This is a genomic window from Bacillus marasmi, from assembly GCF_902168435.1.
In the GTDB taxonomy this organism is placed as follows: Bacteria; Bacillota; Bacilli; order Bacillales; family Cytobacillaceae; genus Bacillus_BU; species Bacillus_BU marasmi.
On record NZ_LR656164.1, the window covers coordinates 57,672 to 114,216 of the forward strand.

Consider the following 56,545-nt stretch of genomic DNA (forward strand, 5'->3'; position numbering starts at 1 on the left):
TATTGTAGCTTTTTATCGCTATTCCATCAAACTATTTAGCTCTTAAAGAATAATCTTATATGAATCTACTTCATTAATTCAAGAATATATAAAAGATTGTACTAGACCCTTCTTTTTACACATATATCGTAATAAACACGGTTTTAATGAGCAAGCCGAACCGCAAAACTTTCTAAAAAGGAGGGCATGAATGATATGCACATTTTAGTCTGTGTGAAGCAAGTGCCTGATACAAAAATCATAAAAATAAACCCGAAGACCAATACGCTTGACCGGCGCAGTGCACCGGCAATATTAAACCCTTATGATGGTCATGCTGTGCAAGAGGCAGTAAGGGTTAAAAGAGAAGTCGGTGGAACAATTTCAGTGTTGTCAATGGGACCTCCACAAGCGACTGCGGTAATAAAGAAAAGTATAGAAATTGGTGCCGATCGTGGCTATTTAATATCAGATCGAGCTTTTGCCGGAGCTGATACTCTTGCGACGAGCTATGCTCTCTCGAAGGCAATTGAAAGAATTGCAGAGGAACATCCAATTGATTTAATCATTTGTGGTAAGCATGCGATTGATGGTGATACTGGACAAGTTGGACCTGGAATTGCCAGACGAGTAGATATTCCTCCTATCACTAATGTAATTGAAATTACAGAAATCAATAAGCAGAAAAATAAAATCATTGTGAAGCGAAAAATTACAGATGGTTATGAGCTTATTGAAACGAAGTTCCCATGTCTGTTAACGGTTGAGAAGCAAATAAACGATATTGAATATGCACCAATGCCAAACATGATTAAAGCTGCCCGCTATGAGCCAGTCATTTGGTCAGTCAATGATCTTCGCAATGTTGATAGACCGCAGCTCGGTTTAAAAGGATCACCAACAATTGTTGGGAAAATGTTTACACCCCCGCGACCTGAAGGTGGAAAAAGGCTTGAAGGATCAGCCTCTGAACAGGTTGATCAATTAGTGACACTATTAATGGAGCAAAAACATCTGTTTCAATTTTCATCTAATCAAAAATAATTTTTTTTGAAATTGTTCTAATTGAAATGGGGAGATGAATTATGAACGAATATCAAGGTGTTTGGGTTTTTATTGAGCAAAGTAGTGGGAATATTGCTGGCGTCTCCCTGGAATTATTGGGTGCAGGAAGAAGCCTAGCCGATAAGCTTTCGGTACCGCTTAGTGGGGTACTGTTAGGTGATGGTGTGAAACCTTTAGCGGAAACCGTAATTGCTCATGGTGCAGATCAAGTATATCTAATCGATAACCCTGTTCTTAAAGATTATCGAACAGAATCTTATATGAAGGGTGTCGTCATGCTGGCAGAAAAGTATAAACCGGAAATCTTTTTATATGGAGCAACATCAAATGGAAAGGATTTGGCCAGTGCAGTCGCAACTGACCTGTCCACCGGTTTAACGGCGGATACAACTATGCTTGATGTTGATGTGGAAAAGCGACTATTAGAAGCGAGCCGACCTGCGTTTGGTGGTAATATCATGGCCACGATTCTCTGTAAAAAACATCGACCGCAAATGGCCACCGTTCGTCCGAAGGTGATGAAAGCACTTGAGCCGAACCAAAACAGAAAAGGTGAAATCATCGAGGAAAGCATTTCGATTGCAGAATCTGAAATGAGAACGAAAGTGCTAAAAATTGTGAAAGAGGTCACAAAAAAGGTGAATTTAGCAGAAGCGGATATTATTGTCGCTGGTGGCAAAGGAATGGGTGATAGTAAAAATTTTGAACTCATTCACGAATTCGCGTCGTTAATAGGGGCAACTGTAGGTGGTTCACGAGATGTCGTTGAGGCAGGCTGGCTCCCGCATGAGCACCAAGTTGGGCAAACAGGGGAAACTGTAACACCGAAAATTTACTTTGCGATTGGCATCTCGGGGGCGATTCAGCATGTTGTAGGCATGAAAAACTCGGAATTAATTATTGCGATTAATAAAGATGCTAACGCACCCATTTTTGATGTAGCAACTTATGGAATTGTTGGGGACGCCCTCGAAATTCTACCTAAATTGATTGACCAATTTAAGAAGCTACGCACCGAAAAAGGCGGTGAAATGAGCTATGTCTGAAAAATTTGATGTCATTGTTGTTGGGGCTGGACCGGCAGGTACCTCCTGTGCGTATACTTGTGCAAAGCAAGGTTTAAAAGTGCTGCAAATAGAACGAGGCGAATATCCTGGCAGTAAGAATGTAATGGGCGGGGTATTGTACCGAAAACAGATGGAGGAAATCATTCCTGAATTTTGGAAGGAAGCCCCGCTGGAGCGACCTGTGATAGAGCAACGCTTTTGGATGATGGATAAGGAATCAGTCCTTTCATTTGGGTATAAAGGGCTGGAATGGGCACAAGAGCCGTATAATAATTTCACTGTGCTACGGGCAAAGTTTGATCAATGGTTTGCAGAAAAAGCAGTTGAAGCAGGTTCATTGTTAATTTGCGAGACAGTTGTAACGGAATGTATCGTTGAAAATGGAAAAGTTGTTGGTGTTAAAACAGACCGACCTGATGGGGAAATCTATGCCGATGTCGTCGTATTGGCAGACGGGGTCAATTCATTGTTAGGTAAGCAGCTGGGCTTTCATAAGGAATTTCGACCAGATGAGGTTGCCTTAACGGTCATGGAAGTGATTAACCTTCCTAAGGATAAAATTAATGATCGTTTTAATCTTGAGGACAATCAGGGCTGTACAATTGAAATTTTTGGTGATTCAACGAAAGGAAATCTAGGAACTGCCTTCCTCTACACAAATAAAGAAAGCTTAAATATTGGCGTCGGTACGACGTTGTCGAGCATGATCAAAGCGAAGCTAAAGCCTTATGACTTACTGGATCAATTGAAAAATCATCCAATGGTGAAACCATATTTAGAGGGTGGAGAATCAGCCGAATATTTAGCGCATTTGATACCGGAGGGGGGCTTCCATTCAGTTCCGAGAGTGGTCGGCAATGGCGTCCTAGTTGTCGGTGATGCGGCGCAATTTGTTAATGCCATTCATCGAGAGGGTTCAAACATGGCGATGTCTTCAGGAAAAATGGCTGCTGAAGCCATTGTGAAGGCAAAAGAAATGAATGATTTTAGCGAGACAGGCTTGAATAGTTATAAAGACGCTTTAAGTCGCAGCTTTATCATGAAGGACCTGGAAAAATACAAAGATACAGCTCATACATTTGAAAATTATCCGCAATATTTCAAAGAATATATGCCGATGATGAACCAGGCAGCGAGCAAATTCTTCACGGTGGATGGCACACCAAAGCGTGATAAGCAAAAAGAAATCATTCGCAGTATGACAAAGGAAAAAGGAAGAATGAGAGTATTGCAGGATATTTATCGGGCTTGGAGGGCGGTTAAATAATGTCGACAAAAACAATTGAGGAAAAACAATATTTGGTCAGGTTTAAAGCGGATACAAAATCGCATTTAACTGTGCTAGACCATGATACTTGTGCGACAAAATGTCCAGAGAAATATTGTACAGTATTTTGTCCGGCGGAGGTTTATAAGTGGGAAGACATCCGCATGCATGTCGGCTATGAAGGTTGTCATGAATGTGGCAGTTGTCGAATTGGTTGCCCATACCAAAATATTAAGTGGGAATATCCTAAGGGAGGACATGGAATTATTTTCCGCCTAGCTTAATTCATACTGAAACAATAATAAGCTAACCTTCAGTGCTTAATGATAGTGCTGGGGGTTAGTTTTTTGTTAGTGGTTGATAAATTAAGGGGTATATAGATGAGTTGGTTGTGTTTAATATTTCACATACAAGGAGAAAAAGAAGAAAGAAAAAATGGTTAGGGGACTTAGACGCAGCTTAGTTGGCTTTTTCTATAAAATCAAGCATTGATATCTCTGAATCCTGACAGGCTTTTTCTAAAACTAAGGCAGCCTCATATGCTTCATCAAAGGTTTTGTATTGAGAAGAGCGATGTAAGGGGGTATTCCAATTAAAGGTTCCTTCACAATCAGCGGGATAAATAGAAACCTTCCAATAATAATATGTTTCATAAGCCTCGGGGTAACCTTCTAAGGAAACTAGCCAATGAGTTAACCTAGAGTCAGATTCCTGTATCGAGCTTCTGTCCTTTGTTCCCATCGTAATTAACGATTTGGGATAAAATTCACGATAGGTACTAAAATGCATGCTTTTCCCTCCTTAGCGAGTTGTCTCTTTAATATATGAATGAAATGGAAAAACCTTGATATAAATTTTAATTTTTCTTGTCAGTGAAATAGTTGGCTTTATTTTTAACAAATAAAAAAATGGATTTTTTCAAAGTATAAAACGCAAGAGTGATAATCATCACTACGATAAATCTGTATTCTTTTTATACTTGGTTCAAAGGAAATGAAAGGGGAAATACTTGATGATGCAAGGTTGCGCAAGTACGATGATGGGGAATGGAACAGTAACATTAAGCGAGGGGCTTGCCCAGTTGAAATGTGAACATATTCCGTTATTAGAGAAGCTTCATGGCTTGTTTGATATATGTTCAAAAATAGATAAAAATGAAGCTGTTAAAGAGAATTTTGCTCAATTAGAGCCAGCAGTAAGTACCTTTATCGCTGAGCTTGAGCCGCATTCTGAGCGGGAGGAAAGAATTCTGTTTCGAATGATGGAAAGATACTTGGGTGTCGGAATGGGACCGATTGCGGTGATGGAGCATGAGCATACTCAAGCCAAATTATTAATTGGTCGCTTTTTTGAAAAGACAGCTGAAAAACGTGATCATTTGAGTCTTGATGAGATGAAGGAATGCAGTGATTTTATTAAAAATGCTTATTTCACGTTAACTGATCACTTTTCTAAGGAAGAAAATGTGTTATTTCCAATGGCGGAAAATATGCTTTCAGATGAAGAAAAAGCAGAGCTAGCTGAGAAAATTAAACAGATATAAACGAAAAAGGATGGGAGCTCCCATCCTTTTTTTGACTTTAAGAATATAGGTCTTTCAATTTTTTATCAGATGGTAATAGGCTTGTGAAAATTCCTAGTAATGGTAGAAGTCCGACTATTATCATTGTTTCTGTAAGGCCAATGACGTCGGCCATGTATCCGAGTCCAACCGAGCCAATTGCACCCATCCCAAAGGCTAAACCAACCGTTAAACCAGCCATTGTACCAATTTTGCCTGGAAAAAGCTCCTGGGCATAAACAACGGTTACGGAAAAACTGGTCATTAAAATAAAGCCAGAAATCGCTAAAAATACTAAAGCTAACGTACTATTTACAAAAGGCATGAATACGGTTATTGGAGCACAACCTACTAATGAAGCAAAAATAACAGTCTTTTTACCAAAACGGTCAGCTAGTGGTCCACCAAAAAAGGTACCAACCGCACCTGCTAATAAAAAGACGAAAACATAAGTTTGCGACGCTCTTATTGTAAGTCCATAATGTTCAATCGCATAAAAGGCATAGTAGTTTGTCATCCCCGCTACATACCAGGACCTTGCAAAAATTAAAAATAGCACCACGCCTAAACCAAACCAAGCAATCTTCGGATAGGGTTGATTCAGCGCTTTAGAATGACCGTTTTTTTGAGTTTGATTTCGTTTCTCTATTAGCAATTTCGCACTGTACCATTTTGAAATATAAATGAGTAATCCAACCGCAGCTGCAGCAACTAAGATAAACCAAGCAGCTCCTCGTTGTCCAAGTGGAACTAGCACGGCAGCAGTGATAAGGGGAGCTAATGATTGACCTGTATTTCCACCAACCTGATATATTGATTGGCCTAAGCCGCGTCGTGGTCCCGATGCCCAAAAGGCAACTTTAGAGCCTTCCGGATGAAACATGGCTGAGCCAATTCCCATGCAGGCAACAGAAAGCATGATTAGCTCTAGATTTGGAGCAAATGTCAGACCTGTTACCCCGATTAAGGTTAAACTCAAAGCCAGCGGAAGTGTGTAAGGCTTTGGTTTTTTGTCGGAGTACATTCCGATGATAGGCTGCAAAAGTGAGGCGACGATATTTAACGAAAAGGCAATCATCCCTAATTGTGTATATGATAACCCCATCGATTTTTCTAAAATTGGAAACATTGCTGGAACAACTGCTTGAAGTGTGTCATTTAATAAATGGCAAAGACCAAGAATGATTAATATTTTATAGGTTGTGGCTTGTTGTTGATTCCCTGTGGACCCAACGTTTAGCGCAGCTTGACTCAAAGTGTTTCGCCTCTTCCTAAATAAGTATATTTAATATTTGTATCTTACATAATTTTTGGTTTAAATAGAATGATTTTGCTTGAGTCCTTGCATATAACATCAAAGCTTTAACGATATTTGACATATATGTTGCGATTTACTATAATTACTTTGAATTCAAGATTTTTTTATTAATTATTGAGGATGAAGCGGCAATGAGTACTGAGCAAATTAATCAATCATTAAAATTATTTATTGTGCTTTCGCGTTCATATAAAGCAATTAACGAACAGGTAAACAAGTTTATTGCCAAAAATGGCCTAAACCCAACTGAATTTGCTGTTTTAGAGCTTTTGTATCATAAAGGAGAGCAGCCACTTCAGCAAATAGGGGGCAAAATTCTACTAGCAAGCGGCAGCATCACGTATGTAGTAGATAAACTAGAGCAAAAGGGATTACTAAAAAGAGTTGCTTGTCCAAATGACAGACGTGTAACATATGCAAAAATCAGCGATGAGGGAAAGCAATTTATTGAAGACATTTTCCCAGAGCATGAACAAAGAATTAATGAAATTATGTCAGTACTTAGTGATGAAGAAAAGAATACCGCGATAGACATACTGAAGAAATTAGGTTTATCTGTCGGAAAATATTAAAACAGCGGTCATAATTAAGACTGCTTTTTCTTTTTTTAGGAGTAGGTCAAGCGAGTTTATCATAGCATTTTATCACTAGGGAGGTATGAATGATGAAGTTTTCAGAGTATACATATTCACGACCCAATTTAGAACAGATAAAGCAAGTGTTTGACCAGGAACTTGACCATTTTAAGAATGCGGCGACTGTAGAAGAGCAAATTAACGCTAATCAAAACATCAATAACATCCGCGATACGATTAGCACGATGTTTAATTTATGTTATATACGACATTCAATTAATACAAATGACGAGTTTTATAAAAACGAACAAGATTATATTGACGAAATTGATCCTGAAGTGGAGGAGTTAGTCACAAAGTACTATCGGTTGCTAACGACTTCAAGGTTCCGGAGTGAGCTCGAAAAAAAATGGGGAAAGCAGTTGTTTGCTCTAGCTGAAGCTCAGCTAAAAACATTTGCTCCAGAAGTGATCCCGCTTCTCCAGCAGGAAAACAAGCTTTCCTCTGAATACACAAAACTCATTGCATCTGCCAAGATTCACTTTGAAGGTCAAGAGCGGACGCTGCCTCAGCTAGAGCCTTTTGCACAGTCGCCAGACCGCAATATGCGGATACGTGCAAATGAAGCACGATTTGGCTTTTTTGCAGACAATGAGGAAAAGCTCGATGAAATATTCGCTGAACTTGTGAAGGTTAGAACTCAAATTGCCAGAGGGCTTGGTTACAAAAATTTTGTCGAGCTTGGCTATGCGCGGATGAGTCGAACCGATTATAACGCAGATATGGTAGCAAATTTCCGAAAACAGGTTCTCGAGCATATCGTTCCACTGGCAGATAAGCTGAAGCAAAGACAAAGTAAGCGAATTGGTGTTGAGAAACTAAAATACTATGATGAGCCGATTATTTTCCATACAGGCAATGCGACTCCGAAGGGAGGACCAGAGTGGATTATCGAAGGCGGGCAGAAGATGTACAATGAATTAGCGCCTGAGACTGGGGAGTTTTTCAAGTTTATGACTGAAAATGATTTAATGGACTTAGTTTCTAAGCCAGGTAAGGCTAGTGGTGGTTATTGTACGTTTATTGAAAATTACAAAGCACCATTCATTTTCTCTAATTTTAATGGTACATCAGGAGATATTGACGTCTTAACCCATGAGGCAGGTCATGCGTTTCAGGTATATTTAAGTCGTAACTTTGATATTCCAGAATATTACTGGCCAACTTATGAGGCTTGTGAAATTCACTCGATGAGTATGGAGTTTTTTTCTTGGCCTTGGATGAAGGAGTTTTTTAAAGAGGATACTGAGAAATATCAATTTGCTCATTTAAGCGGTGCGTTGTTGTTCTTACCATATGGTGTTGCAGTTGATGAATTTCAGCATTGGGTCTACGAAAATCATACAGCAACCCCACAAGAACGGAAGCAAGCATGGCGGGAAATTGAGAAAAAATATATGCCTTATAAAGATTATGATGGATTGCCATACTTGGAAAATGGTGGTTTTTGGCAGAAGCAAGCCCATATATATAACTCTCCATTCTATTATATCGATTACACGCTAGCGCAAATATGTGCTTTTCAATTTTGGAAACGCTCAAGGCATGACTGGAAAGAGGCATGGAGCGATTATTTGAAGCTTTGCCAGCTAGGCGGAAGTAAGTCGTTCACAGAACTAGTAGCACAAGCGGGCTTAGCTTCACCTTTTAAGGAAGGCTGCGTAAAATCAGTCATTGATGAAATAGATCAATGGTTAGCATCTATTTCAGATGATAAGCTATAAGAGTATGTTGTTTTGTTAATAATAAAAAATCTCACTTGGACAAATGGTGCCCAAGTGAGATTTTTTTGATTACTTACTTCTTACGACAATCGTATCATTTTCAACGTCAGCAATAAGGTCGCTAACATTTTCTTCATCTAAAATAAAATCGGTAATCTTATCCTCTAAATGCTCCTGAATAACACGACGGAGCGGGCGTGCACCGAAAGCTGGATGGTATCCAAGTTCCACAATTTTTTCCTTAGCATCGGTAGTTAATGATAAGGTTAAGCTCTGCTCAGTCAGCATTTCTTGTAATTCCACTAGCATTAAATCAACAATCTCAAGAAGTTCTTCCTTATTAAGTGATTTAAACTCAATAATGCTGTCAAAGCGGTTTAAAAATTCTGGTTTAAAAAATGCTCCAAGTGAATCGAGAATATTAGATTCCTTGCCAGCTGAGTTTTTTTCGAAGCCTACCTCGATGGTTTTGTGTCCTGTTCCGGCATTACTAGTCATAATAATTACTGAATCCTTAAAGCTGACGGTACGTCCTTGACTATCAGTTAAACGTCCATCCTCAAGAATTTGAAGGAACATATGCTGAACATCAGGATGAGCTTTTTCGATTTCGTCTAATAGAATAATGCAATATGGATTTCGACGAACTTTTTCAGTAAGCTGTCCAGCTTCTTCGTGGCCTACATATCCTGGTGGTGAACCAATAATTTTTGATACGCTATGTTTTTCCATATATTCGCTCATATCAAGACGAATCATTGCGTCTTTTGAACCAAAAAGCTCGTCTGCAAGTGTTTTTGTTAACTCAGTTTTTCCGACCCCGGTAGGTCCGACAAATAAGAATGAGCCAATAGGGCGATGCTTTGATTTCAAGCCTGCACGGCTACGTCGAATCGCTTTAGCAACCTTCTTAACTGCTTCCGCTTGACCAATTACTTTTTTTGCCAGATTTTCTTCAAGGTGTTTCATTTTATTCTGATCATCTGTCTGAAGTTTTCCAACCGGAATTCCTGTTTTCTTCTCAATAATTGATTGAATGAGTTGGACATCGACGATAGGGTGCTCAACCGAAGCATTTTCTGTTTGTGTTAATTTCTTTTCAAGGGCAGCTTCCTCATCACGAAGCTTAGCAGCCAGCTCGTATTTTTCATTCTTTAAGGCAGCTTCTTTTTCGTTACTAATGTCTTTTAAGCGTTTTTCAATTTGTTCGGTATCTGGGGAAGAAGTATGATTCAAGTTCAAAATGGATCCTGCCTCATCCATTAAGTCAATGGCTTTATCAGGTAGGAATCGATCTTGAATATAGCGGTGAGACAAGGTTACACACGCTTTAATTGCTTCTTCAGTGTACGATACTTTGTGGTATTGCTCATATTTAGTCTGTAGACCCTTGAGAATCTCAATGGCCTTATCCAAGCTTGGTTCCCCGACAAGTACAGGTTGGAAGCGACGTTCAAGTGCTGGGTCCTTTTCAATTTTACGATATTCCTTTAAAGTCGTTGCACCAACAACCTGTAGTTCACCTCTAGCCAATGCAGGTTTTAAAATATTACCTGCATCCATGGAACCTTCGGCAGAGCCCGCTCCAACTAAAAGGTGAATCTCGTCGATAAAGAGAATAATATTCTTTCTTTGCTGTAGTTCTCCGATGAGCTTCTTCATTCTTTCCTCAAATTGACCACGAATCCCTGTGTTTGAAACAAGGGAAGCCACATCTAAAAGGTAAACTTCCTTTCCGAGAAGTTTCGAAGGGACATTACCCTCGGCTATTTTTAATGCCAAGCCTTCAGCAATGGCCGTTTTACCAACACCAGGTTCACCGATTAGGACTGGATTGTTCTTGTTGCGTCTGTTTAAAATCTCCATTACACGAGAAATCTCTTCTTCGCGACCGATTACTGGGTCAATTAAGCCAGCTTTGGCAAACTGTGTTAAGTTGCGACCGAATTGATCGATAAAGCCTCCACCATTAGTCGCTTTAGTATCTTCGAATGTATGTTGGGTAAAATCCTGTTGTGGATTTGGGTTAAATTGATTTTTAGAAATGTCATTGAACATTTCTTCGAGTGGGAAATGGTTAAAGCCTTTTAAGCCCCAGTTGTTAATATTCCCGATTTTTTCGCGTTCCTTTTTGTAGCAATCCTCGCATAAGAGGAAATGCTTTTTTTGACCATTGATATTAATGTTCATTTGAATGTTTGCTTCGTTTGTTTGACATTTGTTGCAAAGCATTTCGCATGACCTCCTAAATCATTTGTTTGACTTTGACTAACTTTGACCTTTCGTGACTTTATTATACTTTGACTAATTTTGACTTTCAAGTATTTTAAACAAAAAAATTGTCATAATTTTGGTCTTACATAAATGTTGTATTTCCTACAGTCTCTTTTTTTACAAAAAATCTCGTCTGTTTTGTCCATGTGCTCATATATATGGATAAAGAGGAGGAGAATGACTTGAAACCAAAATGGAGTGCATCCTTTCAAATCGCTGCAGTATATGTTGGAACCGTGGTAGGAGCTGGATTTGCCACTGGAAAAGAAATCGTCGAGTTCTTTACAAGGTTTGGCTTCATCGGCTTAATTGGAATCGGGATTAGTGGCTCCTTGCTGATTTACTTAGGTTCAAAATTACTTAGAATGGCTGCTCAGGTCGGCGCACATTCCTATCAGGAATTTAACGAGTATTTATTTGGTACATTTTTTGGACGAGTAATTAATGTCATGACACTCTTAATGCTCCTCGGAGTATGTGCTGTAATGCTCTCAGGTGCTGGTGCTGTTTTTGAAGAACAATTACACCTTTCAAAATTAATGGGGGTTGTTATAACAATCATTCTTTCCATCCTTGTCCTAGTAATTGGGATGAAGGGGTTATTTGTAGTGAATGTAGTGGTTGTACCGTTAATGGTTACGTTTAGTATTATTTTGATGGTTAAATCAGTGCAGCTACCACACTTTACTGATGAGTTATTGGTCATACCTTTTCTAGCAGATGGTTGGAAGGCCGTTGTTTCTCCTTTCTCTTATGCTGCTTTTAATTTATTTCTAGCTCAAGCAGTTTTGGTGCCGGTAGCATATGAAATTGAAGATGACCAAACCTTGAAGTGGGGTGGTATTTTAGGAGGAATTGCTTTAACTTGTATTTTGATTTGTGGTCATTTTGCTTTGATCATGCTGCCGCAGTTTGAAACTTTTGAAGTACCTATGGCGGTAGTTGTAAAAAATGTTGCCGCGGTCTTTTATTGGATATACGTGATCATTATTTATGGGGAAATTTTCACTTCGGTTATTGGGAATGTTTTTGGGATCGAACGCCAACTACAAAACTATGTTACTCTACCAAGTATAGCCATTGTTTGCGGTATTTTTATGAGCTGTTATTTTGTCAGTTTGATAGATTATGGGGAATTACTATCGTATTTATATCCACTGTTTGGCTACTTCAGCCTAGCTTTTATAATATTGTTATGGATGAAGCCATTGAAGGTGAAATAAAAAAGCAGCCTTTTAAAAAGGCTGCTTTAACGAAGTGGCATAAGTACAAATAAAAATAAATCGTATACTAAATGTGATACGATGACTAGCGGCATACTTCTTCGCCAAGCATAAAGCCATGACCAAAATAGTCCTGCAACAAAGGCGGCAAACGGAAGCATAAATTGATCTGAATATATATGTACTGATGCATACATAAGTGATGAAAGGATTATACTTACGCCATTTGAGGTCAGTGAAAGCAATTTTTTTTGAATGAAACCTCGCCAAAATATTTCTTCCCCTGGAACAATAACTAGAATTAACGCAAGATAGTGCCAAAATAAATCCGGTCCGAAATGCTTGTACAACTTGGATATTTGTTTAGTAACCGGTATATTAAATAACTCTATTAATTGATTTCCAATCCAGAAAAGGAAGTAGAGTAGAACGCCTGAAAGGATTCCAATAAAAAGGTATTTAAATAATGATAATTTGTCATCTAATTTATCCCTGGCAACGACAAAACAGATCAACAGAAGCATTGTTGCAGTAAAAAAATACCAAAAGACCGCCTTATCTGAAAAGGTAAAATACATTAATAAGTGCGCTAAAATGAAACCGCTTATAAAACGAAGGTCAAGTGCTGATTTTATCATTCACATCCCCCTCTCTTAACTAATTTTCTTTATTTTAACAAAAACCCCTTTATTTATGTAGAGAAAATTGAGGAATAAAAAACCGTCTTATAAAAAAGCAGAGGAGCTCTGCTTTTTTATAAGACGGTTTCTTTAATGACTCTATAGTTTTTATGATTAACAACAGTTCTTTGATCAAGTTCGAGATCACGATAATTATCCATATAAGTTAAATCGACGATTACTGAATTCTCATTTACTTTTTCTACGATTCCTTGTAACCCGTCTCTAAATTCGATGACATTGCCTACTTTTGCTCTCTTCAAATTATCTCTCTCCCTTGTCTTAAAAATTATGTTACTTAACAGTTTGCACTACTTTTCTGATTTCGTAAATGATTTTCAAGGAATTTTCAGGGATTTTTTTGGTGGAATTTTGAAATTCGACAAGATTATTGTAATAGTTCCACGCTTCAACATTTTTTATATTTGTGCGAATTTTGTATGAAAGTTTACAATCTGGAAGGATGGACAACCGTCTGTTTTTTTTATAAGCTATTAAAAAATAAACTGATGTAAAAGGTGTACAAAAGAAAATGCGTAAACCTTTGTTTTATCTAAAGCTAGAGGAACTAGGTGATGATCAAGATGAACGATGAAACAATCCATATCCAATTGGAAAAACTGAAAAATAAAGAGCTGCAAGAGTTTCTCGTCAAAAAGGAGGAATTTCTAGCTGTTCGTAAGATAATAGTCGACCGAGATGATTTTAAACATTTTCGGGGTACTGCCTTACGCGGTGGCGACGTTTTATATGAATATTTGGATGAACCTAGAAGCTAAATTACCCTATTGAATAGTTAAATTAATACTATATATGCTCGTAAATGATTAATTTTACATAATATTTTGATAAGTGTGACAAAATACCTATTGTTTGGTATGATAAGGGTATAAAATATAACTAAAATCCTATGAGGTGACAAATATGAATTTGTTGAAGACTCGTGAGGAGCTATTGTTATTGATCGAAAGCAAGCGGGTGGAAATGGTTTTGGAGGCTGAAAAGTCTGGATTTTTGAGCCATCAAACATTGAAGCGAAGTAAAGAGCTGGATGAACTCCTCAATATGCATAATCAACTATCAGAAATCACAAATTAACTTAACATAAACTCCGAAAGTGTTATTTTAGAATAACACTTTTTGTTTTGTTCATTTTTGGAATAAAAACGCTTACTGAAAACGTTTTATAGATTGAATATTGATTATTCAATAAAAAAGCGAGTTTTTTATTGTAGAATAGTGTTGAAAAATGCTATATTCTTTGAAGGAATATGGTCAGTCATACAACAAGAAATATTATTCTCTACATAATAATGTTTTGTACATGAAACACGCTTGTTTGGAAAAAATAAGGCAAGTTAAAGATATCGCAAATAAAGTTTATTTATTCCAATCTGGCAGGTTTTGGCTTATAAAAGGTAGTTGTTAATGGTTGAACGTATTTTCCGTTACTATCAGATCTTCTATATTTTATGCAGAAAAGGAGTAGGATGACAATGGTTGAAAAACAATATAAGGTTACTGCAGAAACAGGAATCCATGCACGTCCGGCTACACTTTTAGTACAAACAGCAAGCAAGTTTAGTTCAGATATTCAGCTTGAGTATAAAGATAAGAAGGTTAATTTAAAATCGATTATGGGTGTTATGTCACTTGGTATCGCTCAAGGCGGAGAATTCAAAATTATTGCTGACGGTAGCGATGAGCACGAAGCACTGCAAGGCTTAGAAGAAACATTAACAAAAGAAGGACTTGCACAATAATGAAAGTATTAATGGGAATTGCAGCGTCAAGCGGGTTTGCAATAGCAAAGGCATATCGTTTAGTAGAACCTAATCTTTCTTTTGAAAATAAAACAGTTACGGATGTTGAACAAGAGGTTGAACGTTTTCGTGCCGCGCTTTCAAAAGCGAAGGAAGAACTGTCGACGATTCGTGACCGTGCTAACATTGAGCTTGGAGCGGATAAAGCGGCGATATTTGAAGCGCATTTACTTGTGTTAAGTGATCCCGAGTTAGTTGGGCCAATTGAAGAAAGTATCAAAAATGAAAAAGTGAATGCAGAAGCAGCATTAAAAAATACTGCTGACATGTTTATTATGATGTTTGAGCAAATGGATAATGAATACATGAAAGAACGTGCTGCAGATATTCGTGACGTAACTAAGCGTGTTCTTGCCCATTTACTTGGAGTAGCGTTAGTGAACCCAAGTATGATTTCTGAAGAAGTCATTATTGTTGCGGAGGACCTCACTCCTTCGGATACTGCACAATTAAACCGTCAGTATGTGAAAGGTTTCACGACCGATATAGGTGGAAGAACTTCTCATTCAGCGATTATGGCTCGTTCAATGGAGATTCCAGCAGTAGTTGGAACCAAAACAGCTACCGAAACGATAAAAAATGGTGATTTAGTTATCGTAGATGGTCTAAGCGGTGAGGTTCACATTAATCCTTCTGAAGAGACCGTTAAACAATATGAGCAAAAGGCTGCCGATTACGAAGCACAAAAAGCTGAGTGGGCTAAGCTAGTAAATGAAGCGACTGTATCTCGTGACGGTCACCATGTAGAACTAGCTGCAAACATCGGAACACCAAATGATTTAGTAGGGGTAGTCAATAACGGTGGTGAAGGAGTAGGTCTTTACCGTACCGAGTTCCTCTACATGGGCCGTGATACTCTCCCAACGGAAGAAGAGCAATACACAGCCTATAAAGCCGTATTAGAAGGCATGAACGGGAAACCTGTTGTCGTTCGTACACTTGACATCGGGGGCGATAAAGAACTTCCATACTTACATTTACCAAAAGAGATGAATCCATTCCTGGGCTTCCGTGCTATTCGCCTTTGCCTGGAGGAACAAGAGATATTCCGCACTCAATTAAGAGCATTATTGCGTGCGAGCTCAGCAGGCAACTTAAAAATCATGTTTCCAATGATTGCAACGATTGATGAATTCCGTCAAGCGAAAGCAGTCCTAGACGAAGAAAAGCAAAAGCTAATTGGTGAAGGAGTAATTGTTTCTGATTCAATCGAAGTTGGAATCATGGTGGAAATCCCATCAACAGCTGTACTTGCTGATTTATTTGCGAAGGAAGTTGATTTCTTCAGTATTGGTACAAATGACCTCATCCAATATACAATGGCAGCTGATCGGATGAACGAACGTGTTTCATACCTTTATCAGCCATATAGCCCGTCAATTCTTCGCTTAGTGAAAAATGTCATTGATGCCGCCCATAAGGAAGGCAAATGGACAGGCATGTGTGGAGAAATGGCTGGAGATGAAACCGCAATCCCAGTATTATTAGGCTTAGGTTTGGATGAATTTTCGATGAGCGCAACGTCTATTTTGAAGGCCCGCTCATTGATTAAGCGACTAAACAAGTCTGATATGGACAAATTGGCAGCTGAAGTGCTAAATATGAGCACAACTGCAGAAGTCGTTGCAGCGATCGAGACAGCAATCAAATAGATTTGAATCGAAGAAGTCGATGTTAACTCATCGGCTTCTTTTATTTTGCTATTTTTTGATTACTTTTTAATAAAAAAGGAAATTGTAGGAAAGAGGAGGGAAATCAATGAATTTTAATAAAATATTACCAGTCTTTTTCGTTTTCGTATTCTTGGTAGGTTGCACATCCTACACGGAGCAGTTAGTAGCAAATCATCACGCTGAAGCAGTTTTAACTAAAAATAATGAGCTGCAATTCCGATTGAAAATAAATGATTCGATGCTTAAAAAAGCCCAAACTTATAAGGTGAAGATTTCCATACATAACGACGAATTGGCTCAAGCTTTAGGTGCAAGTGAAATCATCTATGGTCAGGACATCGTTTATTCTGGTGAATACTTAGAAACAACAGAAGATGGTCTTCAATTCATCAATATGACGCCGATTGCACTACAAAAGGATTTACATCCCTTTGAGATACAAAAAATGATAGTAAATGACGAAGCGATAACAGTAGAAGTATTCAATGATCAAAAGGTCTTGGCAAGGGCGACGTTGACCAATTTTTCCACTCAGCTTTAGAAATGAGGCGGTTTTAAAAAATGAGTCATAAAACTTGGTTTTATAGGGTTTCTCGTTTTCATTAAGTAATTTAAACTGCTAAAATAGTCTTATTACAAGTTTGGAGGGGAAAGCATGATTCAACAAGATAACACCGTAATAGGCTTTATTGGCATAGGAGTAATGGGTAAAAGTATAGCACGACATTTATTGACAGCTGGCTATCCAGTAATTGTTTATACGAGAACGAAAACAAAAGCTGAAGAACTGATTGAGCAGGGGGCAAAATGGGCTCAAACTACAAAGGAAATCGCCCAATCGGCAAATGTCATCTTTACGATGGTAGGGTTACCGACTGATGTCGAAGAGGTGTATTTTGGTGAAAACGGCTTAATTCCAAATGCAAATAACGATACATATTTAATTGATATGACCACATCAACTCCATCATTAGCAGCGAAAATTTATCAGGCGGCAGAAGAAAGAGGACTCCATGCCTTAGATGCTCCAGTTTCCGGAGGGGATATTGGTGCACGCGATGGCAAATTGTCGATTATGGTTGGGGGAGAGGCTGCAGATTTTAGTGCAGTAGAACCTTTGCTTCAACATTTTGGTACTAATATCGTCTATCAGGGTCCAGCAGGTGCTGGCCAACATACGAAAATGTGCAATCAAATTACGATTGCATCCAACATGATCGGGGTTTGTGAAGCGCTTGTTTATGCGAAAAACGCTGGACTTGATGCCGAAAAGGTTTTAAAAAGCATCTCAACTGGTGCTGCTGGCAGCTGGTCGTTGTCAAACCTCGGACCTCGCATGGTCAATGGAGATTTTGAACCAGGTTTTTATATAAAACACTTTATTAAGGATATGAAGATTGCACTTGCAGAAGCTGAGGTGATGGGTATCAAGCTACCAGGACTCACTTTAGCAAAATCCCTATATCAGCAATTGGCTGACGAAGGTGAAGAAAACAGCGGAACGCAAGCATTGTACAAATACTGGAATTAATCGGTCATTCACACAAAAGATGCCATGAATGAATCCTCCTAAACAATCGAAAATAAACATGTACGAAATCGAAGGAGGAAATTTTCATGGCGAAAAGAACGAAAAAAAGTGACCCTCAGCAAAAAAATAAAAAAGGATTTGACTCAGCTGTGCTGAATGCAGAATTTGCTCATGAAATGGGTAGTGCTGCAACAAATAAAATCCATCATGACAAAGCAAAAAAAGAAAAGGCTCTAAAAAATAACGGCAAGTACCATGGCATAAAATAAAATACAATCAATAAGGGTCAGGCTGCATCGTAACAAAAGTTATGCACACCTGACCCTTACATTTTATAAATATTCTTTTAAGTACTTTTCCAATCTGTTTAACGCTTCCTCCAGCGTATTCTGAGAATAGGCATATGAGATACGGAAATATCCCTCACCGTATTGACCAAAGGCACTTCCAGGCACACAAGCTACTCCTACTTTTTCAACGAGTGAAAGGCAAAATTCAAATGAATTCAAAGGAGTATTCGGTTTTTTAACAAAGAAATAAAAGGCACCGTCAGGTTTTACCACTTCAAGATTCATTGCGACGAGTCGATGATATACATAATCACGACGTTTCATATATTCACTTTTCATTGGCAGCGCATCATCAATTCCAACGGTTAATGCTTGTAATGCAGCCATTTGTGAAATTGAACTAGCACAGGTTACATTGTATTGATGAACCTTTAATATATGTTTTGCAATACTCTCGGGTGCAAACACCATGCCAATTCGCCAGCCAGTCATCGAATGTGATTTGGACAAGCCGTTTATGACAATGGTTTGCTCTTTTATGAAGTTCGCAATCGATACATGTTCTCCTTCAAAAGATAATTCACTGTAAATTTCATCAGCAAGGATAAAAATATCGCGATTTTTTACAAGCTCTGCTATTTCCTGTAATTCAGCTTTTGTTAAACTAACTCCTGTTGGATTCGATGGATATGGTAGAATAATACAACGGGTCTTTTCGGTTATGTAAGATTCAATCAAACTTGCGGTCATTCTAAATTGATGTTCACGAAGGTCAATGTATACCGGTTTAGCCCCACAGAGATGGATAATGGGTTCGTAGCCGGGATAAACAGGTCCAGGTAAAATGACTTCGGTACCTTCTGTCAAAATAGTTCTAAGGGCGATATCAATCGCCTCGCTTGCTCCTGTAGTAATAATGACTTCAGTTTCTGCATGATAATCGATACCATATTTCTTTTGATAAAAATTGGTTGCTGCTTTACGTAGTGAAATCATTCCGGCATTATGAGTGTATGAGGTGAAATTATCATCAATTGCTTGCTTGGCTGCTTCCTTTACATGGTCCGGTGTAGGGAAGTCAGGCTGACCAATTGTTAATGAAATCATATCCTTAGTATCTGCTACCATATTAAAAAATTTGCGTATACCTGATATTTCGATTTCTTTAACTCTTTGATTAATTAAATGCTCCACTTTTTTCATCCTTCCAAATGCTGATACATCATTTTTATATTTTATTAAAGTTTTTCGATTCTTTTAATTTATCATAAACAATAAAAGACTGGAAAACAAAAAATTATTGCCAAAGGTAAAGGTTGGGGAAGAATTTGATTCGGATATGTGCAATAAGAAACGATGGAGTGTTCCTTAAAGATTTGAAATTAAAAGAGCTAAAAGATAAGGAGATCGTCTGGTATTGGGTTGATTTTGTATCACCTACTAATGAGGAATCGAACTTACTTTCGAGCTACTTTAAATTCCATCCACTATCAGTAGAAGATAGTCTGGATGAATTTACGCAGAGACCAAAAATTGATTTCTACGAAGGCTATATCTTCTTAGTTTTACATGCGATTCATCAAGATAGTCTCGTACCATATGAGGTAGATGTTTTTGTCGGCGACAAGTTTATCGTTACTTATCAACAAAAAACAATCCGAAATTTAAATAATCTTTGGGATAAAATGCGCAAGGATGAACGCTTCCGAGAAGGTCCGTTCCACGTTTTGCATGCGGTGATTGATAGTCTTGTTGACGATTATTTTCCGCCGATATACCGACTAGAGGACCAAATTAATTCAATAGAGGATAATTCTGAAAAAGAAAGCATCCATGTGCTAATAGAAAAGCTATTTGATATAAGAGCAGACTTATCTAAATTAAGAAGGACTCTTGTTCCGATGGGCGATTTGCTTTATCGAATCATCCATTCTGAACGTCTCAGTCATTTAAAGGAACACCGTCTTTATTTTTTTGACGTGTATGATCATTTATTAAAGCTTAATGAAATGCTGGAATCGTATCGAGATTTTTCATCAGATATTCGTGATAGCTACTTATCGGTAAATTCCAATACGATGAATAGTATTATGATGACACTCACTGTTATAACCACCATTTTTATGCCACTTACTTTTATCGCGGGCATTTATGGAATGAATTTTGAACATATGCCAGAGCTTCACTGGCAATATGGTTACTTTTTCATATTAGGAATAATGGGGCTCATTGCACTGTTTATGTTTTTTTATTTTCGCGCCAAAGGTTGGTTTAAGCTTGGGCGAATGAGGGAGCGTAAGAAGCGAAAAATAAATATTAGATAACAAGCCAATAAAAAAGGATGACTAAATAATCGTCATCCTTTTCGTATGGTGTTTTGTTAATAACCATATTCCCAATCTACTTCTGCTTCGTGCCATAGTACTGGAGAAACTTCGCCAAAATCAACCTGATTGTTTTCGAGCTCGCAATTGCAGTGAGCACATCCACATTGCTGCTTCAATGTTTCATACACTTCATGATCAACGTTTTCGATAAAAATAACCCTTTGATTAGGTTGATAAAGAATGGCAGTTCCCTTCATGAAAAATCTCTCCCTATAAAATATTGTCCATAAAGAATTGTGAACAAATAATCTGGCAAAATGTTCCACTAACTGTTTACGACTGTATTGTATTCCTGATTCAGATAAAGGTCTAGCTGTAATAAAGAAAGTTCACAAAATAATCAATATTTTGTGATATATCTCGCAATTTTAAGAAATAAGCGAAATTTATCACCAACCTTCGTTTGGATTATAGTGAAAGAATCGAAAATAATTGCGCTGGAAATTGAAAACGGGTAACCGCTGATGTATTGGTGGTTACCCGTTTGATGTATCATATTCGCTAAAGCTTGTCCGTAGAACAAGAGCTTATAAAAACTAAATCGACCTGTAATAGGTTAAAAATAGCTTTCTCCAAGTCGTTTAAATTGAGGCTGTCGTGCCTTTGGCTTTCCTGTTCCTTTTGATTTTTCACATTCTTCTTTTTCGCAGATGCCAGTATAGCTTTGCAGTAATATTTTTGCAATAGTGAGCGGTAATCGCGTTTTAGGGTTTTTTACGTGCTCGCTTAGTTTTCCTAGGTGAGGAAGTGAAGTGAAATCTTCTTTTGATGGGGGAATATGAAAAGAATAGTTACCACTTACCACGAGTACATCGGATTGCTGCTGACTGTATTTAGGATTTGCAGAAAAGTGAAGTCCAACCTTTTTAGCCTTACCTTCGCGTAGCATTTTTTTTAAAGCTTCGTGTTTGAGCTTATATAAATACTTTGGATTCGTGGCTGTTTTTGCATGCCGATTAACGATGAAGATTGCTTGTGAGAGGTTATCAACTGTTGGAATCAGTTTTTGAGGATGATTATTCCTGTCCCGGTTCAATAGTAAGATCTCCTTTCAGTGGTTTAATTTATTATACCCCTAAGTAGCTATGTTAAGAAAGGAAAATTCCAATGTTTTTCCTTTATTTTTTTAAAAGAGGAAGCACGAAGCTTCCTCGATTATTATTATATCCATTTTAGCGGTATGGATATGGACCTGGACCGTAGCCATATGGGGTTGGGGGATAGCCTGGGTATGGTGGATATGGTGGGTATGGTGGTGGGCAACAAGGTCGATTAAAGAAAAACGGACTCGCTGCTAATCCTAATGCTCCCCCAGCAAGAAACGGCAATAAGCCAAAACCTATGAAACGTTGATCCTCGTATCCACGGTAAGCATTTGGTTGGTAGGGATGGGCATGATACATTGTTTTTTTCCTCCTCATAAAAAACTGCCTTTCCTTCTTATTCTATGGAAACAGCAAATGAATGAGCATGTCTTATATGTTAGGAGAGAAAAGTGAGTATATAATTAGGCATTTCTAGCCAGTGTAAAGATAGTTAGTTCGGGTTGCGATAGGAATCGGAACGGAAGTCTGGTAGTACCAATGCCACGATTAACATATAGTGATAATTGGTGACCTTGATTTTTCAACTGATAAATTCCTTCTGTGTATTTCTCTGCAAAAGGTGGTGTTACCAGTGCTCCCATAAAAGGCACTTTAATTTGACCGCCATGGCTGTGTCCGCTAATTTGCCAATGTATCCCGTATTGGACAGCTTGGTCCGCTAAATCAGGGGCATGGCTCAATAGAATTTTAAAGCCATCTGAACGTACATTTGTCATCGCTGCTTCAAAATTGGGTTTCCCAAGCATTGCATCGTCAATTCCAATAAAGTCAATTCGACTTCCATCCAACAGTTGGATTGGAACTGCTTTGTTTTGTAATACAATAAAGTCTGATTGACTCATAATTGAATGGTAAATCTCTGAACCGTAGCCACCATGATCGTGGTTGCCGTAAATACAAAACTTGCCTAGTGGCGCTTTTAGCTTTTTTAATAGCGCCGGAATTTTTTCTGTTTCGCCATAGCGATTGGGTTCATCCATTAGGTCTCCGGTAAATAAAATAATATCAGGCGATAGGGAATTGATTTTTGTAATTAACCGCTCAAATTGATTTAAATCATAGTTAAAACCTAGATGTGTATCACTAAATTGGATGATTCTACATCCTTCAAAGCCTGATGGTATGAGATGATGTAAAATCGTTTGTTCCGTAACTTTCAGCATTCTTGTTTCGATTTCACGAGCATAATAATATATTCCCGAGCTTGCGCCCACTGCAATTACAGTGGTTCCAAACAGCTTTTTTAAGAAGGACCTTCTTGAAACCTTTTTTTGCATAGTACTACTCCCGTTCATATCAAAAGTCCTTTATATCCTATCAAAAAAAAGGGGTTAAAAAAAGCAAAGGGCATATTAAATATACATTACAACTTGGCATAATTAATATATACTTGTCCATTTGCTCATATATTCAAAATAGAAGGCGATAAAATAAAAAAAAATGCCTCGTGTTCTCTGAGGCATTAATTCCAATTATTTATAGCTAATAGCTCGACATTGAAGCGCCTTCCACGATTCAAGAAATTGCTGTTTATTAACTGGGTGTTGTTTCCTACCAGATAGCGGGTCATTAATAAAAACATTCTGGTCATCAAATCCAACTAAGACTACTGCATGCAAATCTAGTGGTGAAGTTATGGTTTGATTTCCATGTGACCATGATTCGGGTCTGTCGGGTAGACGATAATCTCCTGTTGTCCAAACGACAACCGGATAGCCGTAAGCAACATGCTGTAAAACTTCATCAAAGCCATGGTTAGTTAAATTAACGGCTCGGTTTGGTAGGTAGCGATTAACTAACTCCTCCATGGGCTTATCAAATACTGCGTAGCCTGCTTGTTTTCCTGTCATGTCACCAACGAATCCGTCTGCAGGATTTCCCCAACTTATAATATCACCTGACGGAGAACGCCGAATTGGATCTTCATCTTTCCTTATCGCGTTATAAAGCTCCATTTTATTCGTGGCGATACCTGCATATTGCAGCATCATCGTTAAGCTTGTTACTTCACAACCATATTTTAATTCAGGATTTTGTTTCACAAGTGGAACATCCAATAAGTATTTTCCACTTGTCATTTCATAGTCATCTGGATGGTCTTCAAAATTACTGTGATCATTTATTTGAACAGTTCCTAATACATTTATGTTGGCTGCTTGTATAATTGATGGAGAACTATTGTTACAATATTGAAATTCGGCAAGTTGTGGATTAAATCCAAGAAACGGTAAGAGCGCTGCTGCGACAAAATGGAGCATGAACATTATGCTTCATCCTTCTTCCTTGATATAATCTTACCGGTTCATATTATTTTTTGATTTTCAATGAAGATATATGATGGTATTATGTTGCCATCTAATAAAAAGGTAAGGCTTGGAGGTTTTTTAATGGATGCATTGGATATCATTTCAGATTTAGATAACGTTATTCCATTTTTTCAACCGATATTCAGTGCGGATGAGCACCGGGCGATTGGCTATGAAATTTTAGGAAGATACAACGGTAAGCAGGGGATACAATCTTTAGGCCCATTTTTCCTAGACGATGAAATTCCTGACGAATATCGACTTGAAGTAGATAATACCGTTTTAACCAAGGCGCTAGAATTGGCGGTTTCGCTCGACAAGGATGTATTATTATTTATTAATCGTGATGCTGATATGTTAATGCAGGATGATGGTGAACAATTTTTACAGCTGCTTTTGCAGTACGAAGAAAAAGGGATTTCTTTAAAGCGAATTGTGTTGGAGATTTCTGAGTTAAATTATAAAGGTGATATGGAGCACTTAGATCATTTGTTGAATTACTACCGAACTTACGGTATGAAGGTAGCAATCGATAAAGTAGCTAATGAAAATAATCAATTGGATCGAATTGGCCAATTGGCTCCCGATATTATTAAAGTTGATTTGCAAGCACTTAGATCGCTCGGGTCGTCATCAGGCTTTCAGGATGTATTATATTCATTATCATTACTAGCTCGGAAAATTGGGGCAACACTCTTATTTGAAAATATTGAAATGGTTTTCCAGCTTCAATTTGCATGGAAAAATGGCGGACGGTACTACCAAGGCTTTTTCTTAGCAAAGCCAGAGGATCATTTTGTTGAACGGGACATACTCAAAGAGCGACTTAAGGAAGAGTTCCATTCCTTTATTGTTAGTGAAAAGAAGAAGCTTGAAACGTTGTATAAATTGACTGAGGACTTTCAACAGCAACTTCAATTGATGCTGACAAAGTACCGAAAAGTCACGAATAATTATGATGAATTGTTAATGGCATTAGTCACTGAGTTAAAGTCAATTGCATTTCGTGTTTACATTTGTGATGAAGAAGGGTTTCAAAAAACAGCCAATTACTTTTATGTTAATGAACAGTGGGAAATTCAGCAGGATTATATTAATAAAAACTGGAGTTGGCGTCCGTATTTCCTAGAAAATATTATTAAGATGAGAAATGAGCAAAAAGGAATACTTTCCGATCTCTATAGTGACATCGAAACAGGAGAGACGATTCGGACCTTCTCATACCCTGTTAATTCTAATGACTATATTTTCATCGATTTATCTTATAGCTTTTTGTATCAGCAAGATGGACTTCTTTAATTTGAACATGAATAAAAAATCATGCAATGCGACATGTTAAGTGTAAAGGAGTGAGTCTTGCATGGTTTTTTCAGCAAACATGTTGTTGGGAGTAGCGATGGCCATTCTTGCTGTGTCGCTCATATATACGTTTATGCTTGGACGGCAACAAAAGGCGTTGAAAAGCGAAATGGATTCAAAAATTCCGCATCCTGTCCAAGATCATATTTATATGCGAAATCCTGTTTTTTTAACCTATGCGATTTTCTTTGCGCTTGTATTATTAATTATCGTCTTTTTTGCAGGCACAATGAACTGGTAAGGTCTCAATTTATTGAGGCCTTTTTATTATTAGAATAAAACAATTTCCATTTGTCGTTTGTAGAAGAATCTTTGTTGTCTTTAGTCTTTTTCTGTCTAATCGTGGATTTAATTAGCGAACTATTTTTTCGTAAAATAGGAATATTCACTGATAAAATGAATATATAAAGTGATGGGAAAGGGGTTAGTAAATGAACAAAGCCATTCGATTTAGTTTGATTATCACGGTTATTTTATTATTGCTACCAGTTCAAACATATGCGATATTAACTAGCGAAAATCCTGAGGAGATTCTCAAGTTTGTCAATGAGTCTTTTCAAGCTCAGGTTGCTCTTAGTGAAAAAGACCGGAGTCTCAACGAGGTGCATGAGCTGCTTTCCCCGTATTTCACCCAGTCATACATGGAATTATTTTTAAAGGAAAATTTGGTGGAGGAAAATCAAAAATATTTTACGCTTGGTTCAGACTTTGCACTATACTACATCCCCTTTTTTAGTTATAACGATGACACAAAAGTAGTAATAAAGCAGGATGAAATTTATGTATTTGAATTTTTTCCTGGAAATCAAGAAGGACCTGTTACTTACCATGATCATTATGAAGGAATATTGTTAACAAAACAAAATGGTCAATACAAAGTGGCAGAGTATTTAAATAACATTCCAGATGAATTGATTGATCCTCAAGAACAAAAAGAAGGAAGGTCAACAAAGAATGACCAATCCTCATTATTATCTACATTCATTACGAGCCGCATTCCAGTAAAAAAACCACTTGATTTCTTCGTCCATTTTTACACAAACGGCAATTTTAAACTATTGATACATAAAAGCTGACTCGTAATCGAGTCAGCTTTTATTCTGGTATATTCAATGCCTTCGCTAGTTCCTTTGCGTCAAAGCCACGAATGATTCGATCACCGATAACAATTGTAGGTGTCGAATACGATTGGTATTTATTGATCAATTCATTACGTGCTTTATTGTCTACTTTAATATTTTTTTCGGTATAGGAAAACCCATATTCCTTTAAAAACTTTTTAGTAATTTCACAAGGCGGGCAATCTGGTTGGGAATATAATATGATTTCGCTCAAAAAATTTCCTCCGTTTAACTCTTCTTTCGATTCTGGTGCTCCAAATAATGGATTAGTCCTTGGGAACAGACGTTGATATCTAGCTTAATTACCTCTATTGCCGGATGATCTGCTGGAATCTCTTTCGATTGCAAGAAATCAAGTACTTTAGCAAGAATTGATTTCTCAGTAGCTTGAACTTGATCTTCAGTCTGCTCGTAGTTTCGATAGGCTTCACTTGCAGTATCAACGAAAATATTTAACCACATTCTTACTTGGCTGTAAATCTCATTTACATTTTCTGAACCACCAAAATGTCCAAAATAAATATGATCCAAATTCAGCTTCTCAAACATAGATAAAGATTGTCGCATCTTGTCCGGGTCAAATTGATTAGGTGAGGTTGATGGTAGATATAATTCAACTCCATCACGATGCAGCTGAGGATAGTACACTCCAGATGTGTCTCCAGTAAACATAGCGTTAGTTGGAGGGTAATAAATACTGAAATGATGATTTGCGTGACCTGGCGAATCATAAAATTTTAGCATACAGTTTTGCCCAATGCTAAGTTCTTCTTCATGGTTTTTCACGATCAGACGATCTTCTGGAATCGGAACAATTGGATCAAATAATGCATCAAACTTTTCCCCATATACCATTCTTGCCCCTGCTATCAGTCTTGAGGGGTCCGCTAAATGTCTGGCACCTTTAGGATGAACGACTACCTTAGCATTTGGACAATGCTGAAGCATTAACCCTGCGCCACCAGCGTGATCGAGATGAATATGTGTCACAATGATATATTTTACTTCTTCCGGAGAAATTTGTAATTCCTTCAAACCTTGGAGTAAATATGGGATAGATGGGCTTGCAGAAGTTTCAATGATTGTTAGTTCTTCCTCAAACAGCACGTATGTACCGGTTCGTTCTTCCCAACTCAGATCAAAGTCATCAATTAAATAAAGATTTTTCGCTAATTTCCGTGGTTTTGACAAAAAATCACATCCTTTTTCACCTTTTACTTGTACAATGCCTCTCATTATTTTATTCTGTTAATATTGGTATGTAAAGAGAAATGGTTTGAATTTTCTGAAATTAATCCTATTGGATAGAATCATGCCAGTTGATAAAAGCTATAGTAAATGTTTGTTTTCGTTGAAAGGAGAGGTAGCATGTCACAGCTTCAAGGTATATTAACTAGGTTGAAAAACCTTCATGAGCAAGCAAATGGAGGAGAGCCATCACAACGATTTTTCGAGGTGAATGGAGAGCGCAAATGTCAAGTTACATACAATCCAAAATCAGCAACATTTGAACTTGAAATATACAACGAAAAGGAAAAACCAAAGCGCTATCAATTTGACAACATTGATATGATCGCAATTGAAATTTTTGATTTGATTCAGTAAAAAGAGCCCTTGTGGTTCTTTTTTTTGAGTAAAAGTTTGTTATTGTTTCCCAATTTTCTGATAATGATGGTTCTCTTCATAGGAATTAACAGGAGAACTATGGTAAAATGAGAAAGATTCGGTATAGAGCGAAAATATTATGAGGAGATTCGGAGATGTTCAAACTTCAAGACGAAGAATTTTCAAGATTTAGCCTTTCTGATTATTTAATTCCAGCTGAACGTGTTGCGCATGTGCAAATCGGAAATAATGTGGAGCACGCTTTATTAGTGCTAACGAAAAGCGGCTACACCGCCATCCCAGTTCTAGATCCCACTTATAAATTACATGGTTTAATTAGTACACCAATTATTATGGAATCGATACTCGGTTTAGAACGAATTGAGTTTGAAAAGTTGGAACAAAAACGAGTCGAAGAAGTTATGCTAACTGACATTCCACGGTTGAAAACTGATTCCTCACCTGAAACATGTCTTAACCTATTAGTGGATCATCCATTTTTATGTGTTGAAGATGAGGATGGACTGTTTGAAGGAATTTTGACTCGGAGAGCGATATTATTACAATTAAGTAAGAGATTGCAACAAATAGAAAAAACAGAAGGCTCCTAATTTGGAGCTTGTTTTTTCGTCTGAAATGATTGAAATCTTAAGTAGGTGATGCAATGGAAGGAGTTTATGAGAGACGGTTACTTAAACAAAGAAAAAACCAAACGAAACGTCCTTTTGTTTTAGCAGCTGTAATGCTGGCGATGTTTATGGGGGCGATTGAAGCAACTATTGTGTCCACAGCTATGCCAGATATCGTAGCTGACCTCGGAGGTTTTTCATTATACAGTTGGGTTTTTTCTGCATATTTATTGATGAATTCTGTAACAGTACTGATCTATGGTAAATTATCCGATTTATTCGGGCGAAAACCCATTCTAATTTTTGGGATTGTGATTTTTTTAATTGGCTCTATTTTGTGCGGAATAGCAACATCAATGGAAATGTTAATTATTTTCCGTTTGATTCAAGGCTTTGGGGCAGGGGCCGTAACACCAATTGCTACAACGATAGTTGGGGATATTTATACGATGGAGGAACGGGCTAAAATCCAAGGCTATCTTGCCAGTGTATGGGGAATCTCTGCGATCATGGGTCCTGCTTTAGGCGGTTTACTCGTTCAATTTGTAAGTTGGCGGTATGTGTTTTGGATTAATATCCCACTAGGACTTTTAGCAATTGCAGGTTTATGGTTCTTTTTACATGAAACGGTTGAGAAGAAAAAGCGGCAAATTGATTACATAGGGGCAGCGTTAATGACGGTAGTAGTTAGTGCGCTCATGATTGTGCTAGTTCAAGGGGGAACTAATTGGAGCTGGTTATCGCCACAAGCGCTTTCGTTATTATCGATAAGCTTGATTGCTTTCATGATGTTTATTTGGCAAGAAAAGCGGTTCTCTGAACCGGTTATGCCACTATCTATCTGGCGTGAACGTTCAATCCTAATAGCAAATATCGCATCATTAATTACAGGCATCATGTTAATAGGTATTTCTAGCTTTTTACCAACATTTGTTCAAGGTGTGATGGAGCAATCACCAATGGTGGCAGGATTTACATTAACGACGATGTCAATTGGTTGGCCGATCGCATCAACAATCTCCGGTCGAATGATGATCAAATATGGCTATCGAGGAACTTCTATCATCGGTGGAATACTACTGATTTTAGGTAGTTCAATGTTTGTATTATTAACCCCGCAACTTGGACCGTTGTGGGCGGCGCTAAGCTCATTTTTCTTTGGATTTGGTATGGGACTAACGAGCACTGCATTTATTGTTTCAATCCAAAGTGGTGTTAGCTGGGAACAGCGCGGAATTGCAACAGCAGCAAATATGTTTATGAGGAACTTAGGTAATACGGTGGGGGCAGCCCTTCTTGGTGGTATCCTAAATAGTCAATTGTATCGCTATATAAATAAGCAAGAGGAAACAAAGGATTATTCAATTGATTCAATAAACTTATTGTTAAATGAAACTGAACGAAATGAATTATCGCAAGCGGTAAGGCACATTTTACAAGAAGGGCTAACCTTGTCACTTCACACTGTTTATTATGTTGTATTGGTCATGTCGATTATCAGTTTCATATTAGTGTTTATGCTACCAAAAAAGAAAGCTGAGACTAATTCGATGGTAAAGGAGTAAAAAAGTTTGTCTTCATTATCAGAATTTCATTTTTTGTCTGTATTAGCCCAAGAAATGAATATGCGCCGGGCTGCGGAACGATTATTTGTTTCTCAGCCAGCTCTTTCACAACGTCTGCAGACGATTGAAAAGGAATGGGGGACGAAATTATTCATTCGCTCACAAAAGGGTCTTACCCTAACTCCTGCAGGTGAGAGTGTAATTAAATTTGTTAACGACGTTCTTGAGCAGGAAGATGAGGTCCGCGAAACCATTCATGCGATGAATTCACAGATTCAAGGTACACTGAAAATTGCTGTAGCATCTATTGTCGGACAAAATTGGCTCCCAAAGGTATTAAAAAAATACGTTAAACGTTATCCTCAAGCAAAAATTTCACTCATTACCGGTTGGAGTAGTGAAATATTAAAAACAATGTATGAAGATCAGGCCCATGTAGGAATTATCCGGGGAACACCCGATTGGAAAGGCGTAAAAATTCATTTGTTTGAGGATAATCTATATTTGGTTGACACTGAAATTAATCGGTTAGAACAAGTGCTGGAATCTGATCGGCCATTTATTCAGTTTAAAAGCGATTCCAATTACTATCAGGAAATCCATAACTGGCTTCACCGCCAATTTGGAACCTTGCCGAAACGAACGATAGTTGTTGACCAAATTGAGACTTGTAAACAAATGACGTTAAACGGAATTGGATATGCCATCTTACCTGCCATCACATTAACAGGGGAAGAGAAAAACATTTTCAAGATTCCATTAATCGGTGAAGATGGGAAGCCAATAAAACGCGATGCCTGGCTTGTCGGGTACGAATCAGCCTTTAAGCTGAAGCAGGTTCAAGCTTTTGTGGATTTAATTAAAGAGGATTTTGAAGAATAACATAGTAGTGTTTTTCTTGTTTTCAGTACAATTGTCTGATAAATTGTTTGTATATGTACATAAAGGAGGAACTAAATTATGAAAATGATGGATGCCAATGAAATTATTTCATTTATTTCCAATAGTAAAAAAGCTACCCCAGTAAAGGTTTACATTAAAGGGGATTTAGAAGGAATAGATTTTGGCGAAAACTCAAAAGCTTTTATCAACGGTAATACTGGGGTTGTTTTTGGTGAATGGAGCGAAATTAATCCTATAATAGAAGCACATCAAGCACAAATCGAAGACTATGTGCTTGAAAATGATCGCCGTAACTCAGCGATCCCGATGCTTAATCTTAAAAATATTAAAGCGCGTATCGAGCCAGGTGCAATTATTCGTGATCATGTTGAAGTAGGCGATAATGCTGTAATCATGATGGGAGCAGTTATTAACATTGGTGCTGTGATTGGTGCAGGTACGATGATTGACATGAATGCTGTTCTAGGTGGACGAGCTACTGTCGGTAAAAATTGTCACGTTGGAGCAGGAGCCGTGTTAGCTGGTGTCATCGAACCCCCTTCAGCTCAACCGGTAATTTTAGAGGATAATGTCCTTATCGGTGCAAATGCAGTAGTACTTGAAGGAGTTCGTATCGGAGAAGGTTCCGTAGTTGCTGCGGGTGCTGTTGTCACAACTGATGTGGAACCTTATACTGTTGTAGCTGGAACTCCAGCGCGTCTAATCAAGAAAATTGATGATAAAACAAAATCAAAAACTGAAATTATGATGGAGCTTCGTCAATTATAGGAGCTATTGAGAAAGCGTGGGTCCAATTGGTCCACGCTTTCTTTAGAGAGGAGACCAGAAAATGTCTTTAAATCCATTTGTAGAAATTAGAAGAGACCTGCACCAAATCCCTGAGCTAGGCTTCCAGGAATTTAAAACACAAAGTTACTTATTAAACTATCTAGAAAAATTACCACAGGACAGGCTAGAAATTAGACAATGGAAAACTGGACTAGTCGTCAAAATTAATGGTAAAGCTCCTTCTCAAACAATTGCCTATCGGACAGATATAGATGGCTTACCTATAACTGAAGAAACAAACTTGCCATTTAAATCACAGCACCCTGGAAATATGCACGCATGTGGTCATGATTTTCATATGAGTATTGCGTTAGGAGTACTGACTAATCTAGTTGAAAATCCAATTGACGATGATGTCGTATTTCTTTTTCAACCAGCAGAGGAAGGTCCAGGAGGGGCTGAACCTATGTTGAAATCCGGTGTATTGGACGGATGGGATCCAGATTTAATTATTGCTCTCCATATTGCACCAGAATATCCAGTCGGTACTATCGCAATTAAGCCAGGGCTACTGTTTGCAAATACTTCAGAGCTATTTATCGATTTAGTGGGTAAAGGTGGACATGCTGCCTATCCGCATCAAACAAACGACATGGTAGTTGCTGCATGCTCGTTAGTAACGCAACTGCAAAGTATTGTGGCAAGAAATGTAGATCCTCTCGATAGCGCAGTAATTACAATTGGTAAAATTGAAGGTGGCACAGTTCAAAATATTATTGCCGAACGAGCTAGATTAGAGGGAACCATTCGGACCCTTTCCGAGGAATCGATGGAAAAGGTTAAAGAAAGAGTTCACGCAATCGTAAAAGGGATAGAAGTTGGCTACCAATGCCAAACGACAATAGATTTTGGGGCAATGTATCACCAAGTATATAATCATCACGGATTAACAGCGGAATTTGTTGAGTATATGAATGAGAATTCTGATTTAACCGTAGTGGAATGTAAGGAAGCAATGACTGGAGAGGATTTTGGCTATATGCTGAAGGAAATCCCAGGATTTATGTTTTGGTTAGGGGTTGATTCGGATTTCGGTTTACACCATTCCAAACTGCATCCTAATGAGGCTGCGATTGAAAAAGCCGTAAACGGAATTGTTAGCTATATTCAATTTAAGGGTAATCGTGATTAGTTGCTAATATGTAGTAATCTTAAAATCGATAAGTGAAAACGTTGATAGGACAAGGCTTATCATTTGGATTTGCAAATTTTACATGCTAAAATATACAAGGGTCGACACAATATTTACCTCTGACCGTTTAAAAATTTTGATTCAAGGGAAAACCAAATAATGGATTTTAGTTGCTTAAATTATAATAAATTCTTTTTTAAATTAATTATAATTTAATATTGACTAAAAAGTAGGATAAGCATATAATTAAAACTGTGAAAAGGGAACCCATGAGGAGTTAATCCTCATTGAATACAATATTGGAGGGATTTTTAATGGCAGAACGTTTAGTAGGAAAACAAGCACCACGTTTCGTGATGGATGCAGTTTTACCAAACAAAGAATTTGGAAAAGTTAGTTTAGAAGAGAACATGAAAAATGATAAATGGACAGTATTATTCTTCTATCCAATGGACTTCACATTTGTTTGTCCAACTGAAATCGTTGCGGTTTCTGATCGTTACGAAGAATTTGAAGACCTTGATGCAGAAGTAATTGGTGTATCAACTGATACTATTCATACTCACCTTGCTTGGATCAATACTGACCGCAATGCAAATGGTCTTGGTCAATTAAGATACCCACTTGCTGCTGATACAAACCATGTTGTAGCTCGTGACTATGGTGTACTTATTGAAGAAGAAGGTATCGCACTTCGTGGCCTATTCATCATCAGCCCTGAAGGTGAATTACAATATGCTGTTGTTCACCACAACAACATCGGTCGTGACGTTGATGAAACTTTACGTGTACTTCAAGCGTTACAAACTGGCGGTCTTTGCCCAGCTAACTGGCGTCCAGGTCAAGACACTCTATAATTTTATAAAAATCAAGAGGCTAACTCAATTTGAGTTGGTCTCTTTTACTTTTTAAAGAGTCAATATTAACTGATTTGAAGTGCTTATTCATTTCCATTTATGCTAAAATGGGACAATAAAGAATGTAGTGTATTTGGAGGACAATCATCATGAAAAAAGAATTTGCTGTTATCGGTTTAGGACGGTTTGGCGGTAGTATTTGCCGCACGCTTGCAGAGCAAGGGATGGAAGTTTTAGCAATAGATATGGATGAAGATCGGGTCAATGAATTCTCAGGAATAGCTTCCCATGCTGTTGTTGGGGATTGTACAGATGAGCAAGTATTAAAAAGCCTTGGAATCAGAAACTTTGATCATGTCCTTGTGGCAATTGGAAATGACATTAAAGCAAGTATTTTAACAACGTTAATGTTGATAGAATTAGGAGTTACGAATATTACGGTGAAAGCGCAAGACGATTATCATGAAAAGGTACTGCGTAAAATTGGTGCAAATCACGTCGTTCATCCGGAACGCGATATGGGCCGACGTATTGCCAATCATATTGCAAGCAATAATGTGCTAGATTACTTAGAGCTATCTGAGGAACATAGCATCGTTGAAATTATAGCAAATCAAAAGCTTGGGGGTCATTCGATTATCGATTTAGATATTCGAGCAAAGTACGGGATTACGATTGTTGCTATCAAACGAGAAAACAATATCATCGTATCCCCACAGGCAAATGAAGTGATTCATTCAGGTGATGTTTTAGTTGTGATCGGAGCCGATGTTGACATCAATCGATTTGAAAGGAAAGCGATGTAAAGTGGCGAGCTTAGTTTAGAGTTTACAGTTCAAGTTATCGGTTAAAAAGCTTGCTTGCTAGTGTAGCGAACAATTAGGATGGAGCGGTCACCATAAGGCATGGGGCGCTTATGGTGCCCGTGCGGCGATAAAAAAGGCTGGAGCGGTAACCAAAGAGGGCGAATGGTGCCCGTGCTGTGATAAAAAAGGCAGGAGCGGTAACCATAGAGCGTGAATGGTGCCCGTGAGGCGATAAAAAAGGCAAGAGCGGTAACCATAGAGCGTGAATGGTGCCCGTGAGGCGATAAAAAAGGATGGAGCGGTAACCATAGAGCGCCAATGGTGCCCGTGAGGCGATAAAAAAGGATGGAGCGGTAACCATAGAGCGCGAATGGTGCCCGTGAGGCGATAAAAAAGGATGGAGTGGTAACCATAGAGCGCGAATGGTGCCCGTGCGGCGATAAAAAAGGCAGGAGAGGTAACCATAGAGCGCGAATGGTGCCCGCAAGGCGATAAAAAAGGCGGGAGAGGTAACTATAGAGCGTGAATGGTGCCCGTGCTGTGATAAAAAAGGATGGAGCGGTAACCATAGAGCGCGAATGGTGCCCGTGCTGTGATAAAAAAGGATGGAGAGGTAACCATTGAGCGCGAATGGTGCCCGTGCTGTGATAAAAAAGGATGGAGCGGTAACCATAGAGCGCGAATGGTGCCCGTGCGGCGATAAAAAAGGCAGGAGAGGTAACCATAGAGGGCGAATGGTGCCCGTGCCGGGTCGAAAATCGAAGTAGCGGTAACGATAACCAAATTATCGTGCCCATGCCGAGCGAAAAATCGAAGCAACAGTAACGATAACCAAATTATCGTACCCATGCCGAGCCAAAAATCGAAGCAGCGGTAACGATAGCTCAAATATCGTGCCCATGCCGAGCGAAAAATCGAAGCAACAGTAACGATAACCAAATTATCGTGCCCATGCCCGGCCAAAAATCGAAGCAGCGGTAACGATAGCTCAAATATCGTGCCCATGCCGAGCGAAAAATCGAAGTAGCGGTAACGATAGCTCAAATATCGTGCCCACCCAAAGCCAAAAATCGAAGCGACGGTAACGATAGCCCAAATATCATCCCCCCGCACAGAGCCAAAAATCAAAGCAAACATAACAAAGACCTACGCACAAAAAACATACAAAAAAGCTCGCCAACCGGCGAGCTTTTCTAATTTCCATTAAACTTCCATAATAATCGGAAGAATCATTGGGCGTCGTTTTGTTTTTTCATATAAGAATGGAGCAAGAGTATCTGTAATTTCATTCTTAATTTCAGACCATTGTGTTGTTTTACGCTCCATCACCTTATTTAGGTGCTTTGTAATCAATACTTGAGCATCGTTAATAAGGTCGCTTGATTCGCGCATATAGACAAATCCACGTGAAATTAAGTCAGGACCTGCAGCAATCTTAAAGTCTTTCATATTAATGCTTACAACGACAATAACGAGTCCTTCTTCCGAAAGAATACGGCGGTCGCGTAATACAATATTACCGATGTCGCCAATTCCACTTCCGTCAATATAGACATTTCCAGATGGAATTTTCCCAGCAACCTGGGCCATATTATCACTTAGCGCCAATACTTCACCATTATCCATAATGAAGCAATTTTCTTCGGGAACACCACAATCGACAGCTAATTTAGCGTGCATTCGTTGCATGCGGTATTCACCGTGAATTGGCATAAAGAATTTTGGTTTTATTAGGCGAAGCATTAGCTTTTGTTCCTCTTGGCCACCATGACCTGAAGTATGGATATTGCTTAATGGTCCATGAATGACTTCTGCGCCTGCCTTAAACAACATATTTATTGTACGACTTACGCTAATCGTATTTCCTGGGATTGGTGATGAAGAGAAAACAACAGTATCTCCAGGAATGATTTGAATTTGACGATGAGTTCCGTTGGCAATTCGTGATAATGCAGCCATTGGTTCACCTTGGCTACCAGTACATAGGATCGTTACTTTGTTTGCAGGTAAGCGATTAATTGACTGAGCATCAATAAAAGTATCCTTCGGTGCACTGATATAACCTAAATCCAGACCGATTTCAATTGCTGCTTCCATGCTTCGTCCAAAAACAGCAACTTTTCGGCCGTTTGCAACAGCAGCCTCAGTAACTTGCTGAAGACGGTGGATATTAGATGCGAATGTAGCAAAGATAATCCGCCCGTCAACGGTGCGGAAAATATCATCAATGCTTTCTCCGACCTTACGCTCTGACATTGTGAAGTTTGGGATTTCACTATTTGTGCTATCAGAAAGTAGGCAAAGGACACCTTCTTTTCCTATTTCAGCCATTTTGGTAAGGTTTGCTGGTTCACCGACTGGAGTAAAATCGAACTTGAAATCCCCTGTATGAACAACTTGTCCAGGAGGAGTTTTTACGACAATACCATATGAATCTGGGATACTGTGAGTGGTACGGAAAAAAGTAACCGATGTTTTTCTGAACTTAATGATATCGTCCTCTTTTATTTCATAAAGCTTGGCATTTCTTAATAGACCGTGTTCTTCAAGTTTATTTCGAATTAGACCAAGGGCAAGTTTTCCACCGTAAATAGGAACGTTGATTTGCCGAAGTAAATAGGGGATACCACCGATGTGATCTTCATGACCATGGGTAACAAATAATCCTTTAATTTTATCTTCATTTTTAATTAAATACGTGTAATCCGGAATAACATAATCAATTCCCAGTAATTCGTCTTCAGGGAATTTGATACCTGCATCTATTAGAATTATTTCATCCTGAAATTGTACGGCGTAGGTGTTCTTACCGATTTCCCCAAGTCCGCCCAGGGCAAACACGGCTGTTTGATCATTCTTTACAAATTTCATATTTTATTCAATCTCCAATACATTAAAGTCTTCGTTTTTTTGCTCATATTCTAAAAATGCACCTTCTACTGCTTGTACATACTCGATGTTATATGATTTATCGATTAATTTTTTTCGGACATCTCTTTCTGAATCCCCATATACATAAAGCGTTTTTGTTTTTTCACGTACTGGTACCTGTTTATTTGATTCCTGAAAATATACTTTAAAAATCATGACTATCTCTCCTTAATTTCTTTTGATTATTTATTTTTGAAAGTCTACGCAAAACGCCGTAAGCGTGCGTACCTTGCACTTTTGATATAGGTATATTACCTTCATGTTTAAAGTAATAAATAATTATTGTAGTCCTGTTATTGTTAATTACTCCGTTTTGGTGAAAACCAGGTGTTTTCAAGCCACTATATTATATAATAACAGGTTTTTCATTTTTTTTCTTGCCTTAACAAATTATTCATGGGAAGGAATAACTGGGATGGGCTTCCAAGGAATGTTAATTGGTGTTAATTACAAATGTACAACAAGGAAGAAGCCCTTCGCAAGTTTGAAGGGCCAAAATGCACTAAGCGATAGATTTTTTTCGAAGTAAATCTTTCCACTGTTTTAAGAGCTTCTGTCTTAGCTTCTTTAACATAGTGGATCATCTCCTCACTTCCTATTTTAAACCATCCTTGTCCAATGTAAAGTAGGTAAAGAGTATTTATTAAAAAGTCGCTCGATACTTCCTTTTTACTAGTATATGCTTAAACTGCAATAATTTTTCATGGGTATATTTGGGAACCTTCATTCTCTATATCTTGTTAAATAAATAACTGACGATTAGAAAATGTGTTTTTCCAACATTTTAATGTTATATTAGTATTTTAATCACTATAAGGAGATACGTTTATATGAAGGAATTAATCTTTTTGGATATTGATGGGACAATTTTGAATCATGAAAATAAAATCCCTGAAAAAACAAAGCAGGCCATACAAAGCTTAAAGGAAAAGGGACATTTCGTTGCGATTGCAACTGGTAGAGCCCCATTTATGTTTGAAGATATTAGAAAAGAATTGGATATTGACTCTTTTGTAAGCTTCAACGGTCAATATGTTGTATTTGAAAATAAGCTACTTTATAAAAATCCATTAAATATAGATGAATTACATAGAATTCATCATTATTCCGATGAAAAAGGACATCCGCTTGTGTTTATGAGTGAAAAATCAATGAAATCGAGTGTCCCACACCATCACTATATTGAAGAGAGTTTGAGTAGCCTTCAGTTTTCTCATCCGGAGCACGATGATGATTACTATAAAAATAAAGAGATATACCAAGCTTTATTATTTGTAGAGGAACATGAAGAATATTTATATGAAAACACATTTGATGATTTTAATTTTGTGCGTTGGCACCCATTTTCTGTTGATGTGATTCCAAAAGGTGGATCGAAGGCTGACGGAATAAAACAAATGGTGGAAGCTCTTGGAATGAAAATGGAGGATGTATACGCGTTCGGTGATGGTTTAAATGATATCGAAATGATTCAAGCGGTGGGGACAGGAGTAGTGATGGGGAATGCAAGCAACGAGGTAAAGCAGCATGCTAATTTTATCACTAAATCTGTAGATGAAGATGGCTTATGGTATGGTTTGAAGGAGCTTGGTCTTATTTAACTGGAATTTTTTAAGCCGGTACCCATATGGTAACCGGCTTTTACTATTTATCTAATTATTTCAATTGCATTTTCAGGGCGGTAATAAGGGTCTTGCTTGTTAATGTGGTCATAAAACATAATACCATGCAAATGATCTATTTCGTGTTGGAAGACGATAGCAGGCATACCCTTTAGTCTTAATTGAATTTCTTTTCCTTCTAAATCGTAGGCTTTCACGGTGATACGGGCATGTCTTGGTACGAATCCGGGAATGTTTTCATCGACAGATAGGCAACCTTCACCAGATGATAAGTAAGCCTTCTCAACAGAATGACTAATGATTTTAGGATTAAATAAAGCGTGGCTGTAAAGTTTGTCTTTATCGTCCTTAACATGAATAGCGATCATTTTTTTTGTAACATTAATTTGGGGTGCAGCTAGGCCGATGCCAGGTCGTAGATTGTATTTCGCTGCGATTTCAGGATTTTGACTGTTTTGAACAAATTCCATCATGTCTGCTAATATTTTTTTGTCTTCGTCTGAAGGCGGGAGCTGAACATCATCTGCCACTTTTCTTAAATTGGGATGTCCGTCCCTTATGATATCATCCATTGTTAGCATCTATAAAACACTCCTAATTCTTTTTTCAAATGATTCCGATACTTATTTTAGTTATGATTATGTATGTAATATAACAAAGAATAAGCAAAAAGTTAATTAATACAACCTTTGTGAAACAACTCATGTACATATACAGAAAAAAGAGGAGAATAATCTCCCCTTAATATATTTCCTTATTTTATATTAACAAAATGCGCTACCTACAATAATTAATAAAATGAAGAGGACGACGATTAAGGCAAAGCATCCTCCAAAGCCTACTCCTCCGCCATAGGCAGGGTAGCAACAACCGCCTCCGTATCCATATCCACCATAACCAAACATAAGGAAAACCTCCCTGATTGTTATTCGTCTATATGACGTTCACTATAAACTATGCTTGTGAAAGGTTTTTGTGTAGGCCGTTGCCTAAGCAATAAGAGTTTGGTCAAATTTTCCTTTTATTAATAAAAAGTTAAATAAATGGGCTTTTTAGGCTTTAAGCAGCTATTGAAAAATGAATAGACAATCGATATAGTTAGAATATGTTAGGGGGTAGAATTGTGTCGAGGATTAGGAAATTCGTCTTCATCGCTTTTTTGGCAATCGGTGCCATGACATTGTCTGGTTGTCTAGGGGAAAAGCCTGAAGAAGAAATGTTTAATGTACTAGAGGATGTCGTAAAAGCTGAAAAGGGCTTTGAAGACCAACAGAAACCACTTGTAGAGCTTGAGAAAAAAGAAAGAGAGCTATATGAAAAGATCATGTCATTAAAGAGTGATCAGCAAGAACAAATTATTAAACTTTCCGATGAAGCACTAAAGATTGTAGCAGATCGCCAAAAGCATATCGAGTTAGAAAAAGAAAGTATTGATGCTTCTAAAAAGAAATTTGAAACAATCGCACCGATTGTGGATGACTTGAAGGATAAGGATTTACAAAGTGAAGCAAAGAAATTAACAGAAACTATGAATGAACGATATAAAATACATAATGAGCTTTATAAGCAGTATCAATCGGGAATTAAATATGATAAGGAACTATATAAAATGTTAAAGGATAAAGACGTTCCTTTGGAAAAGCTTGAAGAACAAGTGAATAAAATTAATAAAACCTATGATGAAGTGTTAGCTACAAATGAAAATTTCAATACTCAAACGAATCAGTACAATAAAATAAAGCTATCCTTTTATAAAAAGGCAGGCATTAAGGTTGCGGAATAATCAATCACGAAAATCGGTCCAAATGGGCCGATTTTTTTATTGTTAAAAGGAGGAAACTTATGTTTTGTGATAGTGATATTTGTCACTGTAATATATCAAAGCATTCTCATAGTTGTTTTATAGTACAGTTTGTGATAATTGATGAAACAGAACAAAAATAATAAATGTGAATAAAATGTGAATAGGATTAAACATTATGTTTGACTTGTTAATTATGTCTGTTGTAAACTAAATCATGTAGAGATTGGTTGTATTAGTTGAAAGTAAAAAATAATAGATACAGTTTGTTGATTATCATTATCAACTATATGTTTTATTTTTTCTAAGTCTATTAAGTCTGTGTTTTTTGGGTATCCTAACTTTGATATGGCTAATTCTAACAATTATTTCCCTTAATGAAAGGATGAGGTGGCATTTATGGCATCGAATATAAAAACACAATTAGATGTAACGCAGCTACTCAAGGATGTTGAGGAGCAGTTTCAAACTTTACAAATATTAAATGAAGAAGGTCAAGTAGTCAATGAGGCTGCAATGCCAGAAATAAGTGATGAGCAGCTACAAGAACTAATGACCAGAATGGTTTATACAAGAATTTTAGATCAACGATCGATTTCTTTAAATCGCCAAGGCCGGTTGGGATTTTACGCACCTACTGCTGGTCAGGAAGCTTCACAATTAGCATCCCAGTTTGCTTTAGAAAAAGAAGATTTTATCTTACCGGGATATCGTGATGTACCACAAATCGTTTGGCATGGTTTACCTTTATCTCAAGCATTCCTTTGGTCAAGAGGGCATTTCGAGGGTATGAAAATTCCAGAGGGTGTAAATGTACTTCACCCACAAATTATTATTGGTGCACAGTATGTTCAAGCAGCTGGCGTTGCGCTTGGGATGAAAAAGCGTGGAGCAAAATCAGTTGCAATTACCTATACAGGTGATGGTGGTACTTCTCAAGGTGATTTCTATGAAGGAATTAACTTTGCGGGAGCCTACAAAGCACCAGCAATCTTCATTGTGCAAAATAATCGTTTTGCGATTTCAACACCAGTTGATAAGCAATCTGCTACAAAAACACTTGCTCAAAAGGCTGTAGCAGCAGGTATTCCTGGAATTCAAGTGGATGGAATGGATCCTTTAGCAGTATATGCAGCAGTTCGTGATGCGCGTGAGCGTGCTATAAACGGTGAAGGACCAACCTTAATCGAAACATTAACATATCGTTATGGACCTCACACAATGGCTGGTGATGATCCAACTCGATATCGTACAGCAGACCTTGATAATGAATGGGAAAAGAAGGATCCGCTCGTTAGATTCCGTAAATACCTTGAAGGCAAAGGATTATGGAATGAAGAAAAAGAAAGTGCTGTGATTGAAAAGGCAAAAGAAGATATTAAAGAGGCAATTAAAAAAGCAGATGCTGCACCAAAACAAAAGGTGACAGATTTGATGTCAATTATGTATCAGGAAATGCCACAAAACTTAAAGGAACAATTTGAACTATATCAAGCAAAGGAGTCGAAATAAACCATGGCGCAAATGACAATGATTCAAGCGATAACGGATGCACTGCGCACAGAATTGCGTAATGATCCGAATGTGTTAATATTCGGTGAGGACGTAGGTGTTAACGGAGGTGTGTTCCGCGCTACTGAAGGACTTCAAAAGGAATTCGGTGAAGAGCGAGTATTTGATACACCGTTAGCGGAATCTGGAATTGGTGGTTTGGCTGTTGGTTTATCATTACAAGGATATCGTCCGGTCCCAGAGATTCAATTCTTTGGATTTGTATTTGAGGTAATGGACTCCATTTCAGGTCAATTAGCACGCATGCGCTATCGATCTGGTGGCAGATATCATTCACCAGTAACGATCCGCTCTCCGTTTGGTGGTGGTGTTCATACTCCTGATATGCACGCTGATAGTCTAGAGGGACTTATGGCACAGCAACCAGGATTAAAGGTAGTAATACCATCAACTCCTTACGATGCAAAGGGATTATTAATTTCATCAATTCGTGATAATGATCTTGTCATTTTCTTGGAGCATATGAAATTATATCGCTCCTTCCGTCAAGAAGTGCCAGAAGAGGAATATACGATTCCACTTGGTAAGGCCGATGTAAAACGAGAAGGGACGGATTTAACAATCGTTACCTATGGTGCAATGGTACATGAGTCCTTAAAGGCTGCGGAAGAATTAGCTAAGGAAGGTCATTCAGTTGAGGTAATTGACCTCCGCACTGTTGCTCCACTTGATATCGAAACAATTATTGCTTCTGTAGAAAAAACGGGTCGAGCAATTGTTGTTCAGGAGGCGCAAAAGCAAGCTGGGATTGCTGCGCATGTCGTTGCTGAAATCAATGATCGTGCAATATTAAGCCTTGAAGCACCAGTATTACGAGTTGCTGCTCCAGATACAGTGTTCCCATTCCCACAAGCAGAGGCGGTTTGGTTACCAAATTATAAAGATGTTATCGAAACAGCAAAAAAGGTGTTAACTTTTTAAATAAATTAGTGGGATTTCTGGGACGATATAGAAGTCGATATTTTTTCAGGAATTCCTAATCCTTTCATTTATAGGACGGAAAACTTTAAGCAATTTTTCTAGGAGGGTGAATCCATTGGCATTTCAATTTAGATTGCCGGATATTGGTGAAGGTATTCACGAGGGCGAAATAGTTAAGTGGTTTGTTAAGCCAGGCGATAAAGTCCAAGAGGACGATGTATTATGTGAGGTGCAAAATGATAAAGCAGTGGTGGAAATTCCATCACCTGTAGAAGGGACAGTTGAAGAAGTTCTTGTTGGAGAAGGAACGGTTGCTACTGTTGGTCAAGTGTTAGTTACCTTTGACGCGCCTGGCTATGAGGATTTACAATTTAAAGGTGACCATGAGGAAGAAGCACCCAAAGAACCTGCAGCAGAATCGCCATCTGCACCTGCGGCTCCGCCGGTTGCTGGTACACAGGCGCCACAAGGGGCAGTTGCAAACGCTGCGGCTGAAGCTCCAGTAAATCGCCGCATTATTGCGATGCCTTCCGTTCGAAAGTACGCTCGTGATAAAGGTGTTGACATCCAACAAGTAGTAGGAACCGGAAAGAATGGTAGAATCTTGAAAGAGGATATCGATGCACATTTAACTGGTGGAACTACCGCTGCCGCTGTACCAGCAGCTCAAGAGGTTCAAACAGCTGGTGTTCCTGCAATTCAAGAAAAAACTACTCAAAAAGCGCCTATTCCACAAAGTCAGTATCCTGAAACACGGGAAAAAATGAGCGGTATTAGAAAAGCGATTGCTAAAGCAATGGTGAACTCTAAGCATACTGCTCCACACGTAACCTTAATGGATGAGGTGGATGTTACTAAGCTCGTGGCAAATCGTAAGAAATTCAAGGATATTGCAGCGCAAAAAGGAATTAAGCTTACATATCTTCCTTATGTTGTGAAGGCGCTAACGAGTGCGTTGCGTGAATTCCCTGCGTTAAATACATCACTTGATGATGCAACTGAAGAAATTGTTCATAAGCATTACTATAATATTGGAATTGCGGCAGATACGGAAAAGGGCTTGCTTGTTCCAGTAGTGAAGGATGCAGATCGCAAGTCAATCTTTAATATATCTAACGAAATTAATGAACTAGCTTCTAAAGCTCGTGAAGGCAAGCTTGCCCCAGATGAAATGAAAGGTGCGTCTTGTACGATTACAAATATTGGTTCAGCGGGCGGTCAGTGGTTTACACCTGTCATTAATCATCCAGAGGTTGCCATTTTAGGTATTGGACGGATAGCGGAAAAGCCAGTAGTTCTCAATGGTGAAATCGTTATTGCGCCTGTACTTGCCCTTTCGTTAAGCTTTGATCATCGGATGATTGATGGAGCAACGGCACAAAATGCGTTAAACCATATTAAAAAATTATTAAACGATCCAGAACTATTGTTAATGGAGGCGTAAAACGATGGTAGTAGGAGATTTTCCAATTGAAACGGATACTATAGTCATTGGGGCTGGGCCTGGTGGGTATGTTGCAGCGATTCGTGCCGCTCAGCTTGGTCAAAAGGTAACAATTATTGAAAAGGGTGAGCTTGGTGGTGTTTGTTTAAACGTCGGTTGTATCCCATCAAAAGCACTCATTTCAGCTGGACATAAATACGAAACGGCAAAGCATTCTGACTCTATTGGAATCAGTGCTGAAAATGTAAAGGTTGATTTTTCAAAGGTTCAAGCCTGGAAGGCAAGTGTTGTAAAGAAGCTAACCGGCGGGGTTGAAGGCTTATTAAAAGGTAATAAGGTGAGCATTGTTCGTGGCGAAGCGTATTTAGTTGATGCGAATACACTACGAGTGATGGATGAAAGCTCAGCGCAAACTTATACGTTCAAAAATCTTATTATTGCAACTGGCTCACGACCAATTGAATTGCCTGCATTTAAATATTCAAAACGAGTACTAGACTCAACCGGAGCACTTGCTTTACAGGAGATTCCGAATAAAATAGTCGTCATAGGCGGTGGCTATATCGGGACAGAATTAGGTGGTGCCTACGCAAACTTTGGAACGCAAGTGACCATTTTAGAAGGGCTTGATGAAATTCTTAATGGCTTTGAAAAGCAAATGTCCGCACTCGTGAAAAAGAATTTAAAGAAAAAAGGTGCTGAAATTATTACAAAGGCATTTGCAAAAGGTGTAGAAGAAACTGAGTCAGGTGTCACGGTAAGGTACGAGGTAAATGGTGAAGAAAAAACAGCTGAGGCAGATTATGTGTTTGTTATGGTTGGTCGCCGTCCGAATACAGATGAGATGGGCTTAGAGCAGGTTGGAATTGAAATTTCTGACCGTGGTATAATTCAAGTTGATAAGCAATGTCGAACTAACATAAATAATATATATGCAATTGGTGATGTTGTACCAGGTCCTCCGCTTGCCCATAAAGCATCTTACGAAGGGAAAATTGCAGCAGAAGCCATAGCTGGTCAAGCTTCTGAAATCGATTATTTAGCGATGCCAGCAGTCGTTTTCTCAGATCCTGAATTAGCTTCTGTTGGGTACAGCGAAGCTCAGGCGAAGGAAGAAGGCATCGAGGTCGTTGCTGCCAAATTCCCATTTGCGGCAAATGGACGTGCACTAGCGCTTGATGCAACAGATGGCTTTATGAAATTAGTGACTCGTAAGGAAGATGGTTTAGTAATTGGTGCACAAATAGCAGGACCAAGTGCATCTGATATGATAGCTGAATTGGCATTAGCAGTTGAAACAGGCATGACTGCTGAAGACATTGCGATGACCATTCACGCCCATCCGACATTAGGTGAAATTACAATGGAAGCTGCAGAAGTAGCTCTAGGTCATCCAATTCATATTATTAAATAACTAGCGAGAAGCTGTCCCAAAGGTCGCGATAAGATCGATCTTTGGGACAGCTTTTTTTTGGAGAGACAACGAGCCTGCTCGTTTTTAGCATAGCTTGGTTACAAAATATTACCTAAATGAAAATATCCACCTGTACCTAATCATATAATGATTTATACATGCAATGGATATAGGTAGGTAATGAGTATGAAGATAAAAGGATATATCGTGGTGTTATTCCAATTAATTATATGGAGCGGTTATTCGGTGATAGAGTGGCTTTCGCATCATGACCAACCGATATTTAATGTTCTAATGTTTTTGGTGTTTTTATATATCGCTTTTATAGTAGGGAATTCGTTTTTAAAATCAACAAGAATGACATTATTCATAACTCTTATTAGCTTAATCGTATATATATCAATCCAATTTACGTTAACGTTGATTCAGATTAGATCACCTTTTTTTGGATAAGGACAAAAAAGACGACCGCTTAAATTCGGTCGTCTTGTCCATTTTTCTGTCCCCAAAACAATCTGAGCACGATCGTAACTAATGAAAATATTATCAGAAAGAAACTGAGAAAAGATAATATAAACGGAAAAAAGTGAAGCTTTGTTTCTTTTTTTAGAGGCGAAGCAAAGTTAACTTCAATTGGATATTGTTGTTCTTTTTTAGGTAGGTAAATTTCCTGTTCTGCGAATGGAAAAGGTCCACCAAATTTTGCGTTTCTATGTATTTCAGTCGGTTTTTTTTCAAAATAAACCGCGAAAAGATACGGTGAGAAACTCGTGGTGATGAAACTTAAAATTGATAGTAGAATAATCCTTTTCTTTAACATTGAACACCTCTTGTTGAATTTATCCTGGTAAACTTCATACCTATTTTCTTGGGTAGTGGTACATTACTCTTCCATTAAAAAGGTGGAGTTCTCCTTTAAGCTTCTTTGATAAAAATTTGCAAAACTCATTTGCTTTACCTTTATCTCCAGCAGTGGATCTTTCAGGTAGTGTAATTTGAATATACGTTTGTTCTCTTTCGGAACCATCCTCATCCTTAACCAGTTCTTGATCAATACCGATTAAGATAGCATAATAGCGGTCTAGCGTCCCAGAAAGGTAAAACCATTTTCCTTGGCTGCTTTCGTGTTCCTTTATATCATAAGGAAAAGCTGACTGCTCATAATTCCAATCAAGCTGATCCCCAGTCTTTGCGGTAATTTCCTTATAATAATTAAAGTGATTTTTCAGTTCCTCTGTCGTAATGGTTTGTTGTGCTGAAGCAGGAACAAGCTTAATATAAGCATTTTGTGCCATTTTCCAATCCCCCGGTTTCTAAAATAATACTCAATTCTTCACTATTATAACATGGCTTAAAGAATTATGAAGAAACTAAGGGACTTTCGATGTATTTTACAAATAAATCCATTGCAAAAAGTGAAAAAGCAAGTTATAATAAAATTCTAAATATTCAAAAAATAATGTTTTAAAGGGAGGTTTTTTATGGTAATTTTCGAAAAACTATATGATGAATCAGAAAAGGTAAAAGTTAGGTTTATAGGCTTTACCACTGAATCCACACGTTATGATTTTGGGATTGTCTACACAAATCTATTTTTTGGTAAGCCCCTCGTTGTCTGCATGCAGACAGGCCGCTCAACTCTCCTCGACCCGAAAGATCTGGAAGATACAGAATACCTTAAAAACGCATTCAAAATTTCCGATGAACAGCAAGCATTGGATTTAATTGAGTTTTTCAAGAGTGCCTTACCAAGTGTACCATTTGAACCTCAATATGAATAGAAACGCAAAAAAACAGACCTTTTCAAGGTCTGTTTTTTAATGTGTCATACTTATTTCTAATAACTAATTTTTTTATTAACAATAGTTCCATCATTTACTAACTAAAAAAGTTAATGTGACATACAAATTAGGCTTGAAATTATAATAGTGTTATATTATTATCAAATTAAGAAATCGAATAAAAACGCTTACACCAAATTTTGATGAATTTTTCCGAAGGGAAGGGAATCCATAGTGGGTACAATCGTTTGTCAAACATGTGATGCGACTATTGATCATTTTGAAGATGAAAAGGTAACTGTTCTTTATGCTAAGTGTCAATGCTGTAACGAGGACAAAAAAGAAACAAAAGAACATTAATAATATGAAAAAAAGCATGCAAAGGCATGCTTTTTTCATTTTAATAAATATTCCAATTAAAAGGGCTGGGACAAAAGTATTTCGGTTTAACTAAAAACGAATGTGTGTCTATTCACTTGATTGTTGATTTTCCATAATGGGTCTAATTCAAGATGGATTTTGCTAGGGATTTTGAAATTTTGCTAGGTTTTAGATGAAAAATGCGAGGTTTTTCTTGGAAAACGTGATTGTTTTTAGGTTGAGTCCACATTATTTTTGATAAAAATCATCGTTTTTGGTTAAAAAATAAGTATTTTTCACGATTTCATTTAATTAGTGAGGGAGTATTTGCACAACTTTTCTGTGATATGCACATGAAATAGTGGATATGCTTCATTTGAAAAAATATATGATACAACTTTTTGGATATATGCACGACTTTTAAAATATATGCACAACTTTTGATAGGTACCAAAAATATATGCACAGGAAAATCAGGATATGCACACAAATATACATTTATGAACACATTTCACCTTATTTGCACAACTCGAAATTTAGGTGCCACCACCCGAATTTTTTTACCACAATAAAAACAAGACATGGATAAAACCTAGTTTTGATACAAAAAAGCCTGTGGAATTTTTACGATGGGTAAAATTTCACAGGCTTTGTCTTTTTCATGTATAGAGGCTAGTTTTATCCTAGTCGCTTTAACTTTTCTATTTAATTGCTCGATGCTCTTTAATTACTCTTACATTTTTCAGTTCATCATCTTCTGCACCTTGAACTGGCAAGCCTGCATCAATGTTTTTTTGAATATACTTTATGTTTTCTTCGGTAATGATTTCGCCAGGGATAAAAATTGGTATGCCTGGTGGGTATACCATCACGAATTCTGCAATGATTCTTCCAGCTGAGTGTTCCAGTGGAATTGATTCTGTATCAGCATAAAAAGCATCTCGAGGAGTCAATTGCAATAATGGAATATCAGGAAGCATGACCTTCGTATGAACCTTCTCAGCTTGGTGGCTGAAATCAGATGCCAAATGCTTTAATGCTCTAATCAGGATATCTGCTTCATTTTCTGTATCTCCTGGAGTGATAATACAAAGGATATTGTATAAATCAGACATCTCGACTTCGATGTTATAATTCTCGCGTAGCCATTTTTCTACATCGTAACCCGTAATTCCTAGGTCCTTTACAGAAATGACTAACTTAGTCGGATCATAGCCAAAAGCTGCTTTTGAATTTAGTATTTCCTTGCCCATACAATGCAAGAATTCAATTTCATTTACCTTTTCGCGAATTGAATTAGCTATTGAAATGGCCCTTTCCACCAATTCTCTTCCTTCTGTTGCTAATCTCTTCCTAGCAACATCTAAAGATGCTAGCAGTAAGTATGAAGTGGATGTGGTTGTCAGCATACTTAATACGCTTTGGACTCGTTTTGCTGAGACAAGGCCTTCTCTCATATTCAAAATCGAGCTTTGTGTCATGGAGCCTCCTAGTTTGTGGACGCTCGTCGCAGCAATATCAGCACCTGCTTGCATTGCTGACAATGGCATTTCTTCGTGAAAATGAATATGAACACCATGAGCTTCATCAACAAGCACAGGTACATTATATGAATGAGCAATTTCCACGATTTTTTGTAAATCTGCGGCAACTCCAAAGTAGGTAGGATTAATGACTAATACACCTTTGGCATCTGGGTGCTGTTGCAGGGCATGCTCTACAGCATCAGTTGTGATTCCGTGTGAAATTCCCAAATATTTATCGATGACTGGACGGGTAAAAATCGGAATAGCACCAGAAAAAACAATGGCGGACATAACCGATTTATGGACGTTCCTTGGCACGATAATTTTATCACCAGGACCACAAACGCTCATAATCATAGCGATGATGGCACCACTGGTTCCTTGAACAGAAAAAAATGTATGATCAGCACCAAATGCTTCAGCGGCTAAATCTTGAGCTTCTTTAATAATACCCTTTGGTGAATGAAGATCATCTAAGGGACCAATATTTATCAAATCAATAGAAAGAGCATTATCCCCTATGAACTCACGGAATTTCGGGTCAATTCCCGCTCCTTTTTTATGTCCAGGGATATGAAATTGGACAGGGTTCTTCTGGGCATGTTCAACCAGCCCATCAAATAACGGTGTATTGTATTGAGACAACTTTTTCCCACACCTCTTTACTAATTAATGTGTTCATTTATACATAAAACAAAAGAATTATAGCATTATTCATACCCTTTGCCTAGTAAATAATTTTTAACGTTTATATGTGTGGGTTCCTAACAATATTGTTTGAAAAAAACAGGAATCTAACCCAAGGAAGAAGAAAAATAAAATGTGGGTAAAATAAAGAAAATTCTAAAGGGAAGTGGATATGATGGAATACCAGTACCCAATTGATCCAAATTGGAATACAGAAGAAATTATTGATGTGATAAAATTTTTTGAATCTGTTGAAAAGGGATATGAAACTGGCATTGATCGAGAAATTCTAATGAAGAATTACCGCAGGTTTAAAGAAATTGTGCCAAGTAAATCTGAGGAAAAGAAAATATTCGATGAGTTTGAAGAAACGAGTGGATACTCATCCTATTTAATAATTAAGAAAAGTAAAGAAACAAATGACATGAAATCAATCAAAATGTAATAGGATAAATATAAGCCACAAGGGCACTAGCACTTTTCGTTGGCTGGGACCCTCGTGGCTTATCTTAAATTGAAGTCATATTATATAGAGGTGTTAGTTTTTCAAACACAAATTGAAATTGTTTTAGCATTGCCTCTGGGCTCATTTGAACCGCATTGGAACGTGGAATTTGATAGCCGCAAAGTATCTCCGCTTTTTTAACCTTAATAAGGCGTTCAAACATCGTAAGAAGCTGTTCAGAATTCAAATGTTGATGTGAGATTGTCTCCGGTTTTGTATGGTCTAAGGACCAAACGAAATCCGCCGGAATCATGCTTTGAATTTCATCGAGACTCTCGATAAAATTCTTGCCAATTTCCTCTTTGCGTGGACATTCATAAATGACTGCAAACCAGATAAATAAGTGACTTTCCCATAGACCAATTTGAAAATGGGGAAGCATTTTATATCCTCGTGAATTGTTCGCGAATGCTACCCAAGTATCCTTTGGAGGGTTTTTTGTCCTTCGCGCATGTTTGGCAACGTGGGGGAACATTTCTTGTCCAGTTAAGGCCGTTAAGCTTGGTGCAAAATGGTTTCCGAGTAGTTCAAGCTTTGGTCGAACAGTACGAATTAATGCTTCCATCCTTTGCTCTAATCCATCTATTTTAAAAAGATCAAAATCTTCATTAGTTAAACCAGAAAATGACGACATGATTTTTACCTCCTGCAGAATTTGTAAAACATTGTAGCACACCACATCCATTACAGGAAATTTGATGCTTACTGTAGGAAAATATTTAGATGCTAGGTTTCAGCACAAATTTGTTGCATCAAGAGCTAATACCTCATATTATAATATTAAAAATAGTCAGAAAATTAAATTTATTTAACGAAGGGAGATTATGCTATTGAAACAATTAGTAAACTCTAATCGAAAGAAATCGATTGTAAATGAAAGAGCAGCAGTCCTTAGGTTGGAATTAGATTATGAATTGGCTACGCTTTTTGAAGCTATGGGTGAGAAGAATGATGCTAAGCAAAAAGATTGTAAGCAAAAGCTTGAAAGAATTAGAAATGAACTAATTAGATTAAAAGTGCTCTAATCTGAAATAAATTTTTAAAGACACCAAAGGAGTAAGGAATAAAAAATGGATGTCAAAATCAGTTCAATAGTGGCTTTCTGAAAACGAACTCCAAACAAAAAATTGGGGTTCGTTTATTATTATCAATCATTTGGACAGGCGGTATTGTTTGAAACAATTTGAAAAGACATAGTATAATTTAAACATGCTTGAATTATCTGGAAAAATGCCCAAGTTGGGAGGAAATAGCATGACGAATTGGCAAGAAATAGATACATATGCTAAGCAATGGGTTAAAGAGGCTGGTGCAATGATAAGGGCGTCCTTTTCAGAAACACTCAATATTCAAACTAAATCAAATCCGAATGACCTTGTTACGAATATAGACAAGGCAACAGAACGATTTTTTATAGAGAAAATTAAAACGACTTATCCAAACCATACCATTCTCGGTGAGGAGGGCTTAGAGGAAACCCCAGCTGAATTTGGAGGAATTGTTTGGATTATTGATCCGATCGATGGGACGATGAACTTTGTTCATCAACAACGTAATTTTGCGATTTCAATAGGAATTTACGAGCAAGGCATAGGACAAATTGGACTAATATACGATGTCGTTCACAATGAGCTCTATCATGCTCAAAAAGGTAAAGGAGCTTATTTAAATGAAATTTCACTTCCATTATTAGCAGAGGTTGAAGTGAAAGAAGCCATTATTGGTATAAATGCATCGTGGATCATTGAAAATTCCCGAATTGATTCTCATCTACTAGCAGCATTAGCTCAAGATGCACGTGCAACAAGATCGCTCGGTTCGGCTGCTCTAGAAATTGCCTACGTTGTATCTGGAAGAATAGATGCTTATATTTCGTTAAGACTTTCTCCATGGGATTTTGCCGCTGGAAAGGTACTTATCGAAGAGGTTGGTGGAGTGGCTACTACCTTAAGGGGCGATTCATTAAAACTCTCTGGAGAAAATACGGTGCTTGTTTCTAAGCCAGGACTGCATCGGGAGTTATTGGAAAAATATTTAATGAGCGGAAAATGGTAAATAGTTTACACAAAAGAAAAAATCCCTGTTTTGATTTCAGGGATTTTTTCTATGATTGCTTAGAAAATTATCAAATTTAACGATGTGGAAAAGTTTCACAACGTTATACACTTCCAGCTCCAGCGCCTAGGGGCTCGGGGTCACAAGTTTGTCTAGTGAAAGTGGCTAGGAGCTGAGTACATAAGCCAAATCCCTCCAGAGATTATCATCTCTTGCGTGATTCGTCTTACGCCCGTCGCTCCTGAACGAGCCACTTTCACTTTTCCTACAATCCCTTCCGGAAATCAGGATTTCCTGCAGGGCTCGCTTTGTGCCTGTCGCCCCCTGAGCAAGGCGCTTCCGCTTTTGTTTTTAAGGTTGTTGTCCGCCTAATAATTTCTTTTTCATTGAGAAGCCGAGACCAAATGAAGCAATTGTTGCGATGGTGCAGCCGATAATCCCCAAGATACTTCTTTCTGCCACAGCAATTCCAATACCCGCTATACATGCTGCTGCCAAAACCGCAAATAATAAAAATAGCCATTTAATTTTCATTACTATACCCCTTTTTTATAATCCATATTGCCATAATAATAAAGATATTGAATATTGTACTACAAAATCATTATTAGTTTCTATTCATTTGTGTTATAATATCTCAGTTATGTAGACATAAGGGGTTTCACGAAAATATGAGGAGTGAATTTTTTGGAATTAAGAAATGATATACGCAATATTGCTATTATTGCTCACGTTGACCATGGGAAAACAACCCTAGTTGATCAGCTTTTAAAACAGGCAGGAACGTTCCGTTCAAATGAACATGTTGAAGAGCGAGCAATGGATTCAAATGATCTTGAGAGAGAACGTGGAATTACCATCTTAGCTAAAAATACAGCCATTCAATATAAAGACACAAGAATTAATATTTTAGATACACCTGGACACGCCGATTTCGGTGGAGAAGTAGAGCGGATCATGAAAATGGTTGATGGTGTATTACTAGTTGTAGACGCGTACGAAGGATGTATGCCACAGACACGGTTTGTTTTGAAAAAAGCATTAGAACAAAATCTTACCCCGATTGTTGTTGTAAATAAAATTGATCGTGATTTTGCTAGACCTGAAGAAGTAATTGACGAAGTATTAGACCTGTTTATTGAACTAGAAGCAAATGAAGATCAGCTTGATTTCCCAGTAGTATATGCTTCAGCTATTAATGGAACTGCAAGTGTTGATCCAGATCCTGCGAACCAAGACGAAAATATGCAGTGCTTATATGATTCGATTATCGAACATATTCCAGCTCCGGTGAATAATAGCGATGAGCCATTACAATTCCAGGTTGCATTATTAGATTATAATGATTATGTAGGTAGAATTGGGATTGGGCGTGTTTTCCGAGGAACTATTAATGTTGGCCAACAGGTAGCTTTAATGAAGCTAGACGGTTCAATTAAGCAATTCCGTGTTTCAAAAATCTTTGGTTTCTTTGGCTTAAAGCGTCAAGAAATTCAAGAAGCAAAAGCTGGAGACCTTATTGCGTTATCTGGTATGGAGGACATCAATGTCGGTGAAACGGTTTGTCCAGTTGAACACCAGGAAGCACTTCCGGTCCTTCGCATCGATGAGCCAACGTTACAAATGACTTTCGTTGTAAACAATAGCCCATTTGCCGGTAGAGAAGGAAAATTCATTACTTCAAGAAAAATTGAAGAAAGATTACGCGCTCAGCTTCAAACAGATGTAAGTCTTCGTGTAGAAAATACTGATTCACCAGATGCATGGATTGTATCAGGTCGTGGTGAACTTCATCTTTCTATACTAATTGAAAATATGCGTCGTGAAGGCTATGAGCTTCAAGTTTCAAAGCCTGAAGTTATTGTCCGTGAAATTGATGGTGTTCGTTGTGAGCCAATCGAGCGAGTTCAAATTGATGTTCCAGAGGAGCACACTGGTGCGGTTATGGAATCAATTGGAGCTCGTAAAGGTGAGATGCTTGATATGGTAAATAATGGTTCTGGACAAGTTCGCTTAACTTTCAATGTACCTGCTCGTGGTTTAATTGGTTATACAACTGAATTTTTAACATTAACACGAGGCTATGGTATCATTAACCATACGTTTGACAGCTATCAACCGATGCAACCAGGACAAGTAGGCGGAAGACGTCAAGGTGTGCTTGTATCTATGGAATCAGGTAAGGCTTCAACCTATGGTATTATGCAAGTAGAGGATCGTGGAACAATCTTTGTTGAGCCAGGAACTGAAATTTATGAAGGTATGATTGTTGGAGAGCATACAAGAGAAAACGATATTACTGTTAATATTGTTAAAGTTAAACATGCTACAAATATTCGTTCTGCCAACAAAGATCAAACATCTGTGATTAAAAAGCCACGGATTATGACACTTGAAGAGTCATTAGAATATTTAAATGAAGATGAGTATTGCGAAGTAACTCCAGAATCGATTCGTTTACGTAAAAAAATCTTAGATAAGAACGAACGTGAAAAGGCAGCGAAGAAAAAGAAAATGGCAGAGTTAAGCTAATTAAAAGGGAGTGACCGGAAATGGAAATTGATGTAGCAGAAAGTTTGTCTTTTTTTGCAGCCCTATATCAGCTTGACAAAAATCCGGAGGTTGGCACACCGCTTTTGTACTTGACGATAGTCGCTTTATGTATTCTGGTTTATAAACTGGGATTTGCAAAGCCTTTGTCGATTGGTAAATCAATTGTAATATATCTATTTTTATTCTTAGGTTGTACGGTTCTAACATTCTTAGCTATCTTTTTACCAATAACAGAAGGTTTGGTTGTCGCTGCATTAATTTTGATTATTTATAAAATTCGTTTGTATAATCAGAAAAAGCAGGATGCTGAACTTGGTTAATACGGAGGATTCATTGTGAAATCTTTACAGGATGCTTTTTACAATTGGTTATCAATTAAGGTAGTTAGTGATGCAAGACCGTTGGATGTTTCAGCTGTTGAAACTACTGAACTGTTTGCGACTATTCTAAGGGACGAACATGGCGTATCGAACATCGCTATTACTAAGGATGATGAACGATGGTACTTCATAGACTATGTTAAAGATGGCGAACAGCAATCGATGAAATTTCCAATTGATTTAATTGATGTCATGCTAAAGCAAATTGAAGCGGAACCGGAGAAATTTAAGATTTTTCCTGAAGAATAAAAGAAGGGATGCTAGCTTTTGCTGGCATCC

General features: G+C 37.8%; 64 protein-coding genes. 41 read left to right on the forward strand and 23 right to left on the reverse strand.

The genetic code is table 11. The features are described from left to right. The first annotated feature begins 195 nt into the window (after window positions 1–195). From FXW34_RS00265 to FXW34_RS00280, 4 genes are read left to right on the forward strand one after another with little or no spacing between them, the layout of a single operon-like run. Window positions 196–1,023 (forward strand): electron transfer flavoprotein subunit beta/FixA family protein, encoded by an 828-nt coding sequence (locus tag FXW34_RS00265; protein WP_147531724.1) that lies wholly within the window; start codon window positions 196–198, stop codon window positions 1,021–1,023. 41 nt (window positions 1,024–1,064) lie between these two features. Then, window positions 1,065–2,090, forward strand: a complete 1,026-nt coding sequence (locus FXW34_RS00270) for an electron transfer flavoprotein subunit alpha/FixB family protein (RefSeq protein ID WP_147531726.1) — start codon at window positions 1,065–1,067, stop codon at window positions 2,088–2,090. Further along, on the forward strand, window positions 2,083–3,378 hold the full coding sequence (locus tag FXW34_RS00275) for an FAD-dependent oxidoreductase (protein ID WP_147531728.1): 1,296 nt from the start codon (window positions 2,083–2,085) through the stop codon (window positions 3,376–3,378). The genes FXW34_RS00270 and FXW34_RS00275 overlap by 8 nt, the downstream gene beginning before the upstream one ends. Next, on the forward strand, window positions 3,378–3,662 hold the full coding sequence (locus FXW34_RS00280; protein ID WP_147531730.1) for a ferredoxin family protein: 285 nt from the start codon (window positions 3,378–3,380) through the stop codon (window positions 3,660–3,662). The genes FXW34_RS00275 and FXW34_RS00280 overlap by 1 nt, the downstream gene beginning before the upstream one ends. A gap of 175 nt (window positions 3,663–3,837) precedes the next feature. On the opposite strand, the gene FXW34_RS00285 is transcribed toward FXW34_RS00280, so the two are convergent. Then, the gene (locus FXW34_RS00285; RefSeq protein WP_147531732.1) at window positions 3,838–4,167 is read right to left on the reverse strand and encodes a hypothetical protein; all 330 of its coding nucleotides are present in this window, start codon (window positions 4,165–4,167) and stop codon (window positions 3,838–3,840) included. A 223-nt stretch (window positions 4,168–4,390) separates the two neighbouring features. Here FXW34_RS00285 and FXW34_RS00290 point away from each other — a divergent pair, with 223 nt between their 5' ends. After that, a complete protein-coding gene (locus FXW34_RS00290; RefSeq protein ID WP_246140786.1) occupies window positions 4,391–4,921 on the forward strand; it encodes a hemerythrin domain-containing protein in 531 nt (176 codons plus the stop codon). Between the two features lie 37 nt (window positions 4,922–4,958). Here the strand turns inward: FXW34_RS00290 and FXW34_RS00295 are convergent, their stop codons facing one another. Beyond that, window positions 4,959–6,194 (reverse strand): MFS transporter, encoded by a 1,236-nt coding sequence (locus tag FXW34_RS00295; RefSeq protein WP_147531733.1) that lies wholly within the window; start codon window positions 6,192–6,194, stop codon window positions 4,959–4,961. A 194-nt stretch (window positions 6,195–6,388) separates the two neighbouring features. Here FXW34_RS00295 and FXW34_RS00300 point away from each other — a divergent pair, with 194 nt between their 5' ends. Both FXW34_RS00300 and FXW34_RS00305 read left to right on the forward strand, forming a co-directional pair. Continuing rightward, on the forward strand, window positions 6,389–6,829 hold the full coding sequence (locus tag FXW34_RS00300; RefSeq protein WP_147531736.1) for a MarR family winged helix-turn-helix transcriptional regulator: 441 nt from the start codon (window positions 6,389–6,391) through the stop codon (window positions 6,827–6,829). A 92-nt stretch (window positions 6,830–6,921) separates the two neighbouring features. Further along, entirely contained in the window at window positions 6,922–8,616 is a 1,695-nt protein-coding gene (locus tag FXW34_RS00305) for a M3 family oligoendopeptidase (protein ID WP_147532324.1), read from the forward strand. A 69-nt stretch (window positions 8,617–8,685) separates the two neighbouring features. Here FXW34_RS00305 and FXW34_RS00310 read toward each other — a convergent pair whose 3' ends face one another. Then, window positions 8,686–10,848, reverse strand: coding sequence for an ATP-dependent Clp protease ATP-binding subunit (locus FXW34_RS00310; RefSeq protein ID WP_147531738.1), 2,163 nt, complete (start codon window positions 10,846–10,848; stop codon window positions 8,686–8,688). Between the two features lie 224 nt (window positions 10,849–11,072). Between FXW34_RS00310 and FXW34_RS00315 the strand changes: the two genes are divergently transcribed. After that, on the forward strand, window positions 11,073–12,113 hold the full coding sequence (locus FXW34_RS00315) for a YkvI family membrane protein (RefSeq protein WP_147531740.1): 1,041 nt from the start codon (window positions 11,073–11,075) through the stop codon (window positions 12,111–12,113). A 26-nt stretch (window positions 12,114–12,139) separates the two neighbouring features. On the opposite strand, the gene FXW34_RS00320 is transcribed toward FXW34_RS00315, so the two are convergent. Then, a complete protein-coding gene (locus tag FXW34_RS00320; RefSeq protein WP_147531742.1) occupies window positions 12,140–12,751 on the reverse strand; it encodes a CPBP family intramembrane glutamic endopeptidase in 612 nt (203 codons plus the stop codon). 116 nt (window positions 12,752–12,867) lie between these two features. Next, complete coding sequence (locus tag FXW34_RS00325; protein ID WP_147531744.1) at window positions 12,868–13,056, reverse strand: YkvS family protein; 189 nt, start codon at window positions 13,054–13,056, stop codon at window positions 12,868–12,870. 321 nt (window positions 13,057–13,377) lie between these two features. On the opposite strand from FXW34_RS00325, the gene FXW34_RS00330 reads away from it, so the two are divergent. The 7 genes from FXW34_RS00330 to FXW34_RS00360 all read left to right on the forward strand — a co-directional run bounded on the left by FXW34_RS00330 (window position 13,378) and on the right by FXW34_RS00360 (window position 18,089). Next, the gene (locus FXW34_RS00330; RefSeq protein WP_147531746.1) at window positions 13,378–13,572 is read left to right on the forward strand and encodes a hypothetical protein; all 195 of its coding nucleotides are present in this window, start codon (window positions 13,378–13,380) and stop codon (window positions 13,570–13,572) included. A gap of 145 nt (window positions 13,573–13,717) precedes the next feature. Continuing rightward, window positions 13,718–13,891, forward strand: a complete 174-nt coding sequence (locus FXW34_RS00335) for an aspartyl-phosphate phosphatase Spo0E family protein (RefSeq protein WP_147531748.1) — start codon at window positions 13,718–13,720, stop codon at window positions 13,889–13,891. Window positions 13,892–14,289: 398 nt separating this feature from the next. Further along, window positions 14,290–14,556: a phosphocarrier protein HPr gene (locus FXW34_RS00340; RefSeq protein WP_147531750.1), complete on the forward strand. Its 267-nt coding sequence runs from the start codon at window positions 14,290–14,292 to the stop codon at window positions 14,554–14,556. Beyond that, a complete protein-coding gene (gene ptsP / locus FXW34_RS00345; protein WP_147531753.1) occupies window positions 14,556–16,268 on the forward strand; it encodes a phosphoenolpyruvate--protein phosphotransferase in 1,713 nt (570 codons plus the stop codon). Before FXW34_RS00340 ends, ptsP begins: the two co-directional genes overlap by 1 nt. Before the next feature lie 106 nt (window positions 16,269–16,374). After that, a complete protein-coding gene (locus FXW34_RS00350; protein WP_147531755.1) occupies window positions 16,375–16,830 on the forward strand; it encodes a hypothetical protein in 456 nt (151 codons plus the stop codon). A 114-nt stretch (window positions 16,831–16,944) separates the two neighbouring features. Then, window positions 16,945–17,820, forward strand: a complete 876-nt coding sequence (locus FXW34_RS00355) for an NAD(P)-dependent oxidoreductase (RefSeq protein ID WP_147531757.1) — start codon at window positions 16,945–16,947, stop codon at window positions 17,818–17,820. A gap of 86 nt (window positions 17,821–17,906) precedes the next feature. After that, window positions 17,907–18,089 (forward strand): hypothetical protein, encoded by a 183-nt coding sequence (locus tag FXW34_RS00360; RefSeq protein ID WP_147531759.1) that lies wholly within the window; start codon window positions 17,907–17,909, stop codon window positions 18,087–18,089. Between the two features lie 63 nt (window positions 18,090–18,152). Here FXW34_RS00360 and FXW34_RS00365 read toward each other — a convergent pair whose 3' ends face one another. Further along, a complete protein-coding gene (locus tag FXW34_RS00365; protein ID WP_147531761.1) occupies window positions 18,153–19,304 on the reverse strand; it encodes an aminotransferase A in 1,152 nt (383 codons plus the stop codon). Between the two features lie 134 nt (window positions 19,305–19,438). Between FXW34_RS00365 and corA the strand changes: the two genes are divergently transcribed. Continuing rightward, window positions 19,439–20,434, forward strand: a complete 996-nt coding sequence (gene corA / locus FXW34_RS00370) for a magnesium/cobalt transporter CorA (RefSeq protein WP_147531763.1) — start codon at window positions 19,439–19,441, stop codon at window positions 20,432–20,434. 56 nt (window positions 20,435–20,490) lie between these two features. Here the strand turns inward: corA and FXW34_RS00375 are convergent, their stop codons facing one another. The 5 genes from FXW34_RS00375 to FXW34_RS00395 form a co-directional block, all read right to left on the reverse strand. Next, window positions 20,491–20,694: a hypothetical protein gene (locus FXW34_RS00375; protein WP_147531765.1), complete on the reverse strand. Its 204-nt coding sequence runs from the start codon at window positions 20,692–20,694 to the stop codon at window positions 20,491–20,493. 359 nt (window positions 20,695–21,053) lie between these two features. Further along, the gene (locus FXW34_RS00380) at window positions 21,054–21,533 is read right to left on the reverse strand and encodes a YkyB family protein (RefSeq protein ID WP_147531767.1); all 480 of its coding nucleotides are present in this window, start codon (window positions 21,531–21,533) and stop codon (window positions 21,054–21,056) included. Between the two features lie 136 nt (window positions 21,534–21,669). Then, entirely contained in the window at window positions 21,670–21,900 is a 231-nt protein-coding gene (locus FXW34_RS00385) for a hypothetical protein (RefSeq protein ID WP_147531769.1), read from the reverse strand. A gap of 104 nt (window positions 21,901–22,004) precedes the next feature. Beyond that, complete coding sequence (locus tag FXW34_RS00390; protein WP_147531771.1) at window positions 22,005–22,880, reverse strand: metallophosphoesterase; 876 nt, start codon at window positions 22,878–22,880, stop codon at window positions 22,005–22,007. Window positions 22,881–23,075: 195 nt separating this feature from the next. Beyond that, window positions 23,076–23,867, reverse strand: coding sequence for a C39 family peptidase (locus FXW34_RS00395; protein ID WP_147531773.1), 792 nt, complete (start codon window positions 23,865–23,867; stop codon window positions 23,076–23,078). A gap of 123 nt (window positions 23,868–23,990) precedes the next feature. Here FXW34_RS00395 and FXW34_RS00400 point away from each other — a divergent pair, with 123 nt between their 5' ends. From FXW34_RS00400 to FXW34_RS00410, 3 genes are all read left to right on the forward strand, one after another. Next, the gene (locus FXW34_RS00400) at window positions 23,991–25,208 is read left to right on the forward strand and encodes an EAL domain-containing protein (RefSeq protein ID WP_147531775.1); all 1,218 of its coding nucleotides are present in this window, start codon (window positions 23,991–23,993) and stop codon (window positions 25,206–25,208) included. Between the two features lie 61 nt (window positions 25,209–25,269). Continuing rightward, window positions 25,270–25,509 (forward strand): hypothetical protein, encoded by a 240-nt coding sequence (locus FXW34_RS00405; protein WP_147531777.1) that lies wholly within the window; start codon window positions 25,270–25,272, stop codon window positions 25,507–25,509. A 190-nt stretch (window positions 25,510–25,699) separates the two neighbouring features. Further along, on the forward strand, window positions 25,700–26,344 hold the full coding sequence (locus FXW34_RS00410) for a DUF3993 domain-containing protein (RefSeq protein WP_147531779.1): 645 nt from the start codon (window positions 25,700–25,702) through the stop codon (window positions 26,342–26,344). Window positions 26,345–26,363: 19 nt separating this feature from the next. Here the strand turns inward: FXW34_RS00410 and FXW34_RS00415 are convergent, their stop codons facing one another. Then, window positions 26,364–26,603 (reverse strand): glutaredoxin family protein, encoded by a 240-nt coding sequence (locus FXW34_RS00415; RefSeq protein WP_147531781.1) that lies wholly within the window; start codon window positions 26,601–26,603, stop codon window positions 26,364–26,366. 14 nt (window positions 26,604–26,617) lie between these two features. After that, window positions 26,618–27,580, reverse strand: coding sequence for an MBL fold metallo-hydrolase (locus FXW34_RS00420; RefSeq protein ID WP_147531783.1), 963 nt, complete (start codon window positions 27,578–27,580; stop codon window positions 26,618–26,620). Between the two features lie 177 nt (window positions 27,581–27,757). Between FXW34_RS00420 and FXW34_RS00425 the strand changes: the two genes are divergently transcribed. The 8 genes from FXW34_RS00425 to FXW34_RS00460 all read left to right on the forward strand — a co-directional run bounded on the left by FXW34_RS00425 (window position 27,758) and on the right by FXW34_RS00460 (window position 34,714). Further along, window positions 27,758–27,994, forward strand: a complete 237-nt coding sequence (locus FXW34_RS00425; RefSeq protein WP_147531785.1) for a YkuJ family protein — start codon at window positions 27,758–27,760, stop codon at window positions 27,992–27,994. Between the two features lie 155 nt (window positions 27,995–28,149). Beyond that, entirely contained in the window at window positions 28,150–28,605 is a 456-nt protein-coding gene (gene cbpB, locus FXW34_RS00430; RefSeq protein ID WP_147531787.1) for a cyclic-di-AMP-binding protein CbpB, read from the forward strand. Between the two features lie 53 nt (window positions 28,606–28,658). Continuing rightward, window positions 28,659–30,188, forward strand: a complete 1,530-nt coding sequence (locus tag FXW34_RS00435) for an MDR family MFS transporter (RefSeq protein WP_147531789.1) — start codon at window positions 28,659–28,661, stop codon at window positions 30,186–30,188. A 6-nt stretch (window positions 30,189–30,194) separates the two neighbouring features. Next, window positions 30,195–31,070, forward strand: a complete 876-nt coding sequence (locus tag FXW34_RS00440) for a transcriptional regulator CcpC (protein ID WP_147531791.1) — start codon at window positions 30,195–30,197, stop codon at window positions 31,068–31,070. Window positions 31,071–31,148: 78 nt separating this feature from the next. Beyond that, window positions 31,149–31,859 carry a 2,3,4,5-tetrahydropyridine-2,6-dicarboxylate N-acetyltransferase gene (gene dapD, locus FXW34_RS00445; protein ID WP_147531793.1) on the forward strand — a complete coding sequence of 237 codons (711 nt, stop codon included), beginning with the start codon at window positions 31,149–31,151 and terminating at the stop codon, window positions 31,857–31,859. A gap of 61 nt (window positions 31,860–31,920) precedes the next feature. Next, entirely contained in the window at window positions 31,921–33,051 is a 1,131-nt protein-coding gene (locus tag FXW34_RS00450; RefSeq protein ID WP_147531795.1) for an N-acetyldiaminopimelate deacetylase, read from the forward strand. A 314-nt stretch (window positions 33,052–33,365) separates the two neighbouring features. Beyond that, window positions 33,366–33,908: a peroxiredoxin gene (locus FXW34_RS00455; RefSeq protein ID WP_147531797.1), complete on the forward strand. Its 543-nt coding sequence runs from the start codon at window positions 33,366–33,368 to the stop codon at window positions 33,906–33,908. A 149-nt stretch (window positions 33,909–34,057) separates the two neighbouring features. Continuing rightward, the gene (locus FXW34_RS00460; RefSeq protein ID WP_147531799.1) at window positions 34,058–34,714 is read left to right on the forward strand and encodes a potassium channel family protein; all 657 of its coding nucleotides are present in this window, start codon (window positions 34,058–34,060) and stop codon (window positions 34,712–34,714) included. A gap of 513 nt (window positions 34,715–35,227) precedes the next feature. Here FXW34_RS00460 and FXW34_RS00465 read toward each other — a convergent pair. From FXW34_RS00465 to FXW34_RS00475, 3 genes are all read right to left on the reverse strand, one after another. Then, window positions 35,228–35,851: a hypothetical protein gene (locus tag FXW34_RS00465; RefSeq protein ID WP_147531801.1), complete on the reverse strand. Its 624-nt coding sequence runs from the start codon at window positions 35,849–35,851 to the stop codon at window positions 35,228–35,230. 66 nt (window positions 35,852–35,917) lie between these two features. After that, a complete protein-coding gene (rnjA, locus tag FXW34_RS00470) occupies window positions 35,918–37,585 on the reverse strand; it encodes a ribonuclease J1 (RefSeq protein WP_147531803.1) in 1,668 nt (555 codons plus the stop codon). 3 nt (window positions 37,586–37,588) lie between these two features. Then, on the reverse strand, window positions 37,589–37,801 hold the full coding sequence (locus tag FXW34_RS00475) for a DNA-dependent RNA polymerase subunit epsilon (RefSeq protein ID WP_147531805.1): 213 nt from the start codon (window positions 37,799–37,801) through the stop codon (window positions 37,589–37,591). 674 nt (window positions 37,802–38,475) lie between these two features. On the opposite strand from FXW34_RS00475, the gene FXW34_RS00480 reads away from it, so the two are divergent. Continuing rightward, the gene (locus tag FXW34_RS00480; RefSeq protein ID WP_147531807.1) at window positions 38,476–39,246 is read left to right on the forward strand and encodes a Cof-type HAD-IIB family hydrolase; all 771 of its coding nucleotides are present in this window, start codon (window positions 38,476–38,478) and stop codon (window positions 39,244–39,246) included. Between the two features lie 47 nt (window positions 39,247–39,293). Here the strand turns inward: FXW34_RS00480 and def are convergent, their stop codons facing one another. Together def and FXW34_RS00490 are read right to left on the reverse strand one after the other, a co-directional pair. Next, the gene (gene def / locus FXW34_RS00485; RefSeq protein WP_147531809.1) at window positions 39,294–39,848 is read right to left on the reverse strand and encodes a peptide deformylase; all 555 of its coding nucleotides are present in this window, start codon (window positions 39,846–39,848) and stop codon (window positions 39,294–39,296) included. A 183-nt stretch (window positions 39,849–40,031) separates the two neighbouring features. Next, complete coding sequence (locus FXW34_RS00490) at window positions 40,032–40,172, reverse strand: YjcZ family sporulation protein (protein WP_147531811.1); 141 nt, start codon at window positions 40,170–40,172, stop codon at window positions 40,032–40,034. 218 nt (window positions 40,173–40,390) lie between these two features. Here FXW34_RS00490 and FXW34_RS00495 point away from each other — a divergent pair, with 218 nt between their 5' ends. From FXW34_RS00495 to lpdA, 5 genes are all read left to right on the forward strand, one after another. Then, window positions 40,391–41,050, forward strand: a complete 660-nt coding sequence (locus FXW34_RS00495) for a YkyA family protein (RefSeq protein WP_147531813.1) — start codon at window positions 40,391–40,393, stop codon at window positions 41,048–41,050. 417 nt (window positions 41,051–41,467) lie between these two features. After that, window positions 41,468–42,580 (forward strand): pyruvate dehydrogenase (acetyl-transferring) E1 component subunit alpha, encoded by a 1,113-nt coding sequence (pdhA, locus tag FXW34_RS00500; RefSeq protein ID WP_147531815.1) that lies wholly within the window; start codon window positions 41,468–41,470, stop codon window positions 42,578–42,580. A 3-nt stretch (window positions 42,581–42,583) separates the two neighbouring features. Further along, window positions 42,584–43,561 (forward strand): alpha-ketoacid dehydrogenase subunit beta, encoded by a 978-nt coding sequence (locus FXW34_RS00505; RefSeq protein ID WP_147531817.1) that lies wholly within the window; start codon window positions 42,584–42,586, stop codon window positions 43,559–43,561. Between the two features lie 115 nt (window positions 43,562–43,676). Further along, a complete protein-coding gene (locus FXW34_RS00510) occupies window positions 43,677–45,005 on the forward strand; it encodes a dihydrolipoamide acetyltransferase family protein (protein ID WP_147531819.1) in 1,329 nt (442 codons plus the stop codon). A 4-nt stretch (window positions 45,006–45,009) separates the two neighbouring features. Beyond that, a complete protein-coding gene (gene lpdA, locus FXW34_RS00515) occupies window positions 45,010–46,419 on the forward strand; it encodes a dihydrolipoyl dehydrogenase (protein WP_147531821.1) in 1,410 nt (469 codons plus the stop codon). Between the two features lie 472 nt (window positions 46,420–46,891). On the opposite strand, the gene FXW34_RS00525 is transcribed toward lpdA, so the two are convergent. Beyond that, on the reverse strand, window positions 46,892–47,239 hold the full coding sequence (locus FXW34_RS00525) for a hypothetical protein (RefSeq protein WP_147531823.1): 348 nt from the start codon (window positions 47,237–47,239) through the stop codon (window positions 46,892–46,894). A gap of 40 nt (window positions 47,240–47,279) precedes the next feature. Next, window positions 47,280–47,714, reverse strand: a complete 435-nt coding sequence (locus FXW34_RS00530; RefSeq protein ID WP_147531826.1) for a DUF1885 family protein — start codon at window positions 47,712–47,714, stop codon at window positions 47,280–47,282. A gap of 186 nt (window positions 47,715–47,900) precedes the next feature. On the opposite strand from FXW34_RS00530, the gene FXW34_RS00535 reads away from it, so the two are divergent. Together FXW34_RS00535 and FXW34_RS00540 are read left to right on the forward strand one after the other, a co-directional pair. Then, entirely contained in the window at window positions 47,901–48,200 is a 300-nt protein-coding gene (locus FXW34_RS00535) for a DUF3055 domain-containing protein (RefSeq protein ID WP_147531828.1), read from the forward strand. 234 nt (window positions 48,201–48,434) lie between these two features. Then, the gene (locus FXW34_RS00540; RefSeq protein ID WP_147531830.1) at window positions 48,435–48,560 is read left to right on the forward strand and encodes a GapA-binding peptide SR1P; all 126 of its coding nucleotides are present in this window, start codon (window positions 48,435–48,437) and stop codon (window positions 48,558–48,560) included. Window positions 48,561–49,261: 701 nt separating this feature from the next. On the opposite strand, the gene FXW34_RS00545 is transcribed toward FXW34_RS00540, so the two are convergent. Beyond that, window positions 49,262–50,731, reverse strand: a complete 1,470-nt coding sequence (locus FXW34_RS00545; RefSeq protein WP_147531832.1) for an aminotransferase class I/II-fold pyridoxal phosphate-dependent enzyme — start codon at window positions 50,729–50,731, stop codon at window positions 49,262–49,264. 217 nt (window positions 50,732–50,948) lie between these two features. On the opposite strand from FXW34_RS00545, the gene FXW34_RS00550 reads away from it, so the two are divergent. Further along, the gene (locus FXW34_RS00550) at window positions 50,949–51,218 is read left to right on the forward strand and encodes a UPF0223 family protein (protein ID WP_147531834.1); all 270 of its coding nucleotides are present in this window, start codon (window positions 50,949–50,951) and stop codon (window positions 51,216–51,218) included. Window positions 51,219–51,282: 64 nt separating this feature from the next. Here the strand turns inward: FXW34_RS00550 and FXW34_RS00555 are convergent, their stop codons facing one another. Continuing rightward, entirely contained in the window at window positions 51,283–51,912 is a 630-nt protein-coding gene (locus tag FXW34_RS00555; RefSeq protein ID WP_147531836.1) for a YktB family protein, read from the reverse strand. A 196-nt stretch (window positions 51,913–52,108) separates the two neighbouring features. Here FXW34_RS00555 and FXW34_RS00560 point away from each other — a divergent pair, with 196 nt between their 5' ends. Then, the gene (locus tag FXW34_RS00560) at window positions 52,109–52,303 is read left to right on the forward strand and encodes a hypothetical protein (RefSeq protein WP_147531838.1); all 195 of its coding nucleotides are present in this window, start codon (window positions 52,109–52,111) and stop codon (window positions 52,301–52,303) included. 229 nt (window positions 52,304–52,532) lie between these two features. Further along, window positions 52,533–53,333: an inositol monophosphatase family protein gene (locus FXW34_RS00565; protein ID WP_147531840.1), complete on the forward strand. Its 801-nt coding sequence runs from the start codon at window positions 52,533–52,535 to the stop codon at window positions 53,331–53,333. 351 nt (window positions 53,334–53,684) lie between these two features. Here the strand turns inward: FXW34_RS00565 and FXW34_RS00570 are convergent, their stop codons facing one another. Then, window positions 53,685–53,867, reverse strand: coding sequence for a YlaF family protein (locus FXW34_RS00570; RefSeq protein ID WP_147531842.1), 183 nt, complete (start codon window positions 53,865–53,867; stop codon window positions 53,685–53,687). 153 nt (window positions 53,868–54,020) lie between these two features. Here FXW34_RS00570 and typA point away from each other — a divergent pair, with 153 nt between their 5' ends. The 3 genes from typA to FXW34_RS00585 are packed head-to-tail and all read left to right on the forward strand — an operon-like array spanning window position 54,021 to window position 56,515. Next, complete coding sequence (gene typA, locus FXW34_RS00575; protein WP_147531844.1) at window positions 54,021–55,865, forward strand: translational GTPase TypA; 1,845 nt, start codon at window positions 54,021–54,023, stop codon at window positions 55,863–55,865. A 20-nt stretch (window positions 55,866–55,885) separates the two neighbouring features. After that, window positions 55,886–56,206, forward strand: a complete 321-nt coding sequence (locus FXW34_RS00580; RefSeq protein WP_246140788.1) for a YlaH-like family protein — start codon at window positions 55,886–55,888, stop codon at window positions 56,204–56,206. 15 nt (window positions 56,207–56,221) lie between these two features. Further along, on the forward strand, window positions 56,222–56,515 hold the full coding sequence (locus FXW34_RS00585; RefSeq protein WP_147531846.1) for a hypothetical protein: 294 nt from the start codon (window positions 56,222–56,224) through the stop codon (window positions 56,513–56,515). The last annotated feature ends 30 nt before the right edge of the window (window positions 56,516–56,545 follow it).

What these genes read in the sequence shown, in the direction of transcription:
- FXW34_RS00265 (WP_147531724.1), top strand. Translation starts at nt 196, where the DNA reads ATGCACATTTTAGTCTGTGTGAAGCAAGTGCCTGATACAAAAATCATA.
- FXW34_RS00270 (WP_147531726.1), top strand. Translation starts at nt 1,065, where the DNA reads ATGAACGAATATCAAGGTGTTTGGGTTTTTATTGAGCAAAGTAGTGGG.
- FXW34_RS00275 (WP_147531728.1), top strand. Translation starts at nt 2,083, where the DNA reads ATGTCTGAAAAATTTGATGTCATTGTTGTTGGGGCTGGACCGGCAGGT.
- FXW34_RS00280 (WP_147531730.1), top strand. Translation starts at nt 3,378, where the DNA reads ATGTCGACAAAAACAATTGAGGAAAAACAATATTTGGTCAGGTTTAAA.
- FXW34_RS00285 (WP_147531732.1), bottom strand. Translation starts at nt 4,167, where the DNA reads ATGCATTTTAGTACCTATCGTGAATTTTATCCCAAATCGTTAATTACG.
- FXW34_RS00290 (WP_246140786.1), top strand. Translation starts at nt 4,391, where the DNA reads ATGATGCAAGGTTGCGCAAGTACGATGATGGGGAATGGAACAGTAACA.
- FXW34_RS00300 (WP_147531736.1), top strand. Translation starts at nt 6,389, where the DNA reads ATGAGTACTGAGCAAATTAATCAATCATTAAAATTATTTATTGTGCTT.
- FXW34_RS00305 (WP_147532324.1), top strand. Translation starts at nt 6,922, where the DNA reads ATGAAGTTTTCAGAGTATACATATTCACGACCCAATTTAGAACAGATA.
- FXW34_RS00310 (WP_147531738.1), bottom strand. Translation starts at nt 10,848, where the DNA reads ATGCTTTGCAACAAATGTCAAACAAACGAAGCAAACATTCAAATGAAC.
- FXW34_RS00320 (WP_147531742.1), bottom strand. Translation starts at nt 12,751, where the DNA reads ATGATAAAATCAGCACTTGACCTTCGTTTTATAAGCGGTTTCATTTTA.
- FXW34_RS00330 (WP_147531746.1), top strand. Translation starts at nt 13,378, where the DNA reads ATGAACGATGAAACAATCCATATCCAATTGGAAAAACTGAAAAATAAA.
- FXW34_RS00335 (WP_147531748.1), top strand. Translation starts at nt 13,718, where the DNA reads ATGAATTTGTTGAAGACTCGTGAGGAGCTATTGTTATTGATCGAAAGC.
- FXW34_RS00340 (WP_147531750.1), top strand. Translation starts at nt 14,290, where the DNA reads ATGGTTGAAAAACAATATAAGGTTACTGCAGAAACAGGAATCCATGCA.
- ptsP (WP_147531753.1), top strand. Translation starts at nt 14,556, where the DNA reads ATGAAAGTATTAATGGGAATTGCAGCGTCAAGCGGGTTTGCAATAGCA.
- FXW34_RS00350 (WP_147531755.1), top strand. Translation starts at nt 16,375, where the DNA reads ATGAATTTTAATAAAATATTACCAGTCTTTTTCGTTTTCGTATTCTTG.
- FXW34_RS00355 (WP_147531757.1), top strand. Translation starts at nt 16,945, where the DNA reads ATGATTCAACAAGATAACACCGTAATAGGCTTTATTGGCATAGGAGTA.
- FXW34_RS00360 (WP_147531759.1), top strand. Translation starts at nt 17,907, where the DNA reads ATGGCGAAAAGAACGAAAAAAAGTGACCCTCAGCAAAAAAATAAAAAA.
- FXW34_RS00375 (WP_147531765.1), bottom strand. Translation starts at nt 20,694, where the DNA reads ATGAAGGGAACTGCCATTCTTTATCAACCTAATCAAAGGGTTATTTTT.
- FXW34_RS00385 (WP_147531769.1), bottom strand. Translation starts at nt 21,900, where the DNA reads ATGTATCATGCCCATCCCTACCAACCAAATGCTTACCGTGGATACGAG.
- FXW34_RS00390 (WP_147531771.1), bottom strand. Translation starts at nt 22,880, where the DNA reads ATGCAAAAAAAGGTTTCAAGAAGGTCCTTCTTAAAAAAGCTGTTTGGA.
- FXW34_RS00395 (WP_147531773.1), bottom strand. Translation starts at nt 23,867, where the DNA reads ATGTTCATGCTCCATTTTGTCGCAGCAGCGCTCTTACCGTTTCTTGGA.
- FXW34_RS00400 (WP_147531775.1), top strand. Translation starts at nt 23,991, where the DNA reads ATGGATGCATTGGATATCATTTCAGATTTAGATAACGTTATTCCATTT.
- FXW34_RS00405 (WP_147531777.1), top strand. Translation starts at nt 25,270, where the DNA reads ATGGTTTTTTCAGCAAACATGTTGTTGGGAGTAGCGATGGCCATTCTT.
- FXW34_RS00410 (WP_147531779.1), top strand. Translation starts at nt 25,700, where the DNA reads ATGAACAAAGCCATTCGATTTAGTTTGATTATCACGGTTATTTTATTA.
- FXW34_RS00425 (WP_147531785.1), top strand. Translation starts at nt 27,758, where the DNA reads ATGTCACAGCTTCAAGGTATATTAACTAGGTTGAAAAACCTTCATGAG.
- cbpB (WP_147531787.1), top strand. Translation starts at nt 28,150, where the DNA reads ATGTTCAAACTTCAAGACGAAGAATTTTCAAGATTTAGCCTTTCTGAT.
- FXW34_RS00435 (WP_147531789.1), top strand. Translation starts at nt 28,659, where the DNA reads ATGGAAGGAGTTTATGAGAGACGGTTACTTAAACAAAGAAAAAACCAA.
- dapD (WP_147531793.1), top strand. Translation starts at nt 31,149, where the DNA reads ATGAAAATGATGGATGCCAATGAAATTATTTCATTTATTTCCAATAGT.
- FXW34_RS00450 (WP_147531795.1), top strand. Translation starts at nt 31,921, where the DNA reads ATGTCTTTAAATCCATTTGTAGAAATTAGAAGAGACCTGCACCAAATC.
- FXW34_RS00455 (WP_147531797.1), top strand. Translation starts at nt 33,366, where the DNA reads ATGGCAGAACGTTTAGTAGGAAAACAAGCACCACGTTTCGTGATGGAT.
- FXW34_RS00460 (WP_147531799.1), top strand. Translation starts at nt 34,058, where the DNA reads ATGAAAAAAGAATTTGCTGTTATCGGTTTAGGACGGTTTGGCGGTAGT.
- FXW34_RS00465 (WP_147531801.1), bottom strand. Translation starts at nt 35,851, where the DNA reads ATGTTTGCTTTGATTTTTGGCTCTGTGCGGGGGGATGATATTTGGGCT.
- rnjA (WP_147531803.1), bottom strand. Translation starts at nt 37,585, where the DNA reads ATGAAATTTGTAAAGAATGATCAAACAGCCGTGTTTGCCCTGGGCGGA.
- FXW34_RS00475 (WP_147531805.1), bottom strand. Translation starts at nt 37,801, where the DNA reads ATGATTTTTAAAGTATATTTTCAGGAATCAAATAAACAGGTACCAGTA.
- FXW34_RS00480 (WP_147531807.1), top strand. Translation starts at nt 38,476, where the DNA reads ATGAAGGAATTAATCTTTTTGGATATTGATGGGACAATTTTGAATCAT.
- def (WP_147531809.1), bottom strand. Translation starts at nt 39,848, where the DNA reads ATGCTAACAATGGATGATATCATAAGGGACGGACATCCCAATTTAAGA.
- FXW34_RS00490 (WP_147531811.1), bottom strand. Translation starts at nt 40,172, where the DNA reads ATGTTTGGTTATGGTGGATATGGATACGGAGGCGGTTGTTGCTACCCT.
- pdhA (WP_147531815.1), top strand. Translation starts at nt 41,468, where the DNA reads ATGGCATCGAATATAAAAACACAATTAGATGTAACGCAGCTACTCAAG.
- FXW34_RS00505 (WP_147531817.1), top strand. Translation starts at nt 42,584, where the DNA reads ATGGCGCAAATGACAATGATTCAAGCGATAACGGATGCACTGCGCACA.
- lpdA (WP_147531821.1), top strand. Translation starts at nt 45,010, where the DNA reads ATGGTAGTAGGAGATTTTCCAATTGAAACGGATACTATAGTCATTGGG.
- FXW34_RS00525 (WP_147531823.1), bottom strand. Translation starts at nt 47,239, where the DNA reads ATGTTAAAGAAAAGGATTATTCTACTATCAATTTTAAGTTTCATCACC.
- FXW34_RS00530 (WP_147531826.1), bottom strand. Translation starts at nt 47,714, where the DNA reads ATGGCACAAAATGCTTATATTAAGCTTGTTCCTGCTTCAGCACAACAA.
- FXW34_RS00535 (WP_147531828.1), top strand. Translation starts at nt 47,901, where the DNA reads ATGGTAATTTTCGAAAAACTATATGATGAATCAGAAAAGGTAAAAGTT.
- FXW34_RS00550 (WP_147531834.1), top strand. Translation starts at nt 50,949, where the DNA reads ATGGAATACCAGTACCCAATTGATCCAAATTGGAATACAGAAGAAATT.
- FXW34_RS00555 (WP_147531836.1), bottom strand. Translation starts at nt 51,912, where the DNA reads ATGTCGTCATTTTCTGGTTTAACTAATGAAGATTTTGATCTTTTTAAA.
- FXW34_RS00565 (WP_147531840.1), top strand. Translation starts at nt 52,533, where the DNA reads ATGACGAATTGGCAAGAAATAGATACATATGCTAAGCAATGGGTTAAA.
- FXW34_RS00570 (WP_147531842.1), bottom strand. Translation starts at nt 53,867, where the DNA reads ATGAAAATTAAATGGCTATTTTTATTATTTGCGGTTTTGGCAGCAGCA.
- FXW34_RS00580 (WP_246140788.1), top strand. Translation starts at nt 55,886, where the DNA reads ATGGAAATTGATGTAGCAGAAAGTTTGTCTTTTTTTGCAGCCCTATAT.